General features: G+C 71.2%; 49 protein-coding genes and 1 riboswitch (1 of these 50 cut by a window edge). Of the genes, 19 read left to right on the top strand and 30 right to left on the bottom strand.

All coding sequences use genetic code 11. The features are described from left to right. Positions 1–26, bottom strand: the beginning of a protein-coding gene (locus ACT3UL_RS13320; protein ID WP_444578735.1) for an MFS transporter. It extends 1,399 nt beyond the left edge of the window; only the first 26 of its 1,425 coding nucleotides appear in the window; its start codon is at positions 24–26; its stop codon lies beyond the left edge, outside the window. Then, positions 23–1,657 (bottom strand): bifunctional hydroxymethylpyrimidine kinase/phosphomethylpyrimidine kinase, encoded by a 1,635-nt coding sequence (locus ACT3UL_RS13315; RefSeq protein ID WP_444578734.1) that lies wholly within the window; start codon positions 1,655–1,657, stop codon positions 23–25. Before ACT3UL_RS13315 ends, ACT3UL_RS13320 begins: the two co-directional genes overlap by 4 nt. A 24-nt stretch (positions 1,658–1,681) precedes the next feature. Next, a riboswitch (TPP riboswitch) is annotated at positions 1,682–1,775 on the bottom strand. Positions 1,776–1,852: 77 nt separating this feature from the next. On the opposite strand from ACT3UL_RS13315, the gene ACT3UL_RS13310 reads away from it, so the two are divergent. Further along, a complete protein-coding gene (locus ACT3UL_RS13310) occupies positions 1,853–1,975 on the top strand; it encodes a hypothetical protein (protein ID WP_444578733.1) in 123 nt (40 codons plus the stop codon). 5 nt (positions 1,976–1,980) lie between these two features. Here ACT3UL_RS13310 and ACT3UL_RS13305 read toward each other — a convergent pair whose 3' ends face one another. The 6 genes from ACT3UL_RS13305 to ACT3UL_RS13280 form a co-directional block, all read right to left on the bottom strand. After that, complete coding sequence (locus tag ACT3UL_RS13305; protein ID WP_444578732.1) at positions 1,981–3,306, bottom strand: ABC transporter substrate-binding protein; 1,326 nt, start codon at positions 3,304–3,306, stop codon at positions 1,981–1,983. A 36-nt stretch (positions 3,307–3,342) separates the two neighbouring features. Continuing rightward, a complete protein-coding gene (gene glgP / locus ACT3UL_RS13300) occupies positions 3,343–5,913 on the bottom strand; it encodes an alpha-glucan family phosphorylase (RefSeq protein WP_444578731.1) in 2,571 nt (856 codons plus the stop codon). 372 nt (positions 5,914–6,285) lie between these two features. Then, complete coding sequence (gene ettA / locus ACT3UL_RS13295; protein ID WP_444578730.1) at positions 6,286–7,968, bottom strand: energy-dependent translational throttle protein EttA; 1,683 nt, start codon at positions 7,966–7,968, stop codon at positions 6,286–6,288. Between the two features lie 88 nt (positions 7,969–8,056). Then, entirely contained in the window at positions 8,057–8,623 is a 567-nt protein-coding gene (locus ACT3UL_RS13290; protein ID WP_444578729.1) for a hypothetical protein, read from the bottom strand. Positions 8,624–8,858: 235 nt separating this feature from the next. Beyond that, positions 8,859–9,569 (bottom strand): HAD family hydrolase, encoded by a 711-nt coding sequence (locus ACT3UL_RS13285; RefSeq protein WP_444578728.1) that lies wholly within the window; start codon positions 9,567–9,569, stop codon positions 8,859–8,861. Then, positions 9,566–10,717, bottom strand: coding sequence for a YlbL family protein (locus tag ACT3UL_RS13280; protein ID WP_444578727.1), 1,152 nt, complete (start codon positions 10,715–10,717; stop codon positions 9,566–9,568). The genes ACT3UL_RS13285 and ACT3UL_RS13280 overlap by 4 nt, the downstream gene beginning before the upstream one ends. Positions 10,718–10,803: 86 nt before the next feature. On the opposite strand from ACT3UL_RS13280, the gene ACT3UL_RS13275 reads away from it, so the two are divergent. Together ACT3UL_RS13275 and ACT3UL_RS13270 are read left to right on the top strand one after the other, a co-directional pair. Next, positions 10,804–12,423 carry a zinc-dependent metalloprotease gene (locus ACT3UL_RS13275; RefSeq protein ID WP_444578726.1) on the top strand — a complete coding sequence of 540 codons (1,620 nt, stop codon included), beginning with the start codon at positions 10,804–10,806 and terminating at the stop codon, positions 12,421–12,423. Further along, positions 12,413–13,015 (top strand): NUDIX hydrolase, encoded by a 603-nt coding sequence (locus ACT3UL_RS13270; protein WP_444578725.1) that lies wholly within the window; start codon positions 12,413–12,415, stop codon positions 13,013–13,015. Before ACT3UL_RS13275 ends, ACT3UL_RS13270 begins: the two co-directional genes overlap by 11 nt. On the opposite strand, the gene ACT3UL_RS13265 is transcribed toward ACT3UL_RS13270, so the two are convergent. Beyond that, on the bottom strand, positions 13,003–13,614 hold the full coding sequence (locus tag ACT3UL_RS13265) for a M48 metallopeptidase family protein (RefSeq protein ID WP_444578724.1): 612 nt from the start codon (positions 13,612–13,614) through the stop codon (positions 13,003–13,005). The two genes, ACT3UL_RS13270 and ACT3UL_RS13265, sit on opposite strands and share 13 nt — an antisense overlap. A 528-nt stretch (positions 13,615–14,142) precedes the next feature. Between ACT3UL_RS13265 and ACT3UL_RS13260 the strand changes: the two genes are divergently transcribed. Next, positions 14,143–14,301 carry a DUF5679 domain-containing protein gene (locus ACT3UL_RS13260; RefSeq protein ID WP_010551122.1) on the top strand — a complete coding sequence of 53 codons (159 nt, stop codon included), beginning with the start codon at positions 14,143–14,145 and terminating at the stop codon, positions 14,299–14,301. 236 nt (positions 14,302–14,537) lie between these two features. On the opposite strand, the gene ACT3UL_RS13255 is transcribed toward ACT3UL_RS13260, so the two are convergent. The 3 genes from ACT3UL_RS13255 to nudC all read right to left on the bottom strand — a co-directional run bounded on the left by ACT3UL_RS13255 (position 14,538) and on the right by nudC (position 18,309). Then, on the bottom strand, positions 14,538–14,831 hold the full coding sequence (locus ACT3UL_RS13255; RefSeq protein ID WP_444578723.1) for a WhiB family transcriptional regulator: 294 nt from the start codon (positions 14,829–14,831) through the stop codon (positions 14,538–14,540). Positions 14,832–15,211: 380 nt separating this feature from the next. After that, on the bottom strand, positions 15,212–17,332 hold the full coding sequence (locus ACT3UL_RS13250) for an ATP-dependent DNA helicase UvrD2 (protein WP_444578722.1): 2,121 nt from the start codon (positions 17,330–17,332) through the stop codon (positions 15,212–15,214). A 59-nt stretch (positions 17,333–17,391) separates the two neighbouring features. Further along, positions 17,392–18,309: an NAD(+) diphosphatase gene (gene nudC / locus ACT3UL_RS13245; protein WP_444578721.1), complete on the bottom strand. Its 918-nt coding sequence runs from the start codon at positions 18,307–18,309 to the stop codon at positions 17,392–17,394. A 49-nt stretch (positions 18,310–18,358) separates the two neighbouring features. Between nudC and ACT3UL_RS13240 the strand changes: the two genes are divergently transcribed. Then, positions 18,359–19,339, top strand: a complete 981-nt coding sequence (locus ACT3UL_RS13240) for a phosphotransferase (RefSeq protein WP_444578720.1) — start codon at positions 18,359–18,361, stop codon at positions 19,337–19,339. A gap of 21 nt (positions 19,340–19,360) precedes the next feature. Here the strand turns inward: ACT3UL_RS13240 and ACT3UL_RS13235 are convergent, their stop codons facing one another. Beyond that, positions 19,361–22,762 (bottom strand): ATP-dependent helicase, encoded by a 3,402-nt coding sequence (locus ACT3UL_RS13235; RefSeq protein WP_444578719.1) that lies wholly within the window; start codon positions 22,760–22,762, stop codon positions 19,361–19,363. Then, positions 22,759–25,965, bottom strand: a complete 3,207-nt coding sequence (locus ACT3UL_RS13230) for a PD-(D/E)XK nuclease family protein (RefSeq protein WP_444578718.1) — start codon at positions 25,963–25,965, stop codon at positions 22,759–22,761. The genes ACT3UL_RS13235 and ACT3UL_RS13230 overlap by 4 nt, the downstream gene beginning before the upstream one ends. A 120-nt stretch (positions 25,966–26,085) precedes the next feature. Between ACT3UL_RS13230 and ACT3UL_RS13225 the strand changes: the two genes are divergently transcribed. The 4 genes from ACT3UL_RS13225 (at position 26,086) to ACT3UL_RS13210 (ending at position 30,728) form a co-directional block, all read left to right on the top strand. After that, complete coding sequence (locus tag ACT3UL_RS13225; protein ID WP_193116220.1) at positions 26,086–26,736, top strand: TetR/AcrR family transcriptional regulator; 651 nt, start codon at positions 26,086–26,088, stop codon at positions 26,734–26,736. Positions 26,737–26,807: 71 nt separating this feature from the next. After that, complete coding sequence (locus ACT3UL_RS13220; protein WP_193116221.1) at positions 26,808–27,029, top strand: DUF3107 domain-containing protein; 222 nt, start codon at positions 26,808–26,810, stop codon at positions 27,027–27,029. Between the two features lie 177 nt (positions 27,030–27,206). Further along, positions 27,207–28,802: a metallophosphoesterase family protein gene (locus ACT3UL_RS13215; protein ID WP_444578717.1), complete on the top strand. Its 1,596-nt coding sequence runs from the start codon at positions 27,207–27,209 to the stop codon at positions 28,800–28,802. Positions 28,803–28,865: 63 nt separating this feature from the next. After that, positions 28,866–30,728: a DEAD/DEAH box helicase gene (locus tag ACT3UL_RS13210; protein ID WP_444578716.1), complete on the top strand. Its 1,863-nt coding sequence runs from the start codon at positions 28,866–28,868 to the stop codon at positions 30,726–30,728. A gap of 144 nt (positions 30,729–30,872) precedes the next feature. On the opposite strand, the gene ACT3UL_RS13205 is transcribed toward ACT3UL_RS13210, so the two are convergent. Beyond that, complete coding sequence (locus ACT3UL_RS13205; RefSeq protein WP_444578715.1) at positions 30,873–31,502, bottom strand: MarC family protein; 630 nt, start codon at positions 31,500–31,502, stop codon at positions 30,873–30,875. After that, the gene (locus tag ACT3UL_RS13200) at positions 31,503–32,384 is read right to left on the bottom strand and encodes a PHP domain-containing protein (protein WP_444578714.1); all 882 of its coding nucleotides are present in this window, start codon (positions 32,382–32,384) and stop codon (positions 31,503–31,505) included. It lies immediately after the preceding gene. 37 nt (positions 32,385–32,421) lie between these two features. On the opposite strand from ACT3UL_RS13200, the gene ACT3UL_RS13195 reads away from it, so the two are divergent. The 4 genes from ACT3UL_RS13195 to ACT3UL_RS13180 are packed head-to-tail and all read left to right on the top strand — an operon-like array spanning position 32,422 to position 37,131. Continuing rightward, on the top strand, positions 32,422–33,957 hold the full coding sequence (locus ACT3UL_RS13195; RefSeq protein ID WP_444578713.1) for an aminopeptidase P family protein: 1,536 nt from the start codon (positions 32,422–32,424) through the stop codon (positions 33,955–33,957). Next, the gene (locus tag ACT3UL_RS13190) at positions 33,954–35,282 is read left to right on the top strand and encodes a magnesium transporter MgtE N-terminal domain-containing protein (RefSeq protein WP_319021490.1); all 1,329 of its coding nucleotides are present in this window, start codon (positions 33,954–33,956) and stop codon (positions 35,280–35,282) included. Before ACT3UL_RS13195 ends, ACT3UL_RS13190 begins: the two co-directional genes overlap by 4 nt. Before the next feature lie 2 nt (positions 35,283–35,284). Then, complete coding sequence (locus ACT3UL_RS13185; RefSeq protein WP_444578801.1) at positions 35,285–35,986, top strand: DUF1003 domain-containing protein; 702 nt, start codon at positions 35,285–35,287, stop codon at positions 35,984–35,986. Then, complete coding sequence (locus ACT3UL_RS13180; protein ID WP_193116227.1) at positions 35,983–37,131, top strand: Mrp/NBP35 family ATP-binding protein; 1,149 nt, start codon at positions 35,983–35,985, stop codon at positions 37,129–37,131. Before ACT3UL_RS13185 ends, ACT3UL_RS13180 begins: the two co-directional genes overlap by 4 nt. Positions 37,132–37,261: 130 nt before the next feature. Here the strand turns inward: ACT3UL_RS13180 and ACT3UL_RS13175 are convergent, their stop codons facing one another. Then, positions 37,262–37,675: a twin-arginine translocase TatA/TatE family subunit gene (locus ACT3UL_RS13175; RefSeq protein WP_444578712.1), complete on the bottom strand. Its 414-nt coding sequence runs from the start codon at positions 37,673–37,675 to the stop codon at positions 37,262–37,264. 133 nt (positions 37,676–37,808) lie between these two features. Between ACT3UL_RS13175 and ACT3UL_RS13170 the strand changes: the two genes are divergently transcribed. Continuing rightward, entirely contained in the window at positions 37,809–38,471 is a 663-nt protein-coding gene (locus ACT3UL_RS13170) for an O-methyltransferase (RefSeq protein WP_444578711.1), read from the top strand. A 210-nt stretch (positions 38,472–38,681) separates the two neighbouring features. Here ACT3UL_RS13170 and ACT3UL_RS13165 read toward each other — a convergent pair whose 3' ends face one another. The 6 genes from ACT3UL_RS13165 to ACT3UL_RS13140 form a co-directional block, all read right to left on the bottom strand. Further along, positions 38,682–38,852: a DUF3117 domain-containing protein gene (locus ACT3UL_RS13165; protein WP_193116230.1), complete on the bottom strand. Its 171-nt coding sequence runs from the start codon at positions 38,850–38,852 to the stop codon at positions 38,682–38,684. Positions 38,853–38,930: 78 nt separating this feature from the next. Beyond that, entirely contained in the window at positions 38,931–39,092 is a 162-nt protein-coding gene (locus ACT3UL_RS13160; protein ID WP_444578710.1) for a hypothetical protein, read from the bottom strand. Next, positions 39,089–39,826, bottom strand: coding sequence for an LOG family protein (locus tag ACT3UL_RS13155; protein WP_444578709.1), 738 nt, complete (start codon positions 39,824–39,826; stop codon positions 39,089–39,091). The genes ACT3UL_RS13160 and ACT3UL_RS13155 overlap by 4 nt, the downstream gene beginning before the upstream one ends. Then, the gene (locus tag ACT3UL_RS13150; protein ID WP_444578708.1) at positions 39,823–41,187 is read right to left on the bottom strand and encodes an APC family permease; all 1,365 of its coding nucleotides are present in this window, start codon (positions 41,185–41,187) and stop codon (positions 39,823–39,825) included. Before ACT3UL_RS13150 ends, ACT3UL_RS13155 begins: the two co-directional genes overlap by 4 nt. After that, positions 41,184–42,293 carry a succinyl-diaminopimelate desuccinylase gene (gene dapE, locus ACT3UL_RS13145; RefSeq protein ID WP_444578707.1) on the bottom strand — a complete coding sequence of 370 codons (1,110 nt, stop codon included), beginning with the start codon at positions 42,291–42,293 and terminating at the stop codon, positions 41,184–41,186. Before dapE ends, ACT3UL_RS13150 begins: the two co-directional genes overlap by 4 nt. 115 nt (positions 42,294–42,408) lie before the next feature. After that, positions 42,409–44,169: an FAD/NAD(P)-binding protein gene (locus ACT3UL_RS13140; RefSeq protein ID WP_444578706.1), complete on the bottom strand. Its 1,761-nt coding sequence runs from the start codon at positions 44,167–44,169 to the stop codon at positions 42,409–42,411. 62 nt (positions 44,170–44,231) lie between these two features. Here ACT3UL_RS13140 and ACT3UL_RS13135 point away from each other — a divergent pair, with 62 nt between their 5' ends. Next, positions 44,232–45,176: a hypothetical protein gene (locus ACT3UL_RS13135; RefSeq protein WP_444578705.1), complete on the top strand. Its 945-nt coding sequence runs from the start codon at positions 44,232–44,234 to the stop codon at positions 45,174–45,176. A 97-nt stretch (positions 45,177–45,273) separates the two neighbouring features. On the opposite strand, the gene ACT3UL_RS13130 is transcribed toward ACT3UL_RS13135, so the two are convergent. After that, entirely contained in the window at positions 45,274–46,563 is a 1,290-nt protein-coding gene (locus ACT3UL_RS13130; RefSeq protein WP_444578704.1) for an MFS transporter, read from the bottom strand. A 409-nt stretch (positions 46,564–46,972) separates the two neighbouring features. Here ACT3UL_RS13130 and dapD point away from each other — a divergent pair, with 409 nt between their 5' ends. The 3 genes from dapD (at position 46,973) to ACT3UL_RS13115 (ending at position 49,762) form a co-directional block, all read left to right on the top strand. After that, complete coding sequence (gene dapD, locus ACT3UL_RS13125) at positions 46,973–47,977, top strand: 2,3,4,5-tetrahydropyridine-2,6-dicarboxylate N-succinyltransferase (protein WP_444578703.1); 1,005 nt, start codon at positions 46,973–46,975, stop codon at positions 47,975–47,977. Between the two features lie 19 nt (positions 47,978–47,996). Continuing rightward, positions 47,997–48,932 (top strand): hypothetical protein, encoded by a 936-nt coding sequence (locus ACT3UL_RS13120; RefSeq protein WP_444578702.1) that lies wholly within the window; start codon positions 47,997–47,999, stop codon positions 48,930–48,932. Between the two features lie 140 nt (positions 48,933–49,072). Further along, positions 49,073–49,762, top strand: coding sequence for a glycerophosphodiester phosphodiesterase (locus tag ACT3UL_RS13115; RefSeq protein ID WP_444578701.1), 690 nt, complete (start codon positions 49,073–49,075; stop codon positions 49,760–49,762). 129 nt (positions 49,763–49,891) lie between these two features. Here the strand turns inward: ACT3UL_RS13115 and ACT3UL_RS13110 are convergent, their stop codons facing one another. From ACT3UL_RS13110 to fdxA, 3 genes are read right to left on the bottom strand one after another with little or no spacing between them, the layout of a single operon-like run. After that, positions 49,892–51,244, bottom strand: a complete 1,353-nt coding sequence (locus ACT3UL_RS13110) for a citrate synthase (protein ID WP_444578700.1) — start codon at positions 51,242–51,244, stop codon at positions 49,892–49,894. 52 nt (positions 51,245–51,296) lie between these two features. Next, on the bottom strand, positions 51,297–52,547 hold the full coding sequence (gene dapC, locus ACT3UL_RS13105; protein WP_444578699.1) for a succinyldiaminopimelate transaminase: 1,251 nt from the start codon (positions 52,545–52,547) through the stop codon (positions 51,297–51,299). Between the two features lie 3 nt (positions 52,548–52,550). Further along, the gene (fdxA, locus tag ACT3UL_RS13100) at positions 52,551–52,880 is read right to left on the bottom strand and encodes a ferredoxin (RefSeq protein WP_444578698.1); all 330 of its coding nucleotides are present in this window, start codon (positions 52,878–52,880) and stop codon (positions 52,551–52,553) included. A 126-nt stretch (positions 52,881–53,006) separates the two neighbouring features. On the opposite strand from fdxA, the gene ACT3UL_RS13095 reads away from it, so the two are divergent. Beyond that, the gene (locus tag ACT3UL_RS13095; protein WP_444578697.1) at positions 53,007–53,345 is read left to right on the top strand and encodes a putative acetyltransferase; all 339 of its coding nucleotides are present in this window, start codon (positions 53,007–53,009) and stop codon (positions 53,343–53,345) included. On the opposite strand, the gene ACT3UL_RS13090 is transcribed toward ACT3UL_RS13095, so the two are convergent. From ACT3UL_RS13090 to typA, 3 genes are read right to left on the bottom strand one after another with little or no spacing between them, the layout of a single operon-like run. Then, positions 53,266–53,865 carry a CDP-alcohol phosphatidyltransferase family protein gene (locus ACT3UL_RS13090; protein ID WP_444578696.1) on the bottom strand — a complete coding sequence of 200 codons (600 nt, stop codon included), beginning with the start codon at positions 53,863–53,865 and terminating at the stop codon, positions 53,266–53,268. The genes ACT3UL_RS13095 and ACT3UL_RS13090 overlap by 80 nt on opposite strands. Then, a complete protein-coding gene (locus tag ACT3UL_RS13085) occupies positions 53,862–54,302 on the bottom strand; it encodes a hypothetical protein (protein WP_444578695.1) in 441 nt (146 codons plus the stop codon). Before ACT3UL_RS13085 ends, ACT3UL_RS13090 begins: the two co-directional genes overlap by 4 nt. 4 nt (positions 54,303–54,306) lie before the next feature. After that, complete coding sequence (gene typA, locus ACT3UL_RS13080; protein ID WP_444578694.1) at positions 54,307–56,229, bottom strand: translational GTPase TypA; 1,923 nt, start codon at positions 56,227–56,229, stop codon at positions 54,307–54,309. Between the last annotated feature and the right edge of the window lie 202 nt (positions 56,230–56,431).

The raw sequence follows: 56,431 nt of genomic DNA, 5'->3' as shown, positions 1-56,431 counted from the left end.
GATCGGGACGCTGCGAGGGCGCTCACCGTGCCCCATCCAGTGCGAGGTCGCGGAGGCTCTGCGCAGCCGGTTCCCCCAGGCGCAGCGCCTGCTCGAAGAACTCCAGCTCGTGACGGCATGCGACGAGAAAGGCGCGCAGAGCAGCGGAACGGGCCACCGGCGAGGCAGCGGCGAACTCCTGTTCGACCAGGTCGAGTGCCCCCTGCGTCGCGGTGACGAAGTCGGGATCGCGGTAGGTATCGAGCCAGTCCGCATACGGGTGGTCGCTCGGGACGGCCGGCAGCATGGCCCCGGTCTGGGCGTAGAGCCAGTAGCAGGGCAGCACGGCGGCCGCGGCGACGACCCGGTCCTCGCCGCGCGTCGTGGCCAGCAGGAAGTTGGTATAGGCACTGGTCACGGGCGAGATCTCGGGTTCCTCGCGGTCGCCGTTCCAGCTGCGGTGCAGGGCGGACTCGACCGTGAGGCAGTTCGCGGCGCCGTGCGCCCAGAACACCTGGGCTCCGGGGTCGCTCGAGGCTGCGGACAACGCTGCGAGCGCCCGGGAGTACCGGCGCAGATACAGCGCGTCCTGGGCGAGGTAGAAGGAGAACTCCCGGTCGGGAAGGCTGCCGTCGACCAGGGCACGCACGAAGTCCGAGTCCGCGACGGCACGCGCAAGGGGCTCCCCCGCCGCCCAGAGGGCACGCGTCCAGGGACCGGCCGGCGCGACGGCCGGCTCGACGGCGGACTCGAATGCGCCGGCCTCGGAGGGGGCTGAGGTGCCCGCGCGGAGACCGACTTCAACGAGGGCCTGCATGCCCTCCGGGCTCACGAGCCTCGCCGGGATCCGGCCAGGCACGAGCCAGGGCGTCGACTCCCCCGCCGCCTGGAGCCGACGGGCGCGGTGGGAATGGTCCACGGGACCGTGGCCTGTGCCGACGCGCAGCGCCTCCCCGTGGGCGATCGCCTCATGGAGCCACTGCGTGGCCCAGGTGAGAGCCGCCTGCGGGGCGTCGCCGCCTGCCAGCCGGGTGGCGAGCGCCGAGGCCAAGGAGCATCCGGTGCCGTGGGTGCTGGTCGAGGTCAGGCGCGCCGAGTCGACCCGATGCTCGAGGCCATCGGGTTCCACCCACGTGTTCGTCACCAGCGGGGCCTGGAGATGACCCGTCTTCACCACCACGGCGACCCCGGTCCGGGCGGCCCACTGCCGGGCCTGCTCGAGGGCTTCCTGCTCGTCGGCCGCGCGCTCTGCGCCCGTCAGTCGGGCGAGCTCCTCGATGTTCGGGGTGACCGCGGTGGCTCGGGCACAGAAGTCGATCATCGCCTGCTCCGCGTCGGGCTCCAGGAGGCTGTCCCCGCTGGTCGCGACCATCACCGGATCCACCACCAGGATCTGCTGCGGGTGCTCGTCGAGCCAGGCGGAGACGGTCGCGATGATCGCGGCGGTGCCGAGCATCCCGGTCTTGACCGCGTCGATCTGCACGTCATCGCTCACGGCGCGCAGCTGCTGGTCGAGGAACGCGACCGGCGGCACGTGGATGTCGCGCACCCCGCGGGTGTTCTGGGCGACCAGCGCGGTCACCACGCTCATGCCGTAGCCGCCGGCCGCGGTGATGGATTTGAGGTCCGCGGCGGTGCCGGCTCCTCCGGAGGGGTCGGTGCCGGCGATCGACAGCACGCGGGGAATTCGGGCAGGGTACGACGGAGCCACTGAGGACATCCCTTCGCTAGTACGAACTAGATCAGGTTCCACGGGTGTGATCTCAGCGCCGGACGGCGCACCCCGTGTCCGCGGGCCAGTATAGGCAGGCCGGCGGTCCACCCTGAAATGGGTCCGTCAGCGCCGCAGGCAGCATTCTGGGAGCCCGGAGAGGTGCATCAGACCTGGGCGGGCACGGACATGGTCGTCGTGATCGTCGAGACCGCGGGCCGCCTAGTGCCCGATGAGCTCTTCGTCGAGGTTCCTGCCGCCCGCGACGGCCCTGCCATGGGCTGAGCGGATCAACCCGAGGCGGCCGTCGCCGCGTCCTGGGCCTCCGGCAGCGCGTCGGCGGCGGTCGCCTTGCCGGTGAAGACCTCGGCGATGAGCGGGAGCGCGGCCCCTGTGCCCTCTGCCGACCGGTTCCCGGTCTCCGGGAGGGCCACGTCGTCGGGCGCCTCCGCGAGGAGGGAGACATCCACGCCGCCGGCCTTCCATTCCTCCTGCCAGACGCTGTGCAGGTCGCGGTGGGCCGGGATGCCGAGGCGGTTCTCCGCGAGCGGTCGCTGTCCCTCGACGCTCCCCAGCCAGCTCAGCAGCTTCCCGATCGCCTCCTCGCGCTCATCGTCGTCGTCGGGCGTGATCCCGACCGCCGCGACCGCATGCACCAGGGGGTGGGATCCCTCCGTCCCGGCGACCGGCGGATTGACGGACCAGGGGAACGCGTCCTTGATCCCGTCGGCGAGGACATGGAGGTCGTAGGTCCCCGTCTGCAGCAGACCGAGCTTGCCGTCCACGAACTGGCTCTGGCACAAGGCCTCGTCGGCGACCGCTTCGGCGCCGTCGGGCGCGAGATGGCCCGCCGCGAGGTCCGCGAGGTACTGCACGGCCTCGATCCCCTCCGGCGAGGCGAAGGTGAAGGTGCCCTCCTCGTCCTGCCATGCACCTCCGTGGCCGGCGATGAAGGGGCCCAGCACCGCCGAGCGGTCCGGGTGCGCGCTGAACCCGAACGCCGCGCGGGCGGCGGCGTCGAACCCGTCGTCTCCGGGATGCAAGCCCTCACCGTCCACGGTGATCTCGCGCGCGAGGTCGCGCAGGCCGTCCGACTCGGCGCCGGGCTCGAAACTCAGCTCCGCGGCGTCCCCTCCTGCGGCGTCGACGAGCTCCTGGTGGGCGACCAGGATGCTCTGGTCCCAGATCTGGGGCACGCCCCACAGGGCCTCGTCGATCCGGTAGAGATCGGTGGCGGTCTTCTCCCACTGCGCGGCGGCGTCGCCCACGACCTCGCCGATCTCGAGCAGCTGCCCGCTGGCATGGGCCTCCGCGAGATTCGCCGTGTTCATCCACAGCACATCCGGCAGGGACTCCCCCGCGACATCCAGCGGGAGCTGCTTCCAGTAGTCGTCCCAGCCGATCACCTCGACGTGCACGTCGATGCCGGACTCCTTCGTGAAGGCCGCCAGGGACGTCTCGTAGGCCGAGGCCGCGGCGTCGTCCCACACCCGCATCCGCAGGGTGTCGGCGTCATCGACGTCCAGGGGCGTCTCCTCGGAGCACCCGGTGAGGGCCCCGATCCCGGCCACCCCCATCGCCGCGGAGGAGAGCAGGAGCTGACGACGAGTCGGCACGGGGTCGGGACCTTCCGTTCGGGTGCTGCGGACTGCTCAGGCGGTCGCGACCAGCCCGAGCTCTGCACGGTGCGCGAGCACCGGATGCTGCGGGGTGACCCGCACGGTGTATCCCACCTCGCCGGGGACGGAGAGCGCAAGGCGAGCAGTCCAACGGCCGTCCTCCTCACGCTGCAGCGGGATCAGGTGGGCGTCGATGATCTCATCATCGACGCCGACCGTACCCAGGACCGCCTCGACGAGGACGTCCTCATCGCGCAGGCCGCCGAGGTCCACCTCGGCGACGAGGGAGATCTCGGCGCCGCTGGACACCGCACCGTCCGCGGCGCCCTCGAGGGACACCGCCGTGACGCGCACGCCGGACCAGGCCGCCTGCACCTCGGCCTTCCAGGCCGTGAACGTGGACGCGAGCGACGGATCCGCGAGGAACGCGGAGGCGGAGCGAGCGGCAGGGAGGTACAGCTCGGTGACATAGTCGCGCACCATGCGGGCCGCGGTGATCTGCGGGGCGATCCCCACCAGCGAGGACCGGACCGTGGTCATCCAGGTGTGCTGCAGGCCCCGGGCATCCCGCTCGTAGAACTGCGGCACGATCTGTCCCTCGAGGATCTCGTAGAGCGCCTCGGCCTCGAGCCGGTCGCGCTCGGACTGGTCTTCGACGCCCGCCGTGGGGATCGTCCAGCCGGCCTCGTCGTCCTTCATCTCGTCCCACCAGCCGTCGGAGACGGAGAACGTGAGGCCGCCGTTGAGCACGGCCTTCATCCCGGACGTGCCGGAGGCCTCCTCGGGACGGATCGGGTTGTTCAGCCAGACGTCGGAACCGGCGATCAGCACGGAGGCCATCGCGATGTCGTAGTCGGGCAGGAACGCGATCCGATGGCGCACCCCGTGGTCGTCGGCGAACTGCACCAGCTGCTGGAGGAACTCCTTGCCGGGACGATCCGCCGGATGCGATTTGCCGGCGATGACGATCTGGACCGGGTGCTCCGGGTCCAGCAGGATGCGCTTGAACCGCTCGGGGTCGCTGAGCATCAGGGTGAGCCGCTTGTAGGTCGACACACGACGGGCGAAACCGATGGTCAGCGCCTTGGGGTCGAGGATGTGATCGGTCCAGGCGAGCTCGGCCGCATCCGCGCCGCGGCGCAGCCAGGACTCCCGGACATGGGAACGAGCCATCGTCACCAGGGCCTCGCGCAGCGTGTCCCGGGCCTCGGTGAGCTCGTGGTCGCTGAGGGTCGACAGGGCGCTCCAGTCGCTGAGCGAGGAGACGTCGACATCGCCGAGCGCCTTCTTGAACAGGTCGTCCATGACCGAGGAGGTCCAGGTGCGACGGTGCACGCCGTTGGTGACCGACCCGATCGGCACCTCCGGCACGTCGAAGCCCGGGTACAGGTCCTGGAACATGGCACGGGACACGGCGCCGTGGAGCTTCGCGACGCCGTTGGAGCGCTGGGCGATGCGGAAGCCGAGCTGAGCCATGTTGAAGACGTCCCCGCCCTCCTCGATGCCCAGGGCGAGCGCGGCCTCGACCGGCAGCGCCGGGATCAGCCGAGAGATCCCGGAGTCATCTGCGCCCAGGTACTGACGCAGACGACCCGCCTCGAAGCGGTCGATGCCCGCGGGGACCGGCGTGTGGGTCGTGAACACGGTCCCGGCGCGCACCTCGGCGACGGCCTCGGAGAACGCGGCGCCGCCCTGCATGAGCCGGCCCACGCGCTCGAGGCCCGAGAAGCCGGCGTGGCCCTCGTTGAGGTGGAAGACGGTCGGGGCGGGGAAGTCGGTCGCGGCGGTGAAGGCCTCCACGGCGCGCACACCACCGATGCCCAGCACGATCTCCTGGACGATGCGGTGCTCATGATCGCCGCCGTAGAGCCGATCGGTGATCTGCCGAGCCTCCTCGTCGTTGACCTCGAGGTTGGTGTCCAGCAGGAGCAGAGGGATCCGGCCCACCTGGGCCTTCCACAGGGCGATGGCGACCTCGCGGCCATCGGGGAGGACGACCGAGACGGTCAGCTGCTCCCCCTCGGCCCCGCGCACGGGCTCGACGGGGAGCTTGCCGGGGTCGTTGTGCTGATAGTTCTCCTGCTGCCAGCCCGAGCGGTCCAGGGACTGGGAGAAGTAGCCCCACTGATAGAGCAGGCCGATGGCGACCAGCGGCACCCCGAGGTCCGACGCGGACTTCAGGTGGTCGCCGGCCAGGATGCCCAGACCGCCGGAGTAGATCGGCAGCGTCGGGCTGATCCCGAACTCCATCGAGAAGTAGGCGACCGACGGGGCCCCGGTGACACCGGTGGCCGAGGCTCCGGGGACCATGCGCTGGAACCAGCGGCCGGATTCGAGGTAGGTGCGCAGGTCGCCGACCTCGGAGCGCATGCGGCCCAGGAACGACTCATCGCGGGCGGCTTCGGCGAGTCGTCCCGCCGGCACGCGCGGGAGCATCGCGATGGGGTTCTCGCCGCTCGTGGTGAAGGCCTCGGGATCGAGGGAGCGGAACAGGTCGACGGTCTGCCGCCGCCAGGTCCACCGCAGGTTCAGGGCGAGCTCGCGCAGGGGCTCGAGGGCGCCGGGGAGTTCCGAGGACACCGTGATCGTGGAGAGCGACTTCATGCTCGTAGAGTACCCGGGATCCCCGCTCCCCTTGCGCCGATCTTGCGCGGGGCCAGAAGGTCGCCGGCACTGGTGGATCCTCACCCATGGCCTGCACCGATGCGGCCCACGTGACTCCTCCCGGAAGCACGGTCCGGGCATCTTCTGCAAGATCTTTCTGGAGGGATGACGGAACCTCTCCTGCCTGCAGGAAAGGACCGAATCCGGAACGTCGTCCCGAGGGCTCGACGACTCGACAGCCCCTCGGATCGAAGGCTCGAAGGCCCGAAGGCTTGAAGACTCTTCCGTCGGACGGCGGGCGCCCCACGTCGATCACCGGGTGATCGGACGTGGGGCGCCGGCCGTCGGAACCGCTCCGCTAGGAGCGGGACCTCAGTCGCGGGTCAGGCGACGATAGGTCATGCGGTGAGGACGAGCGGCCTCCGCACCGAGACGATCGACCTTGTTGGTCTGGTACGACTCGAAGTTGCCCTCGAACCAGTACCAGTTCGACGGGTCCTCCTCGGTGCCCTCGTAGGCCAGGATGTGGGTCGCGACCCTGTCCAGGAACCAGCGGTCGTGGGAGACGACCACGGCGCAGCCGGGGAACTCCAGCAGGGCGTTCTCGAGCGAGCCGAGCGTCTGCACGTCGAGGTCGTTGGTGGGCTCATCGAGCAGGAGCACGTTGCCGCCCTGCTTGAGGGTCAGAGCGAGGTTCAGGCGGTTGCGCTCACCACCGGAGAGGATCCCCGCCTTCTTCTGCTGATCAGGTCCCTTGAAGCCGAACTGACTGACATAGGCCCGCGAAGGGATCTCGACCTTGCCGACCTGGATGTAGTCCAGCCCGTCGGAGACGACCTCCCAGAGGTTCTTCTCCGGGTCGATGTTCTCGCGGTTCTGGTCGACATAGCTGATCTGCACGGACTTGCCGATCTTCAGCTCGCCGTCGTCGATCGGCTCGAGGCCCACCATCGTCTTGAACAGCGTGGTCTTGCCGACGCCGTTGGGGCCGATGACGCCCACGATGCCGTTGGGCGGCAGGGTGAAGGAGAGCCCGTCGATGAGCACCCGCTCGCCGAAGCCCTTCTTGAGGTTCTTGGCGTCGATGACCTGGTTGCCCAGGCGCGGGCCCGGCGGGATCGTGATCTCCTCGAAGTCGAGCTTGCGCGTGCGCTCGGCCTCCTCGGCCATCTCCTCGTAGCGGGCGAGACGGGACTTCGACTTCGCCTGGCGGCCCTTGGCGTTGGACCGCACCCACTCCAGCTCCTCCTTGAGGCGCTTGGCGAGCTTCTGGTCCTTCTTGCCCTGGACGTTGAGGCGCTCCTCCTTCTTCTCCAGGTACGTGGAGTAGTTGCCCTCGTAGGGGTACAGGTGACCGCGGTCGACCTCGGCGATCCACTGGGCCACGTGGTCCAGGAAGTACCGGTCGTGGGTGACGGCGATGACGGCGCCCTCGTACTGCGTGAGGTGCTGCTCGAGCCACAGCACGCTCTCGGCGTCGAGGTGGTTGGTGGGCTCGTCCAGCAGCAGCAGGTCGGGCTTCTCCAGGAGCAGCTTGCACAGCGCCACACGGCGCCGCTCACCACCGGAGAGGTGGGTGACCTTCTCGTCGCCGGGCGGGCAGCGCAGTGCGTCCATCGCCTGCTCGAGCTGGGAGTCGAGGTCCCAGCCGTTGGCGGCGTCGATGTCCGTCTGGAGCGTGCCCATCTCGGCCATCAGCGCGTCGAAGTCGGCGTCGGGCTCGGCCATCTCCTCGCCGATGGCGTTGAAGCGCTGCACCTTCTTGAACAGCTCGCCCATGCCCTCCTGGACGTTCTCCAGGACGGTCTTGGACTCGTCCAGCGGCGGCTCCTGGAGGAGGATGCCGACGCTGTAGCCGGGCGAGAGCTTCGCCTCGCCGTTGCTGGGGGTGTCCAGCCCGGCCATGATCTTCAGGATCGTCGACTTGCCGGCGCCGTTGGGGCCGACCATGCCGATCTTCGCACCCGGGTAGAAGCTCATGGAGACGTCATCGAGGATGACCTTCTCGCCCACAGCCTTCCGGGCCTTGTACATGGAGTAGATGAATTCAGCCAACGCGTGTTCCTGTTCGGAGAGGGGTCTGGTGGATTCTCACCGGCGCGCCGCAAAGCGGTGCCGCACGGGATGTGTCGCCTGTCCGACTCTACCCCGCCGTCGCCGAATCGAGCCCCAGGAGCTTCAGCACGAGGGCGAGACCGTTGACGAACCACCAGGCACCGAAGAACGACACCACGAGGGCCGAGCTCGCCGCGAGCAGCAGCACCGCCCAGCACCGCTGCGAGCGGGCGAGGACGAGGTAGCCGGAACCGGACAGGCAGGCCAGGAACGCCAGTCCCACGAGGAGGCTCATCACGTCCCCGGCCTGCGGGAGCAGTGAACCCAAGGTGAGGAACCCTGCCAGGGTGATGACCGCGACCGGCACCGCACTCACCACTACCCCGATTCCCTGCGCGAGCAGCCGTGCCGGTCGTGCGGCGATGCTCGGCACCAGGAGCGCCGTCACCTGCAGGGCCAGGGAGAGCAGACCGCCGACCACGGCGACGAGCACGAGCAGCTCGAGACGGGCCGCATCGACCTCGAACTGGGTGCTCTCGTGGAAGGACCAGCGGGCGAGATAGCCGCTCGAGGCCGCGAGCACAGCCGCAACCAGGTGCAGGCCCACCAGCAGCGGAAAACCGCGGGAGCCCAGGGCGTCGCTCGGGGATGTCATCGCGGGTTCGTCCACGGCTCGAGCCTAGGCGCTCCCCGATACAGCCGCTGTGGTTCCTCCATGGTGCCGCCGTGATCGAGACCGCACCGCGCGGTGGAACCGTCTGCTCGCACTCGTGGCCGTTGCTCGTACTCGTGACCGCGACCGGGAGCCGGGCGGCCGTCGCCCAGTTCGTGCCGTGGTGGGTTCTCGGCGCCGTGCTGATGGGCGGCGAGAACCTCTGTCTCGGCGGGGCTCAGTCCAGCGGGACGCCCCGTTCGGCGAGCACGCGGCGCGCGATCGCCGTCCCGTGCTCGGCACCATCTGTCTCGTCGGCGCCGTCGGCCTGCTCCTCGCCGTTGCGCGGCCACAGGTGCGCATCGATCCCGAGCGCCCGGGCGGCGGCGACGTTCTCCTCGCGGTCGTCGAAGAAGATGATGGCCGACGGGATCGACACGCCCCCGGTCTCGTGGGCCAGGACGTCCAGCAGGATCTCGTAGATCTCCCGGCCGGGCTTGACCGCTCGCTCCTCACCCGAGATGACAGCGAGGGTGAAGGCCTCGAACCAGTCGGCGCGACGCACCGCCTCGCCGAACGCCTCGGACGCATTGGACAGCAGCGCCAGGCGCACGCCATTGCGGGCGAGGTCGTGGAGAAGCTCCCGGGATGCGGGATCCATCCGCAGGAAGTACCGGTTGTCCGCCGCCTGGAGCTCGCTGATCTCGGTCTCGGAGAGCTGCTCGACACCCGCGGCCGTGGCCACGGCGCCCCAGTACTCCTCCGGCGTGCTGACACCCCGGTCGTAGGCGTCACGGTGGGACCAGAGCGCCTCACGGATCGCCTCGATATCACCGCCGAGCAGGTCGTGGATGCTCGGCACCGGGTCGTGCCCGGCGCTGAGCACTCCCCCGTAGTCGAAGACCACGGTGGGGCTCGGCGGGGTGCGGCGTCGGTTGCGCTTGCTCATGAATCCTCGTTCTGCGACGTCTTCGCGACGTCGTCACAGGTGGGAAGACCGTCGGTGCTGCCGGTCTCGGCGATGGTCTCGGTGGCCGTGAGGGCCTCGTCGAAGTCGGAGACCGCGACGACGTCCAATCCGTCGGGCTCGTAGCCGACGACCTCGTCGCAGTTCGCCGCAGGGGCGAGGAAGTAATCGGCCTCGGAGTCGTGCGCACCGACCATCTTCTGGCGGATCCCGCCGATCCCGCCGACCGTGCCGTCCGCCGCGATGGTGCCCGTTCCGGCAATACGGTGGTCGCCGGTCAGCGCGCCCGGGGTCAGCTCGTCGTAGACCGACAGGGAGAACATCATCCCGGCGCTGGGGCCGCCGATGTCTCCCACGGCGATCTCGACGTCGATCGGGAAGTCGTACCCGGAGGCGAGCACGACACCCATCTTCGGGGCGCCGTCCACCGTCTCGGCGGGCACCTCCAGATCGATCTCCTCGCCGCCGCGACGAACGGTCATCGGCACGGGCTCACCCTCCGGCGTGTTCAGGGCCAGCTTCTGGTAACCGGCGACGTCCTTCGCGCTCTGGCCGTCCACGGTGACGATGACGTCACCGGCTTCGAGGGTGCCCTCCGCCGGAGCGCCCTCCTCGACTCCACCGATCAGCACCACGGGGTCGAAGTCGATGCCGAGCTCCTCGAGGGCGACGGCGACCGCGCCCTGCTGGGACGTGCTCATCGCGACGGAGTTCGTCAGCACGGTCTGCTCACGGGTCTGCCCCTCGGGGAAGACCGCCTCGCGGGGCAGCACGGACTTCGTGGGATCGAACCAGGAGGCGACCACCTCGACCGGGGTCACCCGGTAGCCGGGCCCCCCATCGACGGAGACGGTGGTCATCATCAGCGTCCCCTCGGTGGGGTACGTCTTCGCGCCGTCGATCACGATGATCTGCTCATCGTCATAGGAGCCCAGCACGTCGATCGCCGGGCCCGGCTGCTCGATCACGTACGGCACCGGCATCAGCGAGGCGCCCAGGATCATCAGGCACAGCACCACCATCGAGACCAGGGCCACCACCGGGCGGGCGAGCTGCGCGTCCTCGACCTGGCGCGAGAGCAGTGCGCGGGCCCGCTGGGTTCGGGAGGGCCGGGACTGGTCGTCTATCACCCCGACATTGTGCCTCACGCGAAGCCTTCACCCTGTTCCCGGATGGTCTCGGTACGCTGGGCGCCCACGGACTGCTGGAGGTGGCCATGAACACTGATCCGATCCCGGGTGGACCCGGCGATATGGACGAGGAGGCGCTCAAGCGCTTCCTCAAGGAGACCTTCGGGGACGCGCTCCCCGAAGGCGCCCTCGACGGGCTGGACCTGTCGGCGCTCGCCGAACAGGCGAACCTGCCCCAGGACCCTGCGCAGTTGCGCGCCGCCGCCGCGCAGATGCAGAGCATGTTCGCCGCCCAGGGCGACAACCCGGTGAACTGGCAGATGGCCGAGGACATCGCCCGGCGGACCGCCGCCGGCATGGCTGGCGTCCCCGGCGCACCGGAGCCCACCGGCACCCCCGGGGACCCCAATCCGACCGACGCCCAGATCCACGATCTGCGCCAGGCCGCCCAGGTCGCGCGGCTGTGGCTGGACCCCGTGATCGCCTTCGACGTGCCCACGGCCGATCTCGCCGTGTTCAGCCGCGGCACTTGGCTGCATCGGACGCTGCCGCATTGGAAGACCATCGTCGAGCCCGTCGCGAAGTACATGGCCGGAGCGATCGGTGAGGCCATCGCCTCGCAGATGGGCGAGATGGGAGACCTCTCCGCGATGGGCGGGAACGCCTCCGGGCTGCCCGGCGATCCCGCCGGCATGATGGAGCGCATCGGCGGCACGATGTTCGGCGTCCAGTTCGGCCACGCGATCGGCTCCCTGGCCCGCGAGGTCTCGGGCACCACCGACCTGTCGCTGCCCCTGGGCCGTGACGGCGAGCCGGCGCTGGTCGCCGCGAACGTCGACGACCTGATCTCGTCGCACACCCTGGATCCCTCCGCCGCACGGATCTTCCTCGCCACCCGCGAGATCGCCCACACCGCCCTGTTCAGCGCGGCCCCGTGGCTGGGCAAGGCGCTGTTCTCCGCGATCGAGGACTTCGCCCGCGGCATCACCCTGGATCTCGACGCCCTCGACGAGATGGTGCGGGACCTGGACCTCTCCGACCCCCAGGCCATGCAGGCCCGACGCCCCGAGGAGATGTTCGTGTTCACCCGTCGGGCCTCCCAGGAGCGCGCGCTCGAGGAGCTCGCGACGACCTTGGCGCTGATCGAGTCGTGGGTCGACCACGTCACGACGAAGGCGCTCGAGGGGAAGCTCCCGGAGCTCGAGGCGATGCGCGAGGTGCTGCGCCGTCGCCGCGCCGCCGGTGGCCCCGCCGAGCAGATGCTGGCCCGGACGATCGGTATCGAACTGCGCCCCCGGCGCGTGCGCGAAGCCCTCACCTGGTGGGACAGCGTGCTGGCCACAGAGGGTGAGCAGGGCCGCGAGGCGACCTGGGACCATCCTGATCTCCTGCCCACCACCGAGGTGCTCTCCGGCCGGCCGCAGGCCCCGCAGCCCCCGCAGGGCGCTGCGGAGGACGCTCCCGATGGCATGGCCGACGTGGAGATCCCCACGGACTTCGATGCGGAGCTCGAGCGGCTCCTCAGCGGGGCCGATTCCGGTTCCGTCCCCCGGGAGGACGAGCAGGGCGGTCTGCGCCCGGACGCCGACGGCGGAAGCCCTCACGACAGCGGCAGCCCTCACGACGGCGAGAACTCCGGTGAAGGGACCTCCGATGAGGAGAACCCCGGCGATGACGAGGAGCCTGACTCCCCCGATGAGCGCTGATCCCCTCGAGGCGGCGTTCGCGGAGCTGCAGCTCGCCCGCGACGCCGCCTCCGGCCCCGAGCTGGCCCAGGAGTACGCGGCACTGCTGCACAGCTCCCCGAACGCCCTCTATCGCGAGGGCGGCCCCCGCCATCTCACGGCGAGCGCCGTGGTGATCGACGCCCCCGGCGAGCACATCGCCCTGGTGTGGCATCGCAAGGGCGGCTTCTGGGTGCAGCCCGGCGGGCACCTCGAAGCGGGCGAGAGGAGCTTCGAGCTCGCCGCGCGTCGCGAGGTCGCTGAAGAGATCGGTCTGTCCACGCTCGAGCGCGTGGGGCCTGGCCCGGCGATCCTGCACAGCCATCATCTCGATGCGGCCTTCGGTGCCTGCGCAGAGCATTGGGACGTGCAGTATCTCCTGCGCACTCCAGCCCCGGCCTCCGCAACGCCGCTGACCACGAGCGACGAGTCCCCCGAGGTGCGCTGGGTCCCCTGGCCGGTCCTGGATGGCGGCCCGTCCCGCTCGACTGCCCACCTGCCCGCAGGCACGGTGCCCGATATGGCGGCGAAGCTCGACGCGCTCGCCCCGGTCCTGGCCCGCTACTCGGCCTGACCCTCCGCTCGTCCCTCCGGATCACGCTCCAGATCGTCGTCCAGCGCCGGGGACGGCAGGCTCTTCGCCCACGAGAACCCGTCCAGGAAGCCCTGCGCCCTCTGCGCCTGCGGGTACAGCGCCATCAGCTGTTGGAACTCCTTGCCGTGGCCCGGCACGAGGAGATGGACGAGCTCGTGCATCATCACCGAGCGCACGACGTACTCGGGCATGTCCTGCAGCTGATGCGAGAGCCGGATCGTGCCGTCGGCCGGCGTGCAGGACCCCCATCGCTGGTTCTGGCGGGTGGACCAGGTGACCGAGGCCGGGTGCGCCCGGCCCCCGAGATATGCCTCACTGACCTCCCGGGCCATCCGGGCGAGAGCCTCATCACCGCGCCGGGTGGTCGTGGTCCGGGCCTCTTTCCTGACCAGCTGGTCGACCATCTTCGTGACCCAGTCCCGTTCCTGCCGTGCGCTGAACGTCGCGGGGATCGCGATCACGAGGTCCCCGTCGCGCCGGTTGATCGACACCGTGCGGCGTCGTCGCGCCGAACGACGCACCATCACCCGCTCCCCGCGGGGGCCGGCGACATTCTCCTGAAGGACGAGATCACTCATGGGGACAAGCCTGGCACGATCTGGGACGAAAAATATTCATCCACAGCCGACGCCACAGGCGGTAACCTTTCGAGCCTGTGACCTGCAGAGACAATCTTTCCTCCACAGTAGCCACCGCGCCATCCCGAACCTGTCCACACCCATTGCGGGGTTGTCCACAGTCGGTCCCCGACGGCCCTTTGACCGGTGCCGCTCCCAGGGGCTAGGTTTCCCTGCACGTGGGACCCCGGGATAACTAGCAGGACGCACACGGGGAAGGTGCGCGTGGTGCTGAGCGCCCCCGGGGTCCCACGGCCCTTCAGGCCTCTTCGTGCCTACGGGGCCTCCGATGTCGGTTCGTCGCGCGCACTTCCTCGGCTCCCCGTTGAGCCTCCTGATCCCGAAGCGCGCGACGGGCCGCCCCGTTCGGACCTTCTCGATTCGTGCGCCTCCGCCGCCCCCCGTTACAGTGGATCGATCCCGGCCTCGCGGCGAGAGCTGCGCGTCCGGGGAACCGAACACCACCATCGATTCCCACAAGGAGCGGATATGGCCGACGAGACCTATGCCGGAGAGTTCTACTGCGTCAAGTGCCGCGAGAAGCGGGAGGCCGAGGGCAACGTCGTCGTCTCCAACGGTCGCCGCATGGCGAAGGCCGTGTGCCCGGAGTGCGGCACCAAGCTCAACCGCATCCTGGGCAAGGCCTGATCGACGTACCGCGAGGTACGAGCGGTAGGAGACCAGGCAGTCCTGCAGCTCCTGATCGACGTACCGCGAGGTACGAGCGGTAGGAGATCAGGGACTGGAGACAGCCTGATCCGACCGGCCTGATGCACGACGAGGGGCGAGGCACCATGACGGTGTCTCGCCCCTCGTGCATGCGGTCCCGAGCGGTGGGAGACCGCTCGGGCGATCACTGTGGCGGTCTGCGACCGTCACGGTGCTCATGCCGCGTTCTGGTCGGGGTTCTTCCGCGGGCGACCGCGGCCGCGCTTGACGGCGATGATGCGGCCGGAATCGAAGATCGACCCGCCCCAGACGCCCCAGGGCTCTTCGCGCTCGAGGGCGCCCTGACGGCACTCCTGGAGGAGCGGGCAGTCGGCGCACAGGCTCTTGGCCTGCTCCAGATCAGCCGGACGCTCGGAGAAGAAGAGGTCCGCGGCGGTCGTGTCGTGGCACGGCAGCAGATGTGCTGCGGTGTCGGCGGGGTTCAGGAATGTGGTGAGTAGAGAAGTCATCGTCTCGCTGCTTTGAAGATCGTCGGGGGGACGAGCCCTTTCGGGCGGAGGTGCGGCGGCGGTGCCGCACCGGCAGCGAGGGGAGGCCTCGTCAGCTCAGGCTGGGCACCGCGGGGGCATAGCCCCGTTCGCGCTGCAGAAGGGAGGGCGCGCCGAGGGGGCGCAGTCCATCTCCTGCAAGATTCCTGATGATGTTCACTGAGGCCACCCCCTTTCGAATGCGCGCGTCCCGGTGTCCCGGACCACGACGTGGACGATTGACGAGCATGAGTCTACACACGTTCGTCAGAAGTCACATCTATTTTTTGACCTGCGGTTTCAGTGCTTCCGGCGCGGCTCTGCGAGGAGCCCGGGAGAGCCCGGGAGAGCCCGACGGAACTCTAGGCCGGGTGCTCGGCGAGGAGCGCGAGGAGCGCTGGGCCGAACCTCTCCGCCTTGCCGGGGCCGATACCCGGGACGGCGAGCAGCTCGCGCTCGCTGCCTGGTCGGCGCTCGGCCAGCGCCTCGAGGGCGGCGTCGGTGAGGACGGAATAGGCCGGGGCGCCGTTCTCTCGCGCCCGATCAAGCCGCCAGGCCCGCAGCGCCTCCAGCAGCGCCGGATCCGCGGTGGGAGGGCACCCTTCGTGCCGGCCCAGGCGCTGCTCGCGAGCGGAGATCAGCCCCTGGGAGCACACCCGGCACTCGGAGTAGACGGTCGCGCTGCGGCGCCCGGTGCGGCGGGCGTCGGCCCCCGGACGCTTCCCGGCGGCGTCGGGATGATCGAGTGCGCCGTCCAGGAAGCGGGACGCTCGGCGACTCCCCCGGGCCCCCGGCGTGCGGGCCGCGGACCAGCTCACGGTGAGCAGGTCGCGGGCCCGGGTGAGGGCCACGTAGAACAGTCGCCGTTCCTCCTCGATCTCTGCCGGGGTCGACGCCATCGAGATCGGCATCAGCCCGTCGCTCGCTCCCACCAGGAACACGACGGGCCACTCGAGACCCTTCGCGGCGTGCACGGAGGCGAGGGCCACGCCGTCGACCACCGGCGCCGACTGTGCCTCGGCGCGCTCCTCGAGCTCGCGGACCAGATCGGTCATCGTGGCGCCGGGCCGGGCGGTGACGGTGTCCGCGAGCCCCACGAGGGCGTTCAGGGAGTCCCAGCGGTCCCGGACCGCTCCGGTGGTCTCCGGGGCCGTCTCGGACCAACCCTGCTGCGAGAGGATGTCGCGCACGGCGCGGCCCGGGTCGAGCTGCTCGACCCGGGTGGCGGCCCGCAGCGACACCATGGCGCGCCGCACCTCCTGGCGCTCGAAGAAGCGGTCGCCGCCGCGCACCAGGTAGCCGATGCCCCGGGCCGTGAGCGCCTGCTCGAACGCCTCGGACTGGCTGTTGGTGCGGAACAGGATCGCGATCTCCGCGGCGGAGCGGCCCTCCGCGATCAGGGCCCCGATGCGGTCGGCGATGCCGTCGGCCTCCGCCGGGTCGTCGGGGAAGGACTCCACCAGCGGTGGAGGGCCGTCCTCCCGCTGGGCGACCAGGGTGAGCCGGTTGTCGCGGGTGCGCCCGCGGGCGCCGTCCAGGACGGTGTTGGCCAGGCGCACGATCTGCGGGGTGGAGCGGTAGTTGCGCTCGAGCCGGATGGTGCGGGCCCGTTTGAACTCGCTGCGGAACCCCAGCAGGTAGGAGGCGCGCGCGCCGGCGAAGGTGTAGATCGTCTGGGCCGCGTCGCCGACGACGCAGAGGTCGTCGCCGGTCCCGAGCCAGAGCCGCAGCAGGGTGTGCTGGAGCGCGGAGACGTCCTGGTACTCGTCGACGACGAAGTGCTTGTACTGGCCGCGGATCTCGCGGGCGACGTCGGCCCGTTCGGAGAGGAAGCCCACGAGGTGCAGCAGGACGTCCTCGAAGTCGATGACCCCGCGCTCCTTCTTGACCTCCTCGTACTGGGTGAGGATCCGGGAGATGGACCGCGAGTCGAAGCCCGCGACGCCGGGACGCTTCGCCGCGGCGGCCGCCTCGGGGTACGACTCCGGGGTGAGCATCGTGACCCGGGACCACTCCACCTCGGAGACGATGTCCCGCAGCGCCGCCCGATCCACGCTCAGATGCAGGCGCTGGCAGGCCTCGCCGACGCCGGCGAACTTGTTCGCCATGATCTCCGGGACGGGCCCGCCGACCACTCGAGGCCAGAAGTGGCGCAGCTGGCGCAGGGCGGCGGAATGGAAGGTGCGCGCCTGCACGGCAGGCACCCCGAGGTCCCGCAGCCGCGAGCGCATCTCCGCGGCGGCCTTCGCGGTGAAGGTCACCGCGAGCACGTGGCGCGGGTTCAGCTGCCCCGTGGCCACCCCGTACGCGATGCGGTGGGTGATGGCGCGGGTCTTGCCCGTGCCCGCACCGGCGAGGACGCACAGGGGCACACCGAAGGTGCTGGCGACCTCACGCTGCTCCGGGTCGAGCGCCGCGAGGATGCTCTCGGCGTCGCCCGGGGTGGGGGTCGTCGGGGTGAGGGGCAGGGCTGGTTCGGTCATCGGTGCCATCCTGCCAGCGGCGGCCGACGTTCCGGGCACCGCTGTGGATGGCGAGTCCCTCACGCCTGGGCGGAGCGGCCGTACCAGTCGTCGATCAGCGCACGGCCGAGGGAGGCATTGCCCGGGAGCTCGATCTCCTCGGCCTCGAGCGCCGCGGCGAGCTCCTCGCGGGTGAACCAGCGCGCCTCGGCGATCTCGTCCTCCTGGAGTGTGAGCTCCACCGCTCCGGGGACCCAGGCCCGGTAGCCGAGCATGAGGGAGCGGGGGAAGGGCCAGGGCTGGCTGCCGACGTACTCGACCTCCTCGACCGTGACCCCGACCTCCTCGGCGACCTCGCGGGCCACGGCGTTCTCGAGGCTCTCACCCGGCTCGACGAAGCCCGCCAGGACCGAGTAGAAGCGGCTGCGGAAGTTCGCGTTGCGGGCCAGGAGCAGTCGGTCCTCGCTGTCGCGCACCGCCATGATGACGGCCGCGTCGGTGCGCGGGAAATGCTCGGAGCCGTCGTCGCGGCAGCGCAGCACCCAGCCGCCCACCTCGGCCTCGAGCAGAGCGCCGCACAGGGGGCAGTGCCGCATCGACCGGTGCCAGGCACCCATGGCCACCGCGGTCAGGGCGAGGTCGGCGTCCGCCGGATCGAGCTGGTCGGCGATGCGCCGGAGGTCGCGGAGATCACGGCCGGGATCGTCGATCTCGGCACTGGTCTCGAGGATCTCGACGGCGAGGATCCGCAGCCCGTCCCGTACGCCCAGCAGCACGAGCGGCTGGGTGCCGCCGGCCCGGGGGTCCGCGGTCTCCAGGGCGAGCTGGAGAGAGCCGTCCGCCCCTTCCTGGAAGGCCGTCTCGCCCGCCCGCGAGACCAGGTACCTGGCGTCGTCGCCGGGGGCGACCATCGCCGGGTCGACGCGGCTGAGCGCGTCCCGGTCGGAGCTGAGGAGGGTCAGTGGGGTGTGCAGATGCGGGCCGCGGAGATTCGCCATACCCGGAAGCCTACGTGGATCGGGCCGACCACCCGGGTACGGTGGACGCGTGCATCGCAACTCGTATTCCCTGGCTGCTCTCGCCGCGGCGACGGTCCCCGGTCTGATCCCGGTCAGGACCACCCCGATCGCGACCCCGATCGATGATCTCGACGTCGCCGGGGTCATCGGCGAGCAGGGTCGCCGGGTCATGGTCCTCTCCCCCGCCTCGACCGCCTCCGGCGTGCGCCTCGAACGCGATCTGAAGGTGGCGGACGCCCTGTCCGGGACCCCGCTGCACGGCATCATCCCTCCGGTGCTGGGATTCGTGAAGCTCTCCGAGGGAGGCCGCGCCGCGGTCACCGAGGCCCCGGTGGGCCGGCCGCTGATGCTCGAGGATCTCCAGCGATCCCCCGAGCTCGCCCGCTCGCTGGGCCGGGTCCTGGCCCGCATCCACACCGTCCCGCGCTATGCGGCCGAAGCCGCTGGTGTGGAGTCCTTCACTCCCGAGGTGCTCCATGCCGAGCACCGCACCCGCATCGCCACGGCCGCAGAGAGCGGACATCTCCCGGCGGCCGTCTCCCAGCGCTGGGAGGCCCTGCTGGACGACCAGGAGCTGTGGGACATCACGGCACAGTTCATCCACGGCGACCTCTCCGAGGAGAGCCTCTTCGCCTCCGGTGACGACGTCAGCGCCGTGCGCGACTGGTCCTCCTCCCGGGTCGCGGATGCCGCCTCGGACCTGGCCTGGCTGATCTCCTCCCTGGACCCCGAGCGTTTCGACGACCTCTACGCCGCCTACCGCGACGAGCTTCCCACCGCGCCGCACCCGCGTCTGGTGGAGAGGGCCCAGGCGCTCGGCGAGTTCGCGGTCGCCGAGTGGCTCACCCACGGGCTGGAGACCGGCGACGACTCGATCGTCTCCGATGCCCGCGGCATGATCGCCGACCTCGATGCCGATCTCGCGCAGCTCGCACGCGACGAGGCCGAGCGCGCCTACGAGGAGATGCGCTCCCGCGAGGACACGGGCTCCCGCGAAGAGCACGCCTGAGCACGACGCACCCGGGCGCGATCAGCCCCCGGTGAGCATCTCCGCGATCCGTTCGCGGGACGGATGGCGCTGCACCTCGTGGGTGACGTCGTCGGCCACGAAGTGGAATGCCGTGCGGATCCGCTCCAGCGGGAGGCCCGTGCGCTCGTGCCAGGCCAGCCGGTACAGCGACAGCTGGAGGGCTCGTTCCCGCAGCTGAGCGGGCCGCGGCACCCGGCCCGTCTTCCAGTCCACGATGATGACGCCCCGAGCGTCGGGAGCCTCGTTGTCAGGGCTGTCAGGGCTGTCAGGGTCCTCGAACACCGCGTCGATGACGCCCCGCACGGCGATCTCCCCCACTCTGGTCTGGACCGGATATTCGACGGCGATCGGGGTGCGATGCGCCCACTGCGAGGCGTCGAAGGCCTCCCGCAGGGCGAGGTCATCACGGTGCGGCCCTTCGTCCTCCCCGAAGTCCAGGACGTCCTCCAGATCCAGCAGCGCGGTGCTGTCGTAGCGGGACTCGAGCCAGGCGTGGAAGGCGGTCCCCCGGGCGGCTGCCGGTGACGGCCGGCGCGGCAGGGGCCGCAGCAGGTCGATCGCCGCGCCCCGCGGGTCCTGGGCCTGGTGCACGACCTGGGAGGCGGACAGCCGCGGCGGGGAGTGCACGAGCGCAGGCGCGGCCTGCTGCTCGAGATCGTCGATCGCCCGCCGCACGGTCTCGGCGAGAGCCGGGTCCGTGACCTCCGGCGCCGACCTCCCTGGCACCAGATCCTCCGTGATCCCCTCGATCATCCCGGCGGCGCGGGCACGACGCCGCTCGGGCTCCCCCGGCGGTGGCGGCCACTGCGCCTGAGGCCGCTCCGACTCCAGCGGGTTGGTCTCGGGCACCTCCTGGACGGAGCGGAACTGCTCGGGGACCAGGTCGTGGATCTCGACCAGGTAGCGCGAGCGGGGGCGCGCGGTGGTCAGCCCTGCGCGCCAGGCGGCGGAGGTCAGCAGCAGGCGCCGGCGGGCCCGGGTGACCGAGACGTACATGAGCCGTCGGTCCTCGCGCAGGGACTCCTCGCCCTGGGCGAAGCGGTAGTCCTCGATGAGCCCCTCGGCATCGACCTGGGTGTCCGCCTCGGCCCAGGCCAGCTCGGGCAGGGTGTCCGCGTCGCCGCGCAGCGCGGTGGGGACCGACGCCGACGCGAGCTTGTCCAGCCACCCGTTGTCCGGAACCCGCACCCGGCCCGTCTCGTCGGTCTTCGCTCGGCGCAGGTCGTAGGAGGGCACGGAGCCCTCGGTGAGACCGGCCACGGCCACCAGGTCCCACTCCAGGCCCTTCGCGGAGTGCATGGTCACGATGGTCACCGCGCCGGCGTCTCCCTCCTCCTCGGTGTGCTCGGGTGAGGCGGACACGGCGAGCCCTGCTTCCTCGTCCTCGCTGATCTCGAGCAGGTCGAGATAGGCGCCGAGCCCGCCGCGCTGGGCGGTGCGGTCGAAGGCGGCGGCGTGGTCGCGCAGCGCTTCGAGGTCCGCCAGGACGCTCGAGCCGGGGTCGGCGGCGAGCAGGGTGAGGTCCACGTCCAGGACCCGCACGGCGGCCGTCACGAGGTCCGGCAGGGGCAGGGGCAGCAGACGCCGCATCTCCCTCAGGAGCTGCTGGATCTGCCGGAGCCGGTCCCGGCCGGACGTGGACAGGGAGCGCCCCGACGGGTCGGTCCAGCCGTCGGGCGGGAGATCGTCGACGGCGTCGACGAGCGAGACGGACTCGGCCTCGTCCTCGCCGCCGGGGGCGTCGGCCGTGCGGCGCAGGCGTGAGCCCATCCGGTCCCGCCACCGGCCCAGCACGGAGAGGTCACGGGCTCCTAGCCGGAAGCGCGGCCCGGTGAGCAGGCGCATGAGGGCGTCACCGCGCCCCGGGTCGTGCGCGCACTGCAGCACGGCGCGCACGTCGGCCACCTCGGGGCGATGCAGGAGCCCGCCGAGGCCGACCACGTGGACCGCGAGGCCGCGCTCCTCGAGCCCCTCGACGAGGGCGGGGATCTGGCGGCGGGCGCGCACCAGCACGGCGGCCGACGCCTGCTCCGCAGCCTCTGCCGAGCCCCCTGCGCGGTCTGCCCCGTCCGCCCCGGCGGGCACCGCCTCGGAGATCTCGGCGCGGCGGGCGAGGATCCAGTCGGCGATGGCGCGCGCCTCCGCCCGTTCGTCGGAGGCCTCGAGGATCTCCGCGGCGCCCTCACCGGCGCCGGGGCGGGCCTGGAGCTCGGGGATGGTGAGTCCGGCGTCGGCCGAGCGCAACGGCGCGGCCAGAGTGTTCGCCACGGCGAGCACGGCCTGGTCGTTGCGCCAGGAGGTGGACAGGGTGCGCTGCAGCACGGGCTGCTCCGGGGTGGCGAACGTCGTCGCGAAGCCGGCGAGGGAGGCCGCCGACGCGCCGCGCCACCCGTAGATGGCCTGCTGGGGATCCCCGACCGCGCACGCGGCATGCCCGGGGCCGAACAGGTCCGTGAGCATCTGCAGCTGGGCGACGGAGGTGTCCTGGAACTCGTCGAGCAGGACCACGCGGTGCATGCGTCGGGCGAGCGCGCTCGCGGCGGGCACCTCGCGCGCCACCCGGGCCGCGAGGGAGACCTGGTCGGCGAAGTCCAGGGCGGAGCTGTCGGTCCGCAGCTGGGCGAAGCGCTCGAGCAGCGGGATCAGGGCGAGGCGGGACTCGAGGGAGGTGAGCACGGAGGCGACGGCCTTGGGTGTGGTGCGTCGGCGTCCTTCGACCTGGAGCGGGATCCCGCCGAGGTGGTCGTGGATCTCCTGGAGATGCTCGCGCAGCTGCTCGGGGGTCACGAGGTGGTCGGCGATCGAGGAGGTCAGCGACAGCAGGGCGGCGGTGAGCGTGGCCGGCGAGGCCTCGAGGTCCAGCGAGTCGTCCCAGCCCTCGACGATCGAGTGCGCGAGCTGCCAGGACGCCGAGGTCGACATCATGGTCAGCTCGGGGTCGATGCCGACGGCGAGGGCGTGCTCGCGCACCAGGTCCAGGGCGAAGCCGTTGTAGGTGTGCACCAGGGGGCGCTGCCCCACCAGCTCGTCGTGGCCGCGTTCGAGCCCGGGCGGCAGCGTGAGGCCCTCGGCGCGCATCGCGGCGGCCAGGGCGGTCAGCCGGGCGGAGATCCGGGCGGAGAGCTCGTGGGCGGCCTTGCGGGTGAACGTCAGCCCGAGCACCTGGCGCGGCTCGACGATCGCGTTGGCGATCAGCCACACCACCCGCGAGGCCATCGTCTCCGTCTTCCCGGAGCCGGCGCCGGCCACGACCAGCATCGGTGTCAGCGGGGCTTCGATGACGGCGACCTGCTCGGGCGTGGGCGGGGGCTGGTCCAGCAGGGCGGCGAGGGTCCCTGCGCTGAGCCGCCCGGGGCTGGTGCGGTCGGGGCTGGTGGGCTCGGGGTCGATGTGCTCTGTCATAGCTGGTCTCCTTCGGGCTGCAGCGGGCAGCTGCTGCGCACGGCGCAGTGGGAGCAATGGGAGTTCAGGCGTGCGGTGACCGCGCGGCCGGCGACGTCCTCGGAGACCTGGGCGACGAGGGAGTCGAACCAGGCCGGGTCCTCCGCCTGGCCCGGCGCGATCTGGGTGCGCACGGCGGCCTTCTTCCCGCCGGTGCCGACGTAGACCAGCTGGGCCCCGTTCAGCCGCTCCGGGGCGTCGTCCCCGAGCTGCTCGGCGAGCGCGCCGTCACGTACCGCGGCCTGGTAGGCGGCCAGCTGGAGGTCGTCCTGCGCAGCGGCCGCGGACTTCGCGTTCTTCCCCGATTTCAGGTCCACGACCCGCAGTCCGGTCGCATCCCCCTCGATCCGGTCGATGCTGCCGCGCAGCCGCACCCGCCCGAGGTCCACCTCGAAGGGGGCCTCGACGGCGAGCGCCTCGGGCGCGGTGCGCAGATGCTCGGCGAGCAGGCGCGCGGCGTCCTCGGCCCGGCGCACCCGGCGGCGCCCGGACCAGGTCTCGGTGCCGGGCACCGATCGCAGCAGGGTGTGCAGCTCCTCGAGCAGGTCCTCGGCCCCGCCCTCGGGGCCCTGCGGATGGATCTGCGCGAGATGGTGCAGTGCGGTGCCGATGAGCTGCGCGGGCCCGCCGGAGCGGGTGCCGCCGGCGCGCTCCATGAGCCACGACTGCGGGCAGTCCACCGCCCGTTCGAGGGCCGACGGGGACAGGCCGATGACGGAGCCCTCGTCGTGCAACGGCGCGGTGCTGCTGGGATCCTGGTGGTACCAGCTGCTCGGATCCGTCCCGGGCGCGCCAGCGCGCGAGAGGGCGTGCAGGGCCAGTGCCGCATCGTGCGCACGCTGCGGGTCCTCGTCATGGAGCCTGCGGCGCAGCGCCGCGACCAGCTGTCGGGCATCAGGGGCCGGGCCCGGGTCCTGACGGAGCCGGTCGAGGTCGATCCAGGGCTCGCCGGCGCGCGCCGCGAGCGACGCGATCGCCTCGTGCAGGGCCGACGGCTCGAGCTGCTCGTCCTGGACGGCGGTGACCAGCACCCGGGTGCTGGCCCGGGCCATGGCGCTGATCGCGAGCCGCAGCTCGTCGGCGATCACCTGGCTGCGCTGGATGGCCCGCAGCGACTCGGGATCCGAGGGCAGCTCCGCGCCCGGCCGGGCGGCGGCCAGCAGGGAGAGCTCGGCCGCCCCGAACAGCGTCGAGCGCAGGCGCAGGTCGGGCCAGGCCCCCTCCTGGAGCCGGGCGAGCACGACGGTGTCGCGATGCTCGCCGGCGATCTGTGCGGGGGTGAGCACCGCGATCCGGCCGCGCGGGGCAGCGGCGGGGGCCAGCGTGTCCTCGACGACGGCCTGCGAGCGGATCTGCTCGACGAGGTCGAGGGCCCCCGCACCGGGGCGGCGCGCGGTGAGCCGCTCGGCCGCGGCGAACAGCTCGAGCAGCGCATCCAGTCGGGAACCGGCGAGCCGTGCACGGGCCCCGTCGACATCGCCCGGGGCCCCGAGCGCCGCCCGGCGCCAGCCACCGGCGAGCGCTGCGGCGTCCCAGGCCTCCCAGATGATCTGTTCGGCATCGGCCGTGCGATGGTCGCGCACGGCCCGGATCATCGCGCGCACCCGATGCACCGGGGCGGCGGCGCGGTCCCGGTCCTCGGGGTCCGGGAGGCCGGGGACCTCCGGCTCCACGAGCGCCCGCGCGAGCAACTGGTCGCTGGGGATCTCCGAGGCGGGGTCCAGGGAGCGCTGCGCGCTCAGCAGGAGGCGCCGGATGCGCCGCAGCCGCAGCGTGTCCGCGTCGCCGAAGGGACCGCGCAGCAGGTCACCGGCCACCTGCGGGTCCACGGGAGTCCCCTCCGGAGCGAGTCCGACCTCCAGGACTGTGAGGAGGTCCGCGATGACCGGCACCTCCCGCAGGGGCTGGGGTCGGCGCGGCACGCGCACGGGCAGACCGGTGCGGGAGAGCAGATCGGCGACGTCGGCGACGGCGGAGCCGGAGCGGCACACCACGGCCATGTCGTCGTAGTCGATCTGCTCGCGGTGGTGCAGATCGCGCAGGGCGGAGCCGATCAGGCGCGCCTCATCGAGCGGGTCGTCGGCCTGGAGCACGGCGATCCCGGGGCCGTCGGCCGCTCGGGGGCGGCGGGAGTCCGCCGTGGCGCCGGCCAGCGGGAGCCGGCCGCGCAGGGAGTCGACCCCGGCCACGATGCCCGGGGCGATCCCCGGGGAACCGGTGAGGGTGATCTCGGACAGCGGCCGACGCAGGAGATCGCGCAGTCGGTCCGCGGCATCCGGCAGGGCGCCGCGGAAGGTATCCACCGCGGAGTCCGGGCTGCTGCAGATCATCACGCTCGACCCGGCCGCGGCGAGCGCCGCCACGAGGGCGACGCCGGCGGTGGTGAGGTCCTGGGCGTCGTCTACCACCACGGTGTCGAAGGGGGCCGCGGTCCGGGGGTCCTCGAGCAGGCGGACGGCGCGGCGCACCAGGCCCCCGGAGTCCAGGCGGGGCCCGGCATCCAGAGCAGCAGAGGCCTCGAGGTCGAGCACACCGAGGTAGTCGCGCAGGATCGCCGCGGCGTCGCACCAGGCGGGCCTGCCGCGCTCACGACCGAGGCGGTCCAGATCGCCCGGCGCCAGCCCGAGCTCCGTGGCGCGGGTGATGAGGTCGCGCAGCTCGGTGCGGAAGCCGGGCAGGGTGCGGGCTCCCGGATCGACGTCGAGGTTCCAGCTCTCCCGTCCGGCGATCAGCTCCGCCAGCAGGGAGTCCTGCTCCGCCCCGGTGACCAGGGTCGGCTCGCCGAGACCGCGGGAGAGGGCGTCGGCCCTCAGGAGGGCGTGGCCGAGGGCGGGCGGCGTCATCGCCCGCACCTCGCCGGCCCCGTGCACGGCGAGGGCGTCGCGCAGGCGCCCGGCGGCCTGGCGTCGCGGCGCCAGCAGCAGCGTCCCCTCACCGGTCCGGGCCGCCGCTGCGAGGGCGAGCGTCGTGCGTCCGCTCGAGGGCCCGCCGTGCACCATCACGTCGGCGCCGGAGACCAGCAGCTCGAGCGCGTCCCGCTGCGGGCCGTCCAGCTCTGCGGCGGGGAGGACCGCCGGGAGGGCGGCCAGGTCGGGTCCGAGCAGACGGATCCCCTCGCTCGGGCTCCGGTCCGCTCTGCTCGTGGTCCTGCTCGACCTGCTCATCGTCATTCCCCTATTCCACCTCACCCGGGGGACGTTCGAACCGTCCCGGCGGGCGGTGACGGGGCGGTAGAGTGTCACGCATCACTCGGACCCCGTCATCCCCTCCGGAGGTCGATGAGCATGTCTCCGTCACCCACCACACGGATGCCTCGCGCCCAGCGTCGCACCCAGCTCCTGGAGCTCGCCACACAGGTGTTCACCCGGAAGGGCTATCACGGCACGTCGATGGACGACATCGCGGCGGCCGCCGGGGTCACCAAGCCCGTTCTCTACCAGCACTTCGACTCGAAGGTCACGCTGTACCTGGAAGTCATCGACATCATCGCCGTGGGCCTCCTGGCGGAGGTGAGGGAGATCGGCGCCTTCGAGGGCGACACCACGCAGCGGGTGCGCTACGGGATCACCCGTTTCTACGAGCTGATCTCCGTCCAGAACGCCTTGAGGCTGTTCACCGGCAACGAGTCGATCTCCGACGAGGTGCAGGAGCGGGCGAGCGCGGTGCTCGACCAGATGGCGATCGACCTGGCCGAGGTGCTCACGGCATTCCGCGAGATGAGCACGGCGCAGTCGAGGATCATCGGACGGGGGCTCATCGCCGCCACCCAGACCACGGCGCTGCTGCTGCACGACGCGCAGGATGATGTCGAGCGCGAGGAGATCCTCGAGGTCATGTCCACCTTCATGGTGCACGGACTGGCCGGTTTCACGCCTCGGGAGGGCACGGCGGCCACCGGCTCTGCGCTGGGAGCGGACGCCCCCGCCTCGTCCTGATCCGCCGGGTAGGCTTTCTGACATTCAGCATCGGACGTCCCCGCCTCAGAGGCGGAGGGAAGGACATCGCCATGGAGATCCGCATCGGCATCCAGCACTCGCCCCGCGAGATCGTCATCGAGTCCACGGAGAAGGCGGAGGAACTGCTCGAGCGTCTGAACACCGCCGTCGCCGAGGGCTCCCCCGTCACCCTGGTCGACGACAAGGGCCGCACCGTGCTCGTCCCCGGCGCCAAGGTCGCGTACGCGGAGCTCTCCACCGAGGAGCCCCGCCGCGTCGGCTTCCTCGGCTGAGCATCCATGACCTCGTCGTCAACGGGGAACGGTCCGTCGGGATCGGCGGGCTCGGCGGGTACTCCTGGGGGCGCAGAATCCCCCACAGGCACGGATCCTGCCGTCCCGACGTCGGAGGACACCGCCGCTGACCCGGAAACGGCAGCGGAGGCCGCGGCGCGGCATCGCCGTCGCCGGGTGCGCACCCTCCGAGCCCTGCACGTCTCGACCACGACGGTCGTGGCCCTGCTGGGAGCGATCGTGGGCCTCATGCTGGTCCCCGCGACCCGGGTCGACATCGGCCCGCTGACCGCGAGCGTGCACCTGCGCCCGTCGCTGACCTCGGAGACCGTGCTCCTGCTGCCGCCGGTCGGCGAGGTCTCCTTCGACACCCACACGGCCCCCGTGCGCATCGAGGCGCGTGTGCAGGGCGTCGACATCGCCAAGGCCGAGGCGCTCTTCTACTCCAGCACGGGCTTCACCGAGCTCACCCGCACCGCGCCGGAGGCGATCATCCGCGCGGCCGCCCTCAATGCCGTCCTGAACGCCCTGTTCGCGGCCGCCGGCGCCGGTCTCATCGTCGGCCTCACCTTCCGTCGGGTGCGGCGTGCGCTCATCGCCGGCGGCAGCGCCGTGGCGCTGGTGGGCGTCTCGGTCGCGATGACCTCCGTGACGTTCCGACCCGATTCGCTGTACCAGCCGAAGTTCGACGGCCTGCTCTCGCAGGCGACCTACATCGCAGACATCGGCCAGGCCACGGCCGCCGACTACCAGAACTATCGCAGCACCCTCGCGGAGTTCGTGGGTCAGGTCTCCGCCCTGTACATCGCCGCGGACTCCCTGCCCGTGGGACTCGACGAGGACAACCTGATCTCGGTCCTCCATGTCTCCGACATCCACGACAACCCCCAGGCCTACGACGTCATCGAACAGCTGCACACGCAGTTCTCGATCGACATGGTCATCGACACCGGCGACATCGTCTCCTGGGGCACCCCGGTGGAGACCCAGCAGCTGAGCGTGATCGGCGGGCTCGGGATCCCCTATGTCTACGTCAGCGGCAACCACGACGGTGCGGCGTCCGCGGCGAAGATCGCCGAGCAGCCCAATGCGACCGTCGTGGACAACGAGGTCGTCGAGGTCGCCGGCCTGCGGATCGCCGGGATCGGCGATCCCCGCTTCGCCGCGGACGACGACTCCGACGCCGGCGGCTGGCGCGAGGGCACCGAGGCGATGGCCGCGAGCGGATTCCAGCTCGGGGACACCATCACTGCCTACGACGAGGCGCACCCCGATGCTCCGGTCGACCTCGCCCTGATGCATGATCCGACGCAGCCCCAGGGACTCGAGGGTCGCGTGCCGATGGTGCTCTCGGGCCACATGCACACCTCGAAGGTGGAGCTGGACCGGGATGGCTCGGGCACGGACTGGTTCACCGTCGGCTCCACCGGCGGCGCGCTCGCCTCAGGCGGCGTGCTGCCCGTGCTGAAGGGTGACGCCCCGCTCGACCTCACCGCCAGGATGCTCTACTTCGACAAGGACACCCGGCGCCTCGTCGCGTACGACGACATCGTCATGGGCGGCCTGGGCCTGGTCTCGGTATCCATCCAACGCACCCAGATGCCCACGGAGGTCCCGGAGCTCGAGGTCCCCGACGGCGCCGAGACGCCCGAGGCCCCGATCCCCGAGGACCAGGAGGTCGAGCCGGGCAAGGGCCTGCCGGACGAGGAACGCGTCACCCCGACGGATCCGGTCAGTCCGCTCCCCGAGGTCAGCGACGCCGGCGAGGGCTGATGACGGATGCACGGCGGCCCCGGGGGCTACCATGGCAGTGCTTACCCATGACCAGAGAGTTGAATGGTGCCTGAATCCATCCCGCACATCGATGAGGCCGTGTCGGCCTCCCCCGCCGTCGAGCTGAGCTCCGGCACCCCGAACACGAACGAGGCTCCTGTCGCCGTCGAGCCTCAGCAGACCTTCGCGGACTTCGACGTCCGCTCCGACATCGTCGATGCCCTCGCGGCGAAGGGGATCATCCATCCCTTCCCGATCCAGTCGATGACCCTGCCGATCGCCCTGCGCGGTCGCGACATCATCGGCCAGGCGAAGACGGGCACCGGCAAGACCCTCGGCTTCGGCATCCCCCTGCTGCAGGCGGCGATCGCCCCCGGCGAGGACAACCCGGACGACCGACCCATCGGCAAGCCGCAGGCCCTCATCGTGCTGCCCACGCGCGAGCTCGCGGTGCAGGTGGCCGAGGATCTCATCGCCGCGTCGGCCAAGCGGCCGGTGCGCATCCTCACCGTCTACGGCGGTCGCGCCTACGAGCCCCAGATCGAGGCGCTCGAGCGCGGCGTCGAGGTGGTCGTCGGCACCCCGGGTCGTCTGATCGACCTCATGCGCCAGAAGTACCTGGACCTGTCCCAGGTGCGCACCGCGGTGCTCGACGAGGCCGACGAGATGCTCGACCTCGGCTTCCTCGAGGACATCGAGAAGCTCCTGCAGGCTGTGCCCACCACGCGCCAGACCATGCTCTTCTCCGCGACGATGCCCGGCCCGATCATGGCCCTGGCCCGTCGCTTCATGAACCGTCCCACGCACATCCGTGCCCAGGACCCCGATGACGGTGCGCGCACCAAGGCCGACATCAAGCAGGTCGTCTACCGTGCGCACCAGCTCGACAAGATCGAGGTCATGGCCCGGATCCTGCAGGCTCGTGGGCGAGGCCTGACGATCATCTTCATGCGCACGAAGCGCCAGGCGGACCGGGTGGCCGGCGATCTCGCCGATCGTGGCTTCGCCGCCGCCCCGCTGCACGGCGACCTCGGCCAGGGCGCCCGCGAGCAGGCCCTGCGCGCGTTCCGCAACGGCAAGATCGACGTGCTGGTCGCGACCGACGTCGCCGCCCGCGGCATCGATGTCACCGACGTGACCCACGTCGTGAACTGGAACTGCCCGGACGACGACAAGACCTACCTGCACCGCACCGGCCGTACGGGCCGCGCGGGCAAGAAGGGCACTGCGGTGACCTTCGTCGACTGGGAGGACCTGGCGCGCTGGGGGCTCATCGCCCGTCAGCTGGGGCTGGATTCTGCCGAAGCGGTCGAGACGTACTCGACGTCGGATCACCTCTTCGCCGAGCTCGACATCCCCACCGAGGCCAAGGGCACCCTGCCCAAGAACAAGCGCACCCGCGACGGTCTCGAGGCCGAGACGCTCGAGGATCTCGGCGGTCCCGAGAGCGGCCGTGGTGGACGTGACGGCGGACGCGGTGGACGTGACGGGGGCCGTGGAGGCCGCGACGGCGGCCGTGGTGGACGTGACGGCGGCCGTGGTGGCCGCGAGGGCGGGCGCGGCGAACGCAGCTCCGCGCCGCGTGAGGACCGGGCACCCCGTGAGGACCGGGCGCCTCGTGAGGACCGGGCACCTCGTGAGCAGGCGGCCGACGGCACGAGCGATCGTCCCCGTCGCACCCGCTCGCGCACCCGCCGGGTGAACGGTGATGTCGTGGCCGGCTCGGGCGACTCCGCGCCCAGCAGCGCACCGGCCACCAGCTCCGCATCGAGCAGCGCACCGGCCAGCAGCTCCGGCCCCCGGAGCGAGAAGCCGTCCGAGGGAAGCGGCGAGGACCGTACTCGTCGGCGTCGTTCCCGCGGAGGCCGCAGTCGCAGCCGCGGCGGCGAGGGCCAGCAAGCGCAGAGCTCCGGTTCCGACGCCTGACCCACCCGGACATCACGACGGCCCTGCAGCGAGCACCAGCTCGCGGCAGGGCCGTCGTCCTGTTCCAGCCTGCGCAGCTCCTCGCGGGCGCCGGCTGACTCGCGGGAATCACCCGGCTCGCGGGCATCAGCCGACTCGCGAGGATCAGTCGGCGATGACGCCCCACGCGACCAGGAACGACCGGATCGCGTCGAAGATCATCTGCGTGCTGATCGCCGCCAGCAGCACGCCGGAGATCCGGGTGACGAGTGTGACTCCGCCGTCACCCAGCACCCGGGCGATCACCCCCGCGAAACGCATCGCGAGGTACATCGACAGCGCGAGGGCCACCATGGCGATCGCGAGCGAGATGATCCGCGGGGCCTCACCGCCCGTCTGCTGCACGAAGAGCATGACGGCCACGATCGCTCCCGGACCGCCCAGCAGCGGAGTGCCCAGCGGCACCAGGGCCACGTTCACCCCGTCGCTCGCCGCCATCTCGCCCTCCTTGCCGGCGAGCAGCTGGAGCGCGACGATCAGCAGCAGCAGGCCGCCGGAGAACTGCAGCGCCGGCAGCGAGATGTGCATGTAGTCGAGGATGAAGCGCCCGAACACCGCGAACACGGTGATGATCAGCATCGCCACCGCGACGGCGACGAGGGCCGCACGGGACCGCTGCTTCGCGGTCATGGTGCTGGTCAGGGAGAGGAATATCGGGACGGTGCCCGGGGGATCGATGATGACGAAGAGGGTGACGAACACTCCCGTGAGGAAGCTCAGGTCGACCAGGTTCACTTAGCGTATGACCTCGGTGCTGCTCGTGGCGCGGCGGGTGATCGCGTCCAGGACGTCCGGCTGCGTGAGGTTCTCTCCGAGCCGGTTGGGTTTTCCCGCGCCATGATAATCGCTGCCGCCGGTGATCAGGAGGTCGTGGGCGGCCGCGAAGTCCCGCAGCCGCGCGCGTTCGGCCTCATCGTGCTCCCGGTGGTCGACCTCGACGCCCGCGAGACCCGCTTCCACCAGCTCCTCCAGCAGCTCCACGGGCAGGTCCGCATCACGGGTCACGGAGCCGGGATGGGCCACGATCGCCACTCCCCCGGCCTCCCGGATCGCTCGCACCGCGGCGACCGGTGACGGCGCGTAGTACGGCACGTAATAGGGCCCGGACGGCTTGAGGATCTCTCGGAACGCGGCGGAGCGGTCCGGGACGGTCCCATAGGCGACGAGGGCGTCGGCGATGTGGGGCCGTCCGATCACGGTCGACTCGCCGGCGGCCTGCGCTCGCACGTCGTCCCAGGTGATCGGATAGTCCTGGGAGATCAGTTCGACCATCGCACGGGCACGGTCGACGCGGGAGGCGCGGGCCCGGGCCATCTCGGCGGCCAGCTCGGTCTCCGGCGACGGATCCACCAGGAGGGCCAGGACATGGATGCTCAGACTCCCGTGCTCCGCAGAGACCTCGATGCCCGGCACCGCGGCGACGCCGCTCGCGGCGACCGCGGCGGGCAGCTCCTGCCACCCGGCGACCGTGTCGTGGTCGGTGAGGGCGAGGACATCCAGATCAGCCTTCCGCGCACGGGAGAAGAGCTCCCGCACATCGCAGGTGCCGTCGGACCAGGACGTGTGGGCATGCAGGTCGATGCGCGCCGCGCGGGGCTGGTTGGACCGCTCACTCATACGCCCAGCGTAGTCCGCGTCATGAGACCATCGGGGGGTGAGCACCGAGAGCATCGAAACCAGCACAGATCGCACGGACGACACGAAGGACCTCGCGAGCCGCGGAGACACCCGCAGCCAGCGACCCACCAACGAGGCCTTCCGTGAGTTCATCTCCTCCGGGTGGGACGAGACGGTCCCTGATGCGGAGCGCCGCGAGGCCGCGGATTTCACGCCCGCGCGCCGCGATGCCCTGGTGTGCCGTCTGCCCGCGACCCGGCTGGTGCTGCCCGCCGGTGTGCTGAAGGTCCGTTCGAACGACACCGACTACCCCTTCCGCCCGGAGACGGCCTTCGCCTACTTCACGGGGCTCGGCACCGACGAGGAGCCCGACAGCGTGCTCGTCGTCGAGCCGTCGGCCGAGGATCCCGAGCGTGCGGTGGCGACGTACTTCTTCCGCCCGCGCGCCGGCTTCGACACCTCGGAGTTCTACGCCGACTCCCGCTACGGCGAGATGTGGGTGGGGCGGCGCCCCACCGTCGCCGAGGCCTCCCAGCGTCTGGGCATCGAGGTGCGCCACATCGACGAGCTGCGCGACCATCTCGCCAAGGACGTCGGGGCCCAGCTGTCGCTGTCGGTCATGCCCTCGGTCGATGCCGCCGTCGAGGCGATGGTCCAGGAGATCCGCACCCAGAACGGCCTCACCGACGGAGCCGACGCCACGGCGGAGTTCGACCGTCTGAAGGAAGCCGCGAGCGAGCTGCGGCTGGTCAAGGACGAGTACGAGGTGCGCCAGATGCGCGCGGCGGTCGATGCGACCATCCGCGGCTTCGAGGACGTCATCACCCGCCTGCCCGAGGCCGTCGGCCATGAACGCGGCGAGCGCGTCATCGAGGGCGTCTTCGCGGCCGCCGCGCGCGCCGAGGGCAACGGCGTCGGCTATGACACCATCGCCGCCGCCGGCGACCACGCCTGCACCCTGCACTGGACCCGCAACACCGGGGCGGTGCGCGGGGACGAGCTGGTGCTGATCGACGCCGGCGTCGAGATCGATTCGCTGTACACGGCGGACGTCACCCGTACCCTCCCGGTCTCGGGGAGCTTCTCCCCCGTCCAGCGCAGGGTCTACGAGGCCGTGCTCGAGGCCGCCGACGCCGCCTTCGCCGTCGCCCGCCCGGGTCTGCACTTCCGTGATCTGCACACCGCGGCGATGACGGTCCTCGCCGCCCGCCTCGAGGAGTGGGACCTGCTGCCCGGCACCGCCGCGGAGTCGCTCTCCCCCGAGGGCCAGTGGCACCGTCGCTGGATGCCCCATGGCACCAGCCACCACCTGGGCATGGACGTGCACGACTGCGCCCAGGCCCGCCGCGAGATGTACCTCGACGCCGAGCTCGAGCCCGGCATGGTCTTCACCATCGAGCCGGGGCTGTACTTCAAGGAGAACGACCTGCTGGTCCCCGAGGAGCTGCGGGGCATCGGCGTGCGTATCGAGGACGACGTCCTGGTGACCGAGGACGGCGTGGAGAACCTCTCCGCCGCCGCCCCGCGCCGGGTCGAGGACGTCGAGCGCTGGATCGCAGAGCTCCGGCGGTGAGCACCACGTCGCCGCCGCGCTTCTACGCGGCACGTCTGGTCGGCACCACCGTCTTCGATCCCCTCGGGGATGCCGTCGCACGGGTGCGGGACATCGTCGTGCTCCCGCAGTCGCGCGGCGCGGCGCGCGCCGTCGGCCTCGTGGTCGAGGTCGCCGGCAAGCGACGCGTGTTCCTCCCGATCACCCGTGTCACCGCCATCTCCCCGGGCCAGGTGATCTCCACCGGGGTGCTCAACGTGCGCCGTTTCGAGAAGCGCTCCGGTGAGCTCCTGGTGGTGGGCGACCTGCTCGATCGTGCGGTGACCCTGACCGACGGCACCGGCGGGGCGACGGTGCTGGACATCGCGCTGGACCAGAACCGGCACAAGGACTGGGAGGTCTCCCGGCTGCACCTCCGGCGCCCTCGCCGTGGCAGCTCCTTGAGCCGTCTCGTGTCCCGCGGCGAGACACTCACGGTGGAGCTGAACGAGGTCACCGGCCTCTACGGCACCCAGGAGGAGCAGTCCGCGCATCTGCTGGCCGCGTCCTACCAGGACCTCAACCCCGCCGACCTCGCCGAGATCCTCCAGGAGCTCGACGCGAAGCGCCGCATCGAACTGGCCGGGGAGCTGGCCGACGAGCGCCTGGCGAACGTGCTCGAGGAGCTGCCCGAGGACATCCGGGTCGAGGTCGTCACCGGGCTGGACGCCACCCGTGCGGCGGACATCCTCGACGCGATGGACCCCGACGACGCCGCGGACCTCGTCCAGGAGCTTCCCGAGCAGGTCGCCTCCCAGCTGCTGAACCTCATGGAGCCGGAGGAGGCCGAGGACGTCCGTCGGCTCCTGGCCTATGACGAGTACACCGCCGGCGGCATGATGACCACGGAACCGCTCATCGTGGCCCCGGAGACCCCGGTCGCGCACTGCCTGGCCATGATCAGCCGAGAGGCGCTGCACGCCGCCCTGGCCTCGACCGTGCACGTGTGCCGCTCCCCGCTGGAGACCCCGAGCGGGAAGCTGCTGGGCATCGTCCATTTCCAGCAGCTGCTGCGGGAGCGTCCCGACCGGCCCGTGGGCGAGATCCTCGACAACGACAAGGTCGCCGTCCGCCCCACCGCACCGCTGTCCGCGGTGACCCGCGAGATGGCCACCTACAACCTCGTCTCGATCCCGGTGATCGACGAGGAGGGCCGCCTGCTGGGGGCGGTCACCGTCGATGACGTGCTGGACCACATGCTCCCCGATGACTGGCGCGAGCAGGACGAACCCGTTCCCACCACCGGACAGATCGACCTGTCCGAGATCGCCCGGGCCACCGCCCGTGATACCGCGAAGGAGGGCTGATGATGGCCGAGCACAACCCTGCACCGCTCGATGATCCGTCGCCCCGCCGCACCGCCCTCCTGCGCAACCCGTTCCGCGGAGATGCCTTCGGCCGCGGCGCCGAAGGGTTCGCCCGCATGATGGGCACCCCGGCCTTCCTGGTCGGGATGACGCTGTTCTGCGCGATCTGGCTGACCTGGAACTCCCTGGCCCCGGTCTCCGCGCAGTTCGATCCGCGCGCGCTGAACTTCACCCTGCTCACGCTGATCCTGTCCCTGCAGGCCTCCTACGCCGCGCCCCTGCTGCTGCTCGCGCAGAACCGCCAGGACGACCGCGACCGGGTGCAGGCCGAGCAGGACCGCCAGTCCAACGATCGCAACCATGCGACCACGGACTTCATCACCCGCGAGATCGCCTCGCTGCGTCTCGCGCTCAACGACGTCGCCACGCGCGACTTCGTGCGCGGCGAGCTGCGCGATCTGCTCGAGGACCTCGAAGCGGACCAGTCGGGGACCGAGGGTCGCACCGCGGTCGGCGGGCGCGGCTCCCGGGGGGACCGCGGCGCCGCTGGCCCGCTGGACGCGGACTCGCTGCGCACCATCCTGCGTGAGGAGATCGATGCCGTGCTGAGCGAGCGCGAACGCACCGGCTCGTCCGACGCCTCCGACAGTTCCGGCACCGCCGGTCTCCCGATCGAACTCCCGAAGGAGCAGAACACTCTGTGACCACCGCTGATTCCGTGCCCGCCGACGACCGTGTCGCCCAGATCCATGAGGCGCTGGCCGGGGTGATCGACCCCGAGATCCATCGGCCCATCACCGAGCTCGGGATGGTCGACTCGGTGACCGTGGATGACGAGGGCATCGCCCGCGTGCAGGTGCTGCTCACCATCGAGGGCTGCCCCATGCGCGATCGCATCGAGCGGGACACCGCCGAGGCGACCGCGACGGTCCCCGGGCTCAGCCGGGTCGAGGTGAGCACGAGCGCCATGACCGAGGAGCAGCGGCGCGAGCTCACGGACCGGCTGCGCCAGGGGCGCCGCCAGATCCCCTTCAACCAGCCCGGATCGCTCACCCGGATCTACGCGATCTCCTCCGGCAAGGGCGGTGTCGGCAAGTCGACGGTGACCGCGAACCTCGCCGCCGCGATGGCCGCCGACGGGATGCGGGTCGGGGTCATCGACGCCGACATCCACGGTTTCTCGATGCCCGGCATGTTCGGCATCACCGACCAGCCCACCAAGGTCTCCGATCTGCTGATGCCGCCCGAGGCGCACGGCGTGGCCGTCATGAGCATCGGGATGTTCGTGCCGGAGGGCCAGGCCGTGGTGTGGCGCGGCCCGAAGATGCATCGGGCGATCGAGCAGTTCGCCTCCGACGTGTTCTGGGGTGACCTGGACGTGCTGCTGCTGGACCTGCCGCCGGGCACCGGCGATGTGGCGATCTCGGTCGCGCAGCTGCTGCCCGGGGCCCAGATGGTCGTGGTGACCACTCCGCAGCAGTCCGCCGCCTCGGTCGCGGAGCGGGTCGGCTCGCTCGCGAGCTCCACGGAGCAGGAGATCGCCGGGGTGGTCGAGAACATGGCCGGCCTCACCCTGCCCGACGGCACGGTGATGGACGTCTTCGGCTCCGGTGGCGGCGACCGGGTCGCCGAGACCCTGGCGGGGGCAGTCGGTCATGACGTGCCCGTGCTGGGCCGTATCGGCCTGGATCCTGCTCTGCGCGAGGGCGCCGATCAGGGGATCCCGCTGGTGCTCTCCTCCCCGGACTCCCCCACGTCGATGGCGCTCAAGGGCGTCGCCCGGGCGCTGGTGCGCAAGCCGCGCGGCCTGGAGGGGATGAAGCTGCCGCTGACCGTGGCGCGGCACTGAGCATCACGCCGCACGCGGGGTCACCCGGTGCAGGCACGAGGTGCTGACTGCCGGGTGGTGCAGAGGGCCGGGTCCTGAGTGCTGGGTGCTGGGTGCAGGGTGCAGGGTGCAGGGTGCAGGGTGCTGAGGCTCAGGTGGCCTCGGGGTCGAAGGGGGCCCGCTTGGGGCCGTCATCCTTCGAGCCCTTGGAGGACTTGGACTTGGACTTCGACGCCGCACCTGCCGCTCCGGCCCCGGCGGCGACGGAGAGCGACTCCTTGCTGGGCAGCAGCTCCTCGATGTCCGTGTCGCCCCAGGCTTCACGGATGATGCGACGGGGATCGTACTGGCGAGGATCGTACTTCTTGAGATCCTCCATGGCGATGCCCATCTCGTCCTCGACGGTCGCCCGGGAATCATCGACCCAGCGACGCGCCTGACGGACCCACTGCACGAGCTGGCGCGTGACGTCCGGGAGCCGCTGCGGGCCGACGATCACGAGGAACACGATGATGAGAATGACGAACTCCCACCCGCCGAGTCCCATGAATCCGGTGCCGCCCATGTCCCACCTGTACGTGTCGTCCGCTGGTATGCAGTGCCATTATGGCATCGCACACGGCTGCGGGTTCCCAGCCTCGCCAGGTTCCTGACATAGTCTGGGCCAGATCGTACGGGCCCACGGAAAGGATGCAGTCATGTCGTCGGGAAAGGTGGCCAGCTGGGCCCATGGTGAGGAGTTCGTCGACGAGGCGATCCTCTTCGCCGACGACGGCGTCCTCGCCCGTGCCAGGGAGAGGGGCAACGAGCTCGGAGCGACTCCCGTGCTCCCCGGGGCCGGTGCGCTGATGCGCGTGCTCGCCGCGGCCGTGCAGGCGAAGTCGGCCGTCGAGATCGGCACCGGCAGCGGCGTCGGCTCCCTCTATCTGCTCTCCGGTATGCATCCGGACGGCGTGCTGACCACGATCGACCCCGAGGTGGAGAACCAGCGGGCGGCGCGTCAGTCTTTCACCGAGGCGAAGATCCGTTCACCGCGGGTGCGCACGATCGCGGGCAACCCTCGCGATGTCGTCGGTCGCCTCACCGATCACGCCTATGACCTGGTGAGCTTCCCCGCGCAGGCCCCGCACGCGCTGGATCTGCTCGCCCATGCCCGTCGGCTGCTGCGCCCGGGCGGCGTCCTGGTGATCCCCCACGCGCTGTTCCACGACCGGGTCGCGGATCCGGCCGCGCGTGATGCGGACACCCGTTCCGTGCGCGCCCTGCTCAAGGCCGTCGCCGACTCCGAGGACCTGGTGCCCGCGCTCGCGGGCAGCGGCGACGGAGTGCTCGCCGCGGTCCTGCGTCCCGTCTCGGCCTGAGCGGCCGCCCTCCAGTCTGAGCCGTTGTCGTCCGGTCTGAGGCGATCAGCTCGGACGGGGACCGACGCGACCTGATCATTTCGGGCCTGATGGAACACGGCTGTTCAGATCGGACCTGATGGGATCGGGCCACCCAGCTGGCCCAGCACGGACGACGACAGCCCCGCACCTGGTAGGTGCGGGGCTGTCGACGGCGGCCTGGCCCGGCTGTCAGGACGGGATGACGCCCTGCAGGGCGTCACGAAGCTCCACGGCTTCCGACGCGGCGATCTCGACGACCAGACGGCCGCCTCCCTCGAGCGGAACCCGCATGATGATGCTGCGTCCCTCTTCCACGACCTCGAGCGGACCGTCCCCGGTGCGCGGCTTCATAGCAGCCATGGCGTGCCTCCTTGATGGTGTCGCTGCCCAGAGTGGCTCCCCCGGACGGGGCCTCCGGCAGCGCGCGTACGGTGGCTATTATCTCAGGTTCTTCGACCGGATCGAGCGCCTTGCCCGCCGACGCCTCCGCGGAGCCTCGATTCCGGCCCCGATCCGGCCTGTCGCGAGCAGCACCATGAGCACGGCGACCACCGCTGCGACCAGCAGGAGCAGCAGCACGATGGGGGTGACTGCGGTCATCTCCGAGCCGCGTCGCGCAGCACGTCGAGAGCTTCCTGCGCGGTGTCGACCACGCGCAGCAGGTCGATGTCGCCGGGGTTGATCGTGCCACCGTCGAGAACAGCGCTGGTCAGCCAGTCGATCAGGCCCTGCCAGTAGGCGCGGCCCACGAGCACCACGGGGAACATGTCGATCTTGTGGGTCTGCATGAGGCACAGCGCCTCGAACAGCTCGTCGAAGGTGCCGAAGCCGCCGGGCATCACCACGAAGCCGCTGGAGTACTTCACGAACATCGTCTTGCGGGCGAAGAAGTACCGGAAGTCGACGCCGAGGTCGACATACTCGTTCATCCCCTGTTCATGGGGCAGCTCGATCCCGAGGCCCACGGAGATCCCGCCCGCCTCCTGGGCGCCCCGGTTTCCCGCCTCCATGATGCCGGGGCCGCCGCCGGTGATCACGGCGTAGCCGAGATCCACGACGCCCCGGGCGATCTCGAGGGCGCACTGGTAGGACGGGTCGTCCTCGCGCAGCCTCGCGGAGCCGAAGATCGAGATGGCTGGCCCCAGCTCGGCGAGGGCCCCGAAGCCCTCCACGAACTCCGACTGGATGCGCATCACCCGCCACGGGTCCGAATGCACCCACTCACCGGGTGCGTTCTCCTCCAGCAGCCGCTGGTCCGTGGTGCGGGTGGGGCGCTGGGTGCCGCGCAGGGTCACGGGCCCTTTGCGGTGCCGTTCTCGTTCCTCGGGAGTCATGGGGCGAGCGTAACCGCTGCCGCGGCGATCCGGCGGCGGCGCAGCAGCAGCACCACGGCCCCGAGCACCGCCCAGATCGCGCCCACGATCAGCGCGAGAGGGCTCGAGGCGGTGAGCACGGCGATCAGCAGTCCGGCGCCGACGATGGGAACGATGACGTGACGCAGCGGGCGCACCGGGCCACCGCGGCGTCGCACCACGAAGTAGCCGATCACCGAGGCGTGCACGAGCACGAATCCGGTGATCGCGCCGACGTCGACCATCGAGGACACGATGTCCAGCCCGTCGCCCCGGCTCGCGGCCCACACGGCGATCAGGACGTTGCCGGTGGCGGCCACGAGCAGGCCGACGATCGGCACCCCGGTGCGGGCCGAGACCCGGGAGAAGATGGACGGGAGGGACCCGGAGCGGCCCATGTCCCAGATGATGCGGCTCGCGGCCGCCTGGCCCACGAGGGCGCTGAAGATCGCGCCGATCGCCTTCGCGAGCGCGAGCAGCCAGTGCAGCAGCGGGGAGATCGAGGAGTCGACCATCGCGTAGTAGGCATCGCCCTGGAGGGAGGGGTCGGCCTGCAGCTCGGCCGTGGTCACCGGGGAGAGCAGGGCGCCGAGGTAGGTCTGGATCATGAACAGCGAACCGGCGACGATCAGGCAGATCAGCGTCGCCCGGCCCACGATCGAGACCCGTCCGCGGGTCTCCTCCGCGAAGGTCGCGAGGGCGTCGAAGCCGAGGTAGGACAGCACGGCGACGCTCACGGCGCCGAGCACGAGCCGCGGATCGAGCCCGGCCGTTCCCCCGGTGAAGGGATCCAGCCAGCCGCGCACCGGCCCGCTGGTCGCGAGCACCACTGTCCCGGCGACGACGACCGCAGCGAGCACGACCACCTCCACCAGCACGACCACGGTCGAGACCCACGCGGTGACGGTGACCCCGGCGAGGTTGAGTCCCGTGGAGACGACGACCGCGACCAGCACCAGCACCCAGACCGGGATCTGCGGGAACAGCGAGTGCAGGGCGATGCCGCTGAAGAGATAGGCGACCGACGGGATCAGCAGGTAGTCCAGGAGCATCATCCAGCCGCCCATATGCCCCACAGAGCGGCTGATGCCCTCGGAGGCGTAGGCGAAGACGCTGCCGGCACGCGGCACCGCGGCGGACATCAGCGCGTAGCTCGAGGCGGTCAGGGCCATCACGAGCGTGGCGACCAGATAGACCACCGGCACCACGCCGCCGGACTTCGCGTCCAGCGTGCCCCAGACCCCCACGGCGGCCGCCGGGCCGATGAACACGAGGCCGTAGGCGAGCAGCTGCGGCAAGCTGATGCTGCGCCGCAGACCGGAGTCGGCGGGGCGCTCGCTCACCGTGCGGGCACACCCAGCCACCGACGCAGCGCGGCGAGCGCCACCCGGAGGTCCTCGAGCGGCACGTGCTCGTCATCGGTGTGGGCGAGCAGCGGGTCGCCGGGACCGAAGTTCACCGCGGGGGTGCCGAGCGCCGAGAAGCGGGCCACGTCGGTCCAGCCCTGCTTGGCGGAGACGGGCACGTCGCCGAGGGCGGCGAGGAAGTCGCGGGCCGCGTCGTCGCCGAGGCCGGGCAGGGCGCCCGCGGCGGAGTCGGTGACCACGATGTCGAGGTCGAGTCCGGTGAGCACCTCGCGCACATGCGCCTCGGCCTGCTCCGGGGTGGTGTCCGGGGCGAAGCGGTAATTCAGGGTCATGCGGGCGAGATCGGGGATGACGTTCCCGGCGATGCCCCCGGAGATCGCGACGGCGTTGAGGCACTCGCGGTACTCGAGGCCGTCGATCACGGCGCGGCGCGCCTCGTAGGCCGCGAGCCGCTCGAGCACGGGGGCGAGGTGGTGGATCGCGTTGTCCCCCACCCAGTCCCGCGCCGAATGCGCGGCGGTCCCACCGGCGGTGACCTCGAGCTTCATGGTGCCCTTGCAGCCGCCCTCGACGCCCGCCGAGGTGGGCTCGCCGAGGATCGCGAAGTCCGCCTCGAGATGCTCGGGATGCTCGGCGGCGATGCGGGTCAGGGAGTTGTCCGCCGCAGCGACCTCCTCGTGATCGTAGAAGATCCAGGTGAGGTCCACCGGAGCGGCGTCGGCCTCGACGGCGAGCTTGAGGAACACCGCGTCGCCGCCCTTCATGTCGCACGTCCCGCGCCCCACGAGCTCCTCGCGGCCGTCGCGGGTGCGGCGGGAGGAGGGGAGGTTGTCGGCGACGGGGACGGTGTCCAGGTGACCGGCCAGCAGCACGCGGCGCTCGAGGCCGCGATCGGTGCGGGCGATGACGGTGTCGCCGTCGCGGATCACCTCGAGGTGGTCCGCGTGCTCGCGCAGCGCGGCCTCGACCGCGTCGGCGAGCGCCCCCTCGTTCCCGGAGACGGATTCGATGTCGACGATCGCGGCGGTGAGCTCGACGATGTCGGCGTGGGGATCCAGGGCAGGGGCGACGCTGTTGTGCATGCGGCCATTGTGCCCCTCCCGTTGCGCCCCTCCGGTTGCATCCCTCCGTCGCACCCCTCCGGGTGTGCCCCACCGGTCGCGGGTCTCGCGAGCGCGGGCTTCGGGAAGGTGGGGCTCAGTCCGTGCCCAGCGCCCCTCCGGCGCGAGCCAGCCGCAGGGCGACCACCTCGGCATGGCGCAGGAGCTGGGCGGACGTTCCCGGCTCCGCGCTGATCGCCGAGCCGGGCTGCGCGGTGCTCACGGGCACGCCCACCAGGAGCCGACGCTCGTAGACGGTGTCGTCGAGGCCGACGGGCGCGTACAGGCCGTCTACCGCGATCGACCCGGTGAGCATCCGGCGCCGACTGCCGCGGGAGGCCCAGGAGTCCTTCTGGACCTCGCCGCGCTCGCGCCAGGCGCCGAGGAGCGGGCTGCGATAGGCGGGCAGGTCCACCGGCGGCAGATGGGCCTCGAGCACGCCGTCGCACAGCGTGGTCTCCCCGTCGGCCGAGCGCACCACGAAGCGCCCCGCCTCGTCATCGATGTCCAGGTGCATCCGCGGGCCGGCGAACCGGACCAGCCCGGCCTCCTCGAGCGCGAGCACCTGCCGGGCTCGCAGCACCGGCGGTCCCGACGCCCAGGAGGCGAAGGCGTTGCGCAGGTGCTTGTCGATGTCGCCGCGCACCGATTCCGTGGTGTAGGCGCCGAGGTCGACCAGGCGGTTGACCTGAACGCGCAGGGCGATCAGCACCCGATACACGAGCAGCCAGGCAGGGTCCGGCCGCGTCGCATCGTCCAGGGCCCGCCGCAGCACGTCGCGCGTGTGCCGGTGCGGATCGGCGCTGCCCCCGCCGCGCCGGCCGAAGGGGAACAGCAGGTGCAGCAGGGCGTCGTCGGTGGCGAGCTCGCTGTGGCCCGCCTCGTCCAGCGCGCGCCGCAGCTCGGCGAGCATGAGCGGCATGACGTCGCGTTCGTGGTCCACGCCGGCGGAGCGCACCGCAATCTCGAGCACCCGCTCACCGGTGAGGATCTGCGGCGTGTAGGGCGCGGGCACCTCCGCCCCGAGGTCGGGCTTGGGCCGGTAGACCATGCCGGAGCGCGAGCCGACGATCAGCACCGGCTCCTGGCCGCCGGGGAGGTAGCGCAGGCCCGACGGGGTCGTGTCATCGCGGACGAACCGGCCGCCGGCGACGGCGGTGAGCATGCCGACCGCGTCGTAGAAGTTCAGTCCCATCCCCTGCACGGCGACCGTCTCCCGGCCCAGCAGAGCGGCGTAGTCCACGTCCAGGGGGTTGGCGGGCGCGAGGTGCACCAGGCCGTGGCGCTCGGCGGCATCCGCGAGCTGCTGGGAGCGGGGCCCCAGCGCGGTGGGCAGGTGGCCCAGGGCGAGCGCGACGGCGTCGGCGCGCAGCACACGCCCGTCGTCCAGCCGCACCCGCTGGATCCCGTCGGCCGGTCCGGTGACGTCGACGGCCACGGCGGCGTGATGCACGATCCGCAGGCGAGCAGGGTCGGCATCGGCCTCGGCGGTCGCCAGCACGTGGGCGAGATAGCGGCCGTGGGCCGCGCGGGAGGCGAAGTCGCTCGGGCCGAGGCCCTCCGCGGCGAGATGATCGGCCAGGGTCTCGGTGCGCGGCGCGGGCACCAGCGGGTGGCAGGAGGCATCGGGATACATCGTGGTCTGGCAGGTGGTGGTGTTCATCAGCAGCACGTCGGGCTGGTCGTGCCGCCAGACGGCGCCGCCGCGGCCGACGTAGGGATCGATGAGGTGCACGGTGAGCCCTCCGTGCCAGTCCTCCCGATGGGAGGCCGCGACCAGGCGCTCGATGATCGCTGTCCCCCGCGGACCGGCACCGATCACGGCGACGGTGCGGGCGGGGTCGGTGGCGGCGGTCATCGGACCAGTATGGCGCGAGCAGATCCGCTCCTGGACGGTCCCTGTCTGGGAGAATATGTGGCATGACGAACATCCCGCTGCCGCCGCCGAAGCACCTCCAGCACGGTGCTCCTGCCGTTCCCGCGGGCCCGTTCGGCGGCAAGCACGCTGCACGGATCCGGGCGATCGCGAGCTCGAGCCAGCTGCCCACGGAGCGTGCGCGGGCCGATGCGATCGTCATGACGGCATGGCTGACCACGACCCAGCGTGCCCGGTACGCGCCCTCCCTGCGCGCCGAGGGGCGGGGCGAGGACTTCGTGGAACATCTGGCCGATGAGCGCCGGGTGGTGCTCGAGGAGGGCGCCGATCCGCACGCCGACGAGCTGGACTCCGCATCCCGAGCGGAGCGCACCGCACGGCAGCTCCCCCTGCGGATCCTCGAGACGCTCCTGGTGCTCGGCGCCCTGGCCTTCTTCGCGGTCGCGGCTCTGCGCACCGAGTACGGCGCCGGAATGAGCCGTGACGCCCTGCCCGCCGGCCTCGTCCCGCTCCTCGTGGGCACCGTGCTGTGTCTGATCGCGGCGGCCGTAGTGGGCGCTGTCGCGACCCGCCGGCGTGACAGCCTGCTGCTGGACTGGGCGGTCTCCCGGCCCGGTCAGCTGGGTCGCGGCCTCCCGCTGCGCCGACCGCTGCAGGGCGGCTCCGTGGGACCCGCCCTCCTGCGCGGGGTGGGCCCCGCCGTCCTCGTCGCGAGCGGGATCATCGCGATCTGCGTGGGCGCCGCCATCCTCCTGATCACGCTGCTCAGCGACGCCGACTCCGACGCCACCACGCTCGCCCTGTGGCTGCTGGGCGGCGGGGTGCTCGCCCTGCTCCTGGCCGTGATCGCGGTGCAGCTGCGCGGCCGACGGCTCGAGCAGATCGTGCGCCGGGCCCGCGCCGCGGAGTGGTTCGGCGCCCAGGGCGCGGAGCTGGACGCAGAGCAGGACCCGGACCTGCTCGACGACACCGGGCTCGCGGAGTCCTGAGCCCCCGCCCCCACCGAGCAGTCCCCGCACCCGGCACTGGGGCCCGATCCTCCGCGAGCCCCCAGTCCTCCGCAGGCTCCCAGTCCTCCGCCGGCTCTCAGTCCTCCGCAGGCTCTCGGTCCTCCGCGGCCAGCCCCTGCTCACGGGCATAGGACTCCCATCGTGAGGCGACCGGGACGCGGCGCAGGTCCTTCCCGACGAACACCACGAGGGCACCGAGCCCGATGATGACGGCGAAGAGAAGCATGGTGGGACGTGGACCGGCCAGCTCGAGCCCCCACCCGGCGAGAGCCGGGGCGAGCGGCATGAGCCCCATCGCGACCATCCCCATCAGCGCACCGATCCGTCCCTGCATGGAGACCGGGGTGATGTGCATGAAGAAGCCCTGGGCGCCGGCGTTCAGCGGAGCGAGACCGATCCCCATCACGGCATAGGCCGCGGCGATCGCGACCATCCCCGACGCGAAGGGGACGAACACCCCTGCCACGGTCATCAACAGCATCGGCACCATGATCAGCAGGCCGGTGGACACCCGATCCACCAGTCGCGGCGCGAGGAAGGCGCCGAGCAGGATCGAGGTCGCGAACACCGTGTTCAGAAGACCGATGCGGCCCGTGGGAACGCCGCTCGCCGTGAGGTGCAGCAGCACCGTCAGCAGAAGTCCGTTCGAGCCGAGGTTCACCAAGGTGGCGACCGCGAGGAGCTGGATGCGCACCCGCTGAGAGAGCGTCCAGGCCACGGCCTCGCGCAGATCGTCCCGGACCCTGGTGGGCGCGGAATCCTCGGCCCGCGGGAGGTAGCGGCCGCGCATCCGCCAGGTCGCGAGCACGGAGCCGAGGTTGCCCAGCAGCTGCGCGAGCGGAGGGAACACCACGGAGAGGCCCACGAGGGTGCCGCCGAGCGGTCCGGCGGCCATCTCCACCGCGGCATCGCGCCCCTCGTTGACGGCGGCGGCGCGCGCCAGCTGGGACGGCCGGACGATCTGCTTGAGCATCGCGTCGGATGCGGCACCGAGCAGAGCCGCCCGGAAACGGTCGAGGAACGCGATCACCGCGAGCACCGCCGCACTCCCCCACCCCGCCAGGAGCACCACGATCAGGAGGGCCTGCAGGATCGCCCCGGTGGACCCTGCGAGGAGCCGCAGCCTGCGCCTCCCGAAGCGATCGGCCAGCAAGCCACCGGGGATCATCCCCATCAAGCCGCCGATCCCCTGGATCATGCCGACCAGGCCGGTCGCCGCGAGCGAACCGGTCACCACGAGAGTCACCAGTGGGAAGGCGAAGGTGCCGATGCCCGTGCCCAGCTCGAGGCAGATGTCTCCGACCAGCCAGCGGCGGTACTCGGCATTGCGGCGCAGGGGCTCCGGCGCTGGAGCGGTGGTCGTCATGTCGAGAACAGTAGACCGGCACGACCACGCCTCGACGTCCACCGGGCGCGCGTCTCAGGAGCAGTTGCAGGCCCTTGCTCAGCCGCTGCGTCTCGAGACAACACAACGTGTGGGACGTCGTGGTGCTGCTCGCGCAGCCGACCTCGCCGCAGACCTGGGGATCCTCGCGTACGCCCAGGCTTCAGAAGCAACGACCCTGGCTGTCTTCGACTGGATGCGGTCGGCGTGGGCCTCGATCGCCGAGCTGCCAGTGCGGCAAAGCCCGACGCCAGGTCGCGGTTCGGGCTGATCTGACCGATACCGGACGGCTGTCACGTCAACGACTCCGGGCCGCGCCAGTATGTGCTGTTCCCCGCTGACCGTAGGGCAGAACGGGTATTCCCCAGCTCGTGCTTCGTAAACTGACCCCATGACCACGACGACGCCCTCTCCCGCCACCCACGCCTGGGGCATCGGCCTGGCAACACTCGCCGCCGACGGCTCCACGCTGGACACCTGGTACCCCGCCCCGCAGCTCGGCGAGGCCCCCGTCGCCCCGGAGTCCGAGCCGCTCCACGCGCAGCTGGCCGCCGCCGCCCGCGCCGACGACGTGCGCGCCACCACCCAGGAGGTCGTGGTGCGCGCGATCGACCTCGCCTCCGCCCCGGAGGACGCCTCCGATGCCTACCTGCGCCTGCACCTGCTCTCCCATCGTCTCGTGCAGCCCAACGCCCAGAACCTCGACGGGCTCTTCGGGAAGCTCACCAACGTCGTGTGGACCTCCGAGGGCCCGTGCGCCGTGGCCGGCTTCGAGCAGACCCGTCTGCGCCTGATCGCCGCCGGCCGCACCCCCACCGTGCTCAGCGTCGACAAGTTCCCGCGCATGGTCGACTACGTCCTCCCCTCCGGGGTGCGCATCGGCGATGCGGACCGGGTGCGCCTGGGCGCCCACCTCGCCGAGGGCACCACCGTGATGCACGAGGGCTTCGTGAACTTCAACGCCGGCACGCTGGGCACCTCGATGGTCGAGGGCCGCATCTCCCAGGGCGTCATCGTCGAGGACGGGTCCGACGTGGGCGGCGGCGCCTCCACCATGGGCACCCTCTCCGGCGGCGGCACCGAGCGCGTGCGCATCGGCAAGCGCGCCCTCGTGGGCGCCGAGGCCGGCATCGGCATCGCGCTCGGTGACGACAGCGTGGTCGAGGCGGGTCTGTACCTCACCGCCGGCACGAAGGTCGAGGTCGTCGGCGAGAAGAAGCAACAGAGCCAGCAGGGCACCAGCACCAGCACCAGCGAGCTGCACATCGTCAAGGCCCGTGACCTCTCCGGGGTCCCGAACCTGCTGTTCCGTCGCAACTCCCTGACCGGCGCCGTGCAGGCGGTGGCCCGCGAGGGTCAGACCGTCGAGCTCAACGCCGCCCTGCACGCGAACTGATCGGACGAGGGAGCACGAGATGGCGCGACGCACGGGCCGGCAGGGCTCGTTCACCCGCCATCTCGTGATCCCCTTGGTGATGGTTCTGCTGTTCGCCGGGATCGCCGGCGGCTCGTACCTCGCTCTGCAGCGCTACGGCTCCCCCGCGCACACCGGGACCTGCACGGCGAGCGGGCTGGGCACCTCGCACCGCTACTCGACCGAGCAGACGGCGAATGCCGCGCTGATCAGCGCCGTGGCCGTGGACCGCGGTCTGCCGCCGCGCGCCGCCTCGATCGCCCTGGCGACCGCGTTCCAGGAATCGCAGCTGCGCAACATCGAGCACGGTGACCGCGATTCGATCGGCCTGTTCCAGCAGCGCCCCTCGCAGGGCTGGGGCACCCAGGAGCAGATCCTGGACCCGATGTACTCCACGAACGCCTTCTACGACGTGCTGGAGACGGTCGACGGCTACGCGAGCGCCGACATCAACGACGTCGCCCAGCGGGTCCAGCGCTCGGGATACCCCGAGGCGTACCGCGATCACGAGACCGAAGGGCGGCTGTACGCCTCGGCCCTGACGGGCCAGTCGGGGGCCAACCTCGTGTGCACCCTGGACGACGTCGGCTCCACCGTCTCCCCCGAGCAGCTGCGCGCCGAGCTGTCCCGGCAGTTCCCCCGCCTGAGCGAGGCGGGCAGGCTCACCTCCGCGCTGTCCGGAGCCTCGTCCTCCGCGCCGCAGGTGCCGGAGACCGCGGGCGCCACGGCACTGGTGATCAGCACCGATGGGGACACGACCATCGGCTGGGCGATGGCCAACTGGGCAGTCGCCCGTGCGGCGGACGACGGCGTGGTCCAGGTGTCCTACCAGGGACGCACCTGGGACCGGTCGCTGCGCGGCGAGGAGGCGGCGACCTGGTCAGCCGTCGACGGCGGCGACCCGGACCAGATCGTGGTGCTCGTCAGCGGGTCCTGACCGCCGTCGGGCCGACGCCGGCTCCCTCGCGGCGAGAGGTCCTGGCGGTGCGAGGTCCAGGCAGCGCGAGATCCCGAGAGCACGGGGTCCCGACAGCACGGGGTCCCGACAGCACGGGGTTCCCGCGTAGCCTCTCCCCCATGAGCGACCCCCTGCCCGTCCCGCAGCCCGCCCCGCAGATCGTCGCCCACCGCGGTGACCCGATCCACGAGGTCGAGAACACCCTCGCCGCGATCCGGCGTGCCCATCGCGACGGCGCGGAGATGGTCGAGGTCGACCTCCGGCTCACGGCCGACGGGGACTGCGTGCTGCTGCACGATGCGACCACCGCCCGCCTGTGGGGGATCGACCGTCCGGTGCGGGAGCAGCGCACCTCGGAGCTGCCCGAGGGGATCCCGCTGCTCCGCGACGCCCTGGCCGCCGCTCCGGTGCGGCTGCTGCTGGACATCCCCGACGACGACCCCGTCTCCGATCTCGCGCGCGCGGCCGTGCATGTGGTGCGCGAGGCCGGGGCCGACGTCGCGTTCTGCGGCGAGGAGACCGCGATGCAGGCGGTGCGGGCCGCGGACCAGGGCGCTGAGATCCGGCTGACGTGGAATACCCTCGACCCGCTCCCCGATGAGCTCGTCGAGCAGCTGCGGCCGAGCTCCTGGAATCCGTCGCACGAGCTCGTGGACGCGGCATCGATCGTGCTCGCCCGGGCTCAGGGCCTCGCCGTGACCTGCTGGACGGTCGACGACATCTCTCGGGCGCGCGAGCTCGCCGCTCTCGGGGTCGACGCGATCACCTCGAACCGGGCCGGAGAGCTGCGCGCCACGCTGAACGGCTGATCAGCACAGCCGGCACAGTCAGGACAGCCAGCACCGTCAGCACCGACGACGAGTCCCTGACCTCGACGCCCCGCGCGAGGGGCCGAAGTCAGGGTCGTCGTGCGCGCTCCGGCGCGGGTCGTGCAGGGATCAGTCGCGGCCGTCGAGATCCGCCTTGAGCCCCGCGAGGCGCAGCTCGCTGGTGCCGGTGCGCCCCGTCATGGGCACGTAGGTCCGCTCGGCGTGACCGGTGTAGATCTGGCGCGGCCGCCCGATCTTGGTCTCGGGATCGTGGACCATCTCCTGCCACTGGGCGATCCAGCCGGGCAGGCGACCGATCGCGAACAGGACGGTGAACATCTCCGTCGGGAAGCCGATCGCCTTGTAGATCAGGCCCGTGTAGAAGTCGACGTTCGGGTAGAGCTTGCGCTCCACGAAGTAGTCGTCCTGCAGGGCGATCTCCTCGAGCTTCATCGCGAGCTCGAGGCGCTCGTCGTGGACACCGAGGCGTTCGAGCACCTGATCGGCGATCTTCTTCACGATGCGGGCACGCGGATCGTAGTTCTTGTAGACCCGGTGGCCGAAGCCCATGAGCCGGATCCCGTCCTCCTTGTTCTTCACCTTCTCCATGAAGTCGCGCGGGTCCATGTTCTCGGCCTGGATCTGGTCGAGCATGTCCATCACCGCGGCGTTGGCACCGCCGTGGGCAGGGCCCGAGAGCGCGCCGATGCCGGCGGCGATCGAGGTGAACAGGTTCGCCTGCGAGGAGCCCACGAGGCGCACTGCCGAGGTCGAGCAGTTCTGCTCGTGGTCGGCGTGGAGGATCAGCAGCTGCTCCATCGCGCGGACCACGACCGGGTCGGCGATGTAGTCCTCGACAGGGAAGCCGAAGGTCAGGCGCAGGAAGTTCTCGATCAACGAGAGCCGGTTGTCCGGGTACAGCAGCGCATGGCCCTGGGCGATGCGGTGCGCATAGGCGGCCATCGTGGGCAGCTTCGCGAGCAGCCGCACGGAGGACAGCCGCACCTGCTCCTCGTCGAAGGGGTCCAGCGAGTCCTGGTAGAAGGTCGACAGCGCCGAGGTGCCCGCCTGCAGCACGGCCATCGGGTGGGCGTCGCGCGGGTAGCCGTCGAACATGCGCTTGAAGCGCTCGTCCAGCAGCGTGCGACGCTCGACCTGCGCCTCGAAGTTGTCGAGCTGGCCGTTGGTGGGCAGCTCACCGTTGATGAGCAGGTAAGAGACCTCGAGGAAGGAGGACTTCTCCGCGAGCTGCTCGATCGGGTACCCGCGGTAGCGCAGGATGCCCTCGTCGCCGTCGATGAAGGTGATCGCCGACTTGGCGTTCGCGGTGTTCATGAAGCCGGGATCGTAGGTGACCTCGCCGGTCTCCTTGCGCAGCGGGCCGATCGAGATGCCCGAGTTCCCCTCGACAGCAGGGACGATCGGCAGCTCGAGGGACTTCTCCCCGTGCGTGAGCTGGGCAGAGGGGTTCGCGTGATCCATGGGCTCTCCGTTGTGCAGTATCGGATCGGTGGGTGCGCTCGGGGCGCAGGGTTCAGAGGCGCGCGAGGCGCCGGGCGGCGGCGGTGATCCGCTCGTCGGTCGCGGTCAGGGCGACGCGGACGGAGTTCGCGCCCCCCTCACCATAGAACATCCCCGGGGCCACGAGGACCCCGAGGTCAGCGAGACGTTCGACGCTGGTCATCGAGTCCTCACCGAAGGTCGTCCACAGGTACAGGCCGGCCTGGGAGCCGTGGATCGTGCCTCCGGCGGCCCGCAGCGCGGGCTCGAGGATCGCGCGGCGCGAGCGATAGATCTCGCGCTGCGCGGCCACGGCGCCGTCATCGCCGAGGGCGACCGTCATCGCCGCCTGCATCGGCCCGGGGAGCATCATGCCGGCCTGCTTGCGCACGGCCACCAGCTCCCCGACCAATGCGGGGTCACCGGCGACGAACGCCGCACGGTAACCCGCCAGGTTGGACTGCTTGGACAGCGAGTACACGCACAGCACCCCGTCGAGGTCACCGCCGTTCACGCGCGGATCCAGCACCGAGGGGACCTCGTCGACCGTCCATGGCAGCAGGGCGTAGCACTCGTCGGAGGCCACGACGATGCCGTGGCCGCGGGCCCAGCTGAGGATCGCCGCCAGCTGCTGCGCCGTGAGGACCTCCCCGGTCGGGTTCGACGGGGAGTTCAGCCAGAGCAGACGGATGCGTTCCGCATCGGCCGATTCGGGCAGCGCCGCATCGCCGCGCGCCGCGAGCTCCGCCATGTCGATCGCCAGCGGCTCGGCGCCGACGAACCGTGCGCCGATGTCGTACGTCGGGTAGGCGATGTGCGGGAACGCGACGACGTCTCCTGCACCGATGCCGAGCTGGAAGGGAAGGTGCGCGACGAGCTCCTTGGAGCCGACGGTGGGCAGCACGCCGTCGACTCCGAGGTGCTCGGGAGCGGCACGGTGGCGGCGCACGAAGTCCACGAGGGCCTCACGGAGGGCCGGGGTGCCGATCGTGGTCGGGTATCCGGAGCTGTCCGCGGCGGCGGCGAGCGCCTGCTGCACGGACGCCGGGGTGGGATCCACCGGGGTGCCCACGGAGAGATCGACGAGGCCCTCCGGATGGGCCGACGCTCGCCGCTTCGCGTCGGCCAGCGCATCCCAGGGGAAGGCAGGGAGCCGTGCCGCGAGGCCACGACGGGTGGCGCCGTCGGCAGCCTGAGGAGCCAGGTCAGAGGACGCGGCCAGGTCAGAGGGAGCGGCCAGATCAGAGGACGCTGCCAGATCAGAGGGCCGGGGCATGTCGGTCATGGATCAGGCCAGCGGATTGGTCTGCGGCGGCAGGGCCTCGATGAGCGGGTGATCCTTGTCGATCACGCCCATCTTCGCGGCGCCGCCGGGAGCACCGAGGTCGTCGAAGAAGTCGACGTTGGCGTTGTAGTAGTCGGCCCACTGGTCCGGGGTGTCGTCCTCGTAGAAGATCGCCTCGACGGGACACACGGGCTCGCACGCTCCGCAGTCCACGCACTCGTCGGGCTGGATGTACAGCATGCGATTGCCCTCGTAGATGCAGTCCACGGGGCACTCGTCGACGCAGGCACGGTCCTTCACGTCGACGCAGGGCAGGGCGATGACGTAGGTCATGGGCAGCATCCTTCCGGCAGGGAGACGTCCCCATTCTGTCATCCCGGGCCTGCCCGGTCCGTCCGATCGAGGCCCCCGATGGCGGACGTGACACGACGAACACCTCGTGCGCGCTAGCCTCGTGGGATGACCAGGCACGACGAGCACCACGGCGATCCCTCTGACGACCCCCGGGACCATCTCCCGCAGGATCCTCGGGTGCGCGCCGGCTGGGCACCGTTCCTCCGGCCCGGGACGCGGGTGGTGCTGCGCTACGCGATCGACCGGGAGGCTTCCCCGCACGGGGAGTCGATGAGTGATGCCCTGGGCACGATCCTGGAGGCCGACGAGGGGACCATCGAGGTGATGACACGGCGCGGCGCGATGCGGATCCCGCGGGCCCTGGTCATCGCCGCGAAGGAGGTTCCTCCCCCGCCGGTGCGCCGCCCTCGGGCAGCTCCTGAGCCCGGGCCCGGGTCGCCCTGAGGATGTAGTCGACGGCGGAGAGCACGTGCAGCACCACCGAGATCCACAGCAGCACCTGCACCGCGCCGAGCAGGTCCGGCGCCCAGGCCGCCGCGACCACCAGCAGGAACACCGAGGCCATCAGCGCGAACGTGCGCACCTTCCCGATCCGGGACACTCCGAGCCTGCCGCCCAGCGCCGCGCGCGTGGCGAGGAGCACCATCGCGACATCGGCGACGACGATGATGATCAGCGCCGACCAGGGCAGGAGCCCCGCGACCGCCAGGGTGGCCGTGATGGCGGCGAGCCCCAGCCGGTCCGCGATCGGGTCGATGATCTCGCCCGTGCGGCTGGTCTGGTCGAGCGCGCGAGCCAGCATCCCATCGATCCAGTCGGTCGACGCCCAGGCCAGGAGCAGCACCACGGTGAGGGTGTCCGGGCCCTGCAGCAGCAGCGCGCACACTGGCGCCAGCAGCACGAACCGCACGAGGGTGACGAGGTTCGGGATCGTCGCCCAGTCGTGACGCCGGGGCGTGCTCATGAGCGCCGACGTCGCCGCAGCGTGATGACCAGCAGTACGAGGAACGGGATGGCGATTCCGAGACCCTGCACGATCCATCCGGAATACTGCGGCTGGTCGCCGATGACGGCCGGCATCAGCACGCCTCCGCCGGCGCCGTTGCCCAGGAACGGCGCCGCGAGGAGCCCCCACAGTCCGCCGAGCACCAGCAGCGGCAGCCGAGCCCCGGTCGCCGCGTAGAGGAACACGCAGGCGACGATCTGGAACAGGGCGCCGAAGAGCAGCCCGGCCGGGAGCGTCAGGCCGAGCACATCCAGCTGCAGCCGATGCGTCGTGATCATCAGCAGCACCGAGATCACCGTCAGCACGACCCCCATCACCACCTGGAGGATCCGGGCGGGGATGGAGGTCGTGTCGACCGTCGTGGGCCTCGTCGGCCGAGGACTCGCGTCCGTCACGGGATCACTTCCCGGACTTGGCCTTCGACCGGGCGCGGTTGCGCTCGTTGGCGTCGAGGAGGACCTTGCGGATCCGGATGACCTCAGGGGTGACCTCGACGCACTCGTCGTCATTGGTGAACTCGAGGGACTCCTCGAGCGTGAGGCGGCGCGGCGGCACGAGGTTCTCGAAGGAGTCCGACGATGCTGCACGCATGTTCGTCAGCTTCTTCTCCTTCGTGATGTTCACGTCCATGTCCTCGTTGCGCGAGTTCTCGCCGACGATCTGGCCCGCGTACACCTCGGAGGTGGGCTCGACGAAGAACGAGCCGCGCTCCTGGAGGTTGATCATCGCGAAGGGGGTGACGGTGCCGGCGCGGTCGGCGACCAGCGAGCCCGTGGCGCGGAACTCGATGTTCCCCATCCACGGCTCGAAACCGTCGGCGTAGGACGAGGCGATGCCGTTGCCGCGGGTCTCGGTCATGAACCGGGTGCGGAAGCCGATCAGGCCGCGCGAGGGGACGGTGAACTCCATGCGCACCCAGCCGGAGCCGTGGTTGCTCATGGTCTCCATGCGGCCCTTGCGCGATGCCATCAGCTGGGTGACGGTGCCGAGATACTCCTCGGGCACGTCGACCGTCATGCGCTCGACCGGCTCGTGCTTGTGGCCGTCGATGTCGCGGGTGAGCACCTTCGGCTTGCCGACGGTGAGCTCGAAGCCCTCACGACGCATCTGCTCGACCAGGATCGACAGGGCGAGCTCGCCGCGGCCCTGCACTTCCCAGGCGTCGGGACGCTCGGTCGGGAGCACCTTCAGGGAGACGTTGCCGACCAGCTCGGAGTCCAGACGGTCCTTGACCTGGCGGGCGGTGAGCTTGTGGCCCTTGCCGTTCTTGCCGGCCAGCGGGGAGGTGTTGATGCCGATCGTCATCGAGATCGCGGGATCGTCGATGGTGATCAGCGGCAGCGGGCGCGGATCCGAGAGGTCGGCGAGGGTCTCACCGATCATGATCTCGGGGATGCCGGCCACGGCGACGATGTCGCCCGGACGGGCCACATCGGTCATCGGCACCCGGGTCAGGCCCTTGGTCTCGAGCAGCTCGGTGATCTTGACCTGCTTGGTGGTCCCGTCCTGCGTGCACCAGGCAACCTGCTGACCCTTGGCCAGCTCGCCGTTCTTGATGCGCAGCAGCGCGAGACGGCCCAGGAAGGGCGAGGCGTCGAGGTTGGTGACGTGCGCCTGCAGCGGCATCTCGTCGTCGTAGCTCGGGGCGGGGATCGACTCGAGGATCGTCTTGAACAGCGGCTCGACGGTCTCCTCCTCGGGGAGGGTGCCGTCGGCGGGCTGGACGGTCGACGCGCGACCGGCCTTGCCGGAGGCGTAGACGACGGGAACGTCGAGGACGGCGTCGAGGTCGATGTCGGGCATCTCCTCGGCGAGGTCGGAGGCCAGGCCCAGCAGCAGGTCGGTGGCCTCGCCGACGACCTCTTCGATGCGGGCATCGGGGCGGTCGACCTTGTTGACCACGAGGATCACGGGGAGCTTCGCGGCCAGCGCCTTGCGCAGCACGAAGCGGGTCTGGGGCAGCGGGCCCTCGGAGGAGTCCACGAGCAGCACGACGCCGTCGACCATGGACAGGCCGCGCTCGACCTCGCCGCCGAAGTCGGCGTGCCCCGGGGTGTCGATGACGTTGATGGTGATGCCATCTGGCTCGCCGATCTCTGCGGCCGACGGGCCGACATAGCGGATCGCCGTGTTCTTCGCGAGGATGGTGATGCCCTTCTCGCGCTCCAGCTCGCCCGAGTCCATCGCCCGCTCGTCGTGCTTGTCGTGGTCGCTGAACGCGCCACCCTGGGTCAGCATGGCGTCGACGAGCGTGGTCTTGCCGTGGTCGACGTGGGCGACGATGGCGACGTTTCGCAGGTCGTTGCGGAGGCGGAGAGTCATACGCGAGGGCTCGTTTCAGGTTGCGCGGCGGGTCGGGGACCGTGCAGCGCCTGACCGCACCGCTGTGCGGCCCGCTCCAGGGCCTCGGTGAGTCTATCGGCCCGGAGCACAAAGGTCAGTGGTCTGTCGATGAGACGTTCGACGCTGTACCGGGCTCCGGAGGGAAAGAAGCGCGCCCCGACCCAATACACCGCCCCGGCCC

Origin of the sequence: Brachybacterium sp. 107 (assembly GCF_052379725.1) — a bacterium.
In the GTDB taxonomy this organism is placed as follows: Bacteria; Actinomycetota; Actinomycetes; order Actinomycetales; family Dermabacteraceae; genus Brachybacterium.
Note: the sequence above shows the minus strand (reverse complement) of the source record. Positions and strands in the feature narration are given on the sequence as shown.

What these genes read in the sequence shown, in the direction of transcription:
- glgP (WP_444578731.1), bottom strand. Translation starts at nt 5,913, where the DNA reads ATGAAGTCGCTCTCCACGATCACGGTGTCCTCGGAACTCCCCGGCGCC.
- ACT3UL_RS13290 (WP_444578729.1), bottom strand. Translation starts at nt 8,623, where the DNA reads ATGACATCCCCGAGCGACGCCCTGGGCTCCCGCGGTTTTCCGCTGCTG.
- ACT3UL_RS13285 (WP_444578728.1), bottom strand. Translation starts at nt 9,569, where the DNA reads ATGAGCAAGCGCAACCGACGCCGCACCCCGCCGAGCCCCACCGTGGTC.
- ACT3UL_RS13275 (WP_444578726.1), top strand. Translation starts at nt 10,804, where the DNA reads ATGAACACTGATCCGATCCCGGGTGGACCCGGCGATATGGACGAGGAG.
- ACT3UL_RS13270 (WP_444578725.1), top strand. Translation starts at nt 12,413, where the DNA reads ATGAGCGCTGATCCCCTCGAGGCGGCGTTCGCGGAGCTGCAGCTCGCC.
- ACT3UL_RS13265 (WP_444578724.1), bottom strand. Translation starts at nt 13,614, where the DNA reads ATGAGTGATCTCGTCCTTCAGGAGAATGTCGCCGGCCCCCGCGGGGAG.
- ACT3UL_RS13260 (WP_010551122.1), top strand. Translation starts at nt 14,143, where the DNA reads ATGGCCGACGAGACCTATGCCGGAGAGTTCTACTGCGTCAAGTGCCGC.
- ACT3UL_RS13255 (WP_444578723.1), bottom strand. Translation starts at nt 14,831, where the DNA reads ATGACTTCTCTACTCACCACATTCCTGAACCCCGCCGACACCGCAGCA.
- ACT3UL_RS13250 (WP_444578722.1), bottom strand. Translation starts at nt 17,332, where the DNA reads ATGACCGAACCAGCCCTGCCCCTCACCCCGACGACCCCCACCCCGGGC.
- nudC (WP_444578721.1), bottom strand. Translation starts at nt 18,309, where the DNA reads ATGGCGAATCTCCGCGGCCCGCATCTGCACACCCCACTGACCCTCCTC.
- ACT3UL_RS13235 (WP_444578719.1), bottom strand. Translation starts at nt 22,762, where the DNA reads ATGACAGAGCACATCGACCCCGAGCCCACCAGCCCCGACCGCACCAGC.
- ACT3UL_RS13230 (WP_444578718.1), bottom strand. Translation starts at nt 25,965, where the DNA reads ATGAGCAGGTCGAGCAGGACCACGAGCAGAGCGGACCGGAGCCCGAGC.
- ACT3UL_RS13225 (WP_193116220.1), top strand. Translation starts at nt 26,086, where the DNA reads ATGTCTCCGTCACCCACCACACGGATGCCTCGCGCCCAGCGTCGCACC.
- ACT3UL_RS13220 (WP_193116221.1), top strand. Translation starts at nt 26,808, where the DNA reads ATGGAGATCCGCATCGGCATCCAGCACTCGCCCCGCGAGATCGTCATC.
- ACT3UL_RS13210 (WP_444578716.1), top strand. Translation starts at nt 28,866, where the DNA reads ATGGTGCCTGAATCCATCCCGCACATCGATGAGGCCGTGTCGGCCTCC.
- ACT3UL_RS13200 (WP_444578714.1), bottom strand. Translation starts at nt 32,384, where the DNA reads ATGAGTGAGCGGTCCAACCAGCCCCGCGCGGCGCGCATCGACCTGCAT.
- ACT3UL_RS13185 (WP_444578801.1), top strand. Translation starts at nt 35,285, where the DNA reads ATGGCCGAGCACAACCCTGCACCGCTCGATGATCCGTCGCCCCGCCGC.
- ACT3UL_RS13175 (WP_444578712.1), bottom strand. Translation starts at nt 37,675, where the DNA reads ATGGGCGGCACCGGATTCATGGGACTCGGCGGGTGGGAGTTCGTCATT.
- ACT3UL_RS13170 (WP_444578711.1), top strand. Translation starts at nt 37,809, where the DNA reads ATGTCGTCGGGAAAGGTGGCCAGCTGGGCCCATGGTGAGGAGTTCGTC.
- ACT3UL_RS13165 (WP_193116230.1), bottom strand. Translation starts at nt 38,852, where the DNA reads ATGGCTGCTATGAAGCCGCGCACCGGGGACGGTCCGCTCGAGGTCGTG.
- ACT3UL_RS13160 (WP_444578710.1), bottom strand. Translation starts at nt 39,092, where the DNA reads ATGACCGCAGTCACCCCCATCGTGCTGCTGCTCCTGCTGGTCGCAGCG.
- ACT3UL_RS13155 (WP_444578709.1), bottom strand. Translation starts at nt 39,826, where the DNA reads ATGACTCCCGAGGAACGAGAACGGCACCGCAAAGGGCCCGTGACCCTG.
- dapE (WP_444578707.1), bottom strand. Translation starts at nt 42,293, where the DNA reads ATGCACAACAGCGTCGCCCCTGCCCTGGATCCCCACGCCGACATCGTC.
- ACT3UL_RS13140 (WP_444578706.1), bottom strand. Translation starts at nt 44,169, where the DNA reads ATGACCGCCGCCACCGACCCCGCCCGCACCGTCGCCGTGATCGGTGCC.
- ACT3UL_RS13135 (WP_444578705.1), top strand. Translation starts at nt 44,232, where the DNA reads ATGACGAACATCCCGCTGCCGCCGCCGAAGCACCTCCAGCACGGTGCT.
- ACT3UL_RS13130 (WP_444578704.1), bottom strand. Translation starts at nt 46,563, where the DNA reads ATGACGACCACCGCTCCAGCGCCGGAGCCCCTGCGCCGCAATGCCGAG.
- dapD (WP_444578703.1), top strand. Translation starts at nt 46,973, where the DNA reads ATGACCACGACGACGCCCTCTCCCGCCACCCACGCCTGGGGCATCGGC.
- ACT3UL_RS13120 (WP_444578702.1), top strand. Translation starts at nt 47,997, where the DNA reads ATGGCGCGACGCACGGGCCGGCAGGGCTCGTTCACCCGCCATCTCGTG.
- ACT3UL_RS13115 (WP_444578701.1), top strand. Translation starts at nt 49,073, where the DNA reads ATGAGCGACCCCCTGCCCGTCCCGCAGCCCGCCCCGCAGATCGTCGCC.
- ACT3UL_RS13110 (WP_444578700.1), bottom strand. Translation starts at nt 51,244, where the DNA reads ATGGATCACGCGAACCCCTCTGCCCAGCTCACGCACGGGGAGAAGTCC.
- dapC (WP_444578699.1), bottom strand. Translation starts at nt 52,547, where the DNA reads ATGACCGACATGCCCCGGCCCTCTGATCTGGCAGCGTCCTCTGATCTG.
- fdxA (WP_444578698.1), bottom strand. Translation starts at nt 52,880, where the DNA reads ATGACCTACGTCATCGCCCTGCCCTGCGTCGACGTGAAGGACCGTGCC.
- ACT3UL_RS13095 (WP_444578697.1), top strand. Translation starts at nt 53,007, where the DNA reads ATGACCAGGCACGACGAGCACCACGGCGATCCCTCTGACGACCCCCGG.
- ACT3UL_RS13090 (WP_444578696.1), bottom strand. Translation starts at nt 53,865, where the DNA reads ATGAGCACGCCCCGGCGTCACGACTGGGCGACGATCCCGAACCTCGTC.
- typA (WP_444578694.1), bottom strand. Translation starts at nt 56,229, where the DNA reads ATGACTCTCCGCCTCCGCAACGACCTGCGAAACGTCGCCATCGTCGCC.